We start from the raw sequence: 57671 nt of genomic DNA, 5'->3' as shown, positions 1-57671 counted from the left end.
TAATAGGCTGACCAAAGGCGATTCGAGATTTGCCGCGCTCAATCGCTAATGATAAGGCTCGTTCTGCTGCGCCAATCGCGCGCATACAGTGATGAATACGACCGGGGCCTAATCGACCTTGAGCTATTTCAAAGCCTTTACCTAAACCCATAATGACATTACTTTTGGGTACTCGTACATTAACGAGTTCCATTTCTCCATGGCCATAAGGGGCATCATAATCACCATAGGCGGTTAACATACGTGTGATGCTGACCCCAGGCGTGTCCATCGGCACCAATACCATGCTATGACGTTGGTGTTTTGGTGCGTCGCTATGAGACAGTCCCATAAAGATCATGATCTTACTATTTGGATGGCCCAAACCCGTTGACCACCATTTGCGGCCATTGATGACAACATCATCACCGTCTTCAATAATAGTGGCTTGCATATTGGTGGCATCCGATGAGGCGACGTCAGGTTCTGTCATCGCAAATACTGATCGGATTTCGCCAGCTAGTAGAGGTGTTAACCATTGTTGCTGTTGTTGCTTATCACCAAAGTGATAAAGCACTTCCATGTTACCGGTATCTGGTGCATTACAATTGAAGATTTCTGGGGCCAGAAGCGATCGCCCCATTGCTTCAGCTAAGGGGGCGTATTCAACACAAGTCAGCCCTTTACCTAATGTGGCATCAGGTAGAAATAAATTCCATAATCCTAGTGCTTTTGCTTGAGCTTTAAGTGCTTCTATTTGCGGTAACAGTTGCCAACGTGTCCAATCGCAACTGTGATTGATTCGTCTATTTTCTGCGAGTAATTCAGCTTCAATTGGGAGGATATATTGATTAATAAACAACGTTACTTTCGCTAAATATTGTTGTGATTTTTCTGTAGCGTAGATATTCATTTAAGCATCCTGTGTGACGTAAGCCTCAGTTATTGTCAGTATGTGACCAAGCTATTGTTAAGAGTTCAGCATATCGCAGTATTTTGAGTGAATGAAATGAAATAACATGCTAGGTTGTGATGAATGCTATTCATAGATGTGTGTGGCAAATTCATTTAACAATAGAGGTCAAGATGGCAGATACTAAAGCAATTCAGCAGCTTGACCTTAATTTGTTGAAAATATTTGAAGCGCTTTATTCTGAACAAAACATGACTTTAGCGTCAAAGTCGTTGTTTATAACGCCATCAGCAGTAAGCCATGCGATAAAACGATTACGTTTAGTCTTAAACGACCCGCTATTTGTACGCCAAGGCCTGCAAATGCAACCGACAGCTGCTTGTCAACGTATGGCTCCGCAACTTATAAGTGCGCTAAATCGAATAAGGCAAATACTGCAGCAATGTGGGGAGTTTGACCCGCTTACTACGGAGCAAACTTTTAAAATAGCCATTCATGAAGCGCTAGAAAGCCAAATAATGCCGACGCTGATTAAGCAAGTTTCGCAGTTAATTCCGCATGCGAAAATAGCCAGTATGTCATTATCTCGCGAAAATATAGCGCGTCAATTAGCCAATGGGGAGGTGGATTTAGCCATTGATGTTGCGCGAGCGGTGAATGCCCCTTTAGCTCACAAAACCCTATTGTCAGATCCATTTTGTGTGTTGATAGACCGTCGACAACATGCAATGTATTTAGAGCCTAGTACGAAGCTGACTCCAACCGACTATGCCAATGCTGAGCATGTAGCAGTATCGAGTAGGCCCACTGGCCGAGTAATGGAAGATATTTTGTTACAACAACAAGGTATTAATCGGCACATTAAATACCGATGCCAGAGTTACCAAACAGCCGCGAAAATTGTCATAGGGTCGCCTTTTATGTTGACCTTACCGCGCTCTTTAGCGGAGCAATTTACACATCCAGATTTACATGTGTGCACAATGCCATTTGAACTACCGGACATTGATACCCATTTATATTGGCACATGAATACTGAGACCGATCCCGCTTTTGTGTGGTTAAGAGCACAAATTGAGATGGTTATTGTTGCGAAGTAATCATCTTTATTGCGGAATAGAAACGCTATTGAGCAGAAATATCGATTGGCATATCGAACCAGATCAAGCTGCATTATTACGATAGATGCAGCATGGAATAATTAAGGGGCCCTTTTTAGCCATTATAATAAAGTCTACTATATTTGTCGGTTGCGAAGCACTATCGTGAACAACTCATCAACAAAACACAGCAGTGATAAAACAGTCCTGTTACTGAGTCTATTTTATACTATAACTAACATTGCTGAGTTCGTGTCAGTTTTCATCTCATAACCATTTTAATAATAATCATAATGTCATGGTGCCTGTATGAACCCAATTAATATGCTTTTTCGTAAAACGACGATTGCAAACCGTTTATTAGGAATGTTGGCCTTAGCGATCATTGCTACTGTTATCGTTTTTTGGTTTTCATTAACACGAGTTGAAAACGTGTTAATTAATGAAAAAGAAGCCAAACTGAATGCTTTGGTCGACATCGCTACCACCATCGCGGATAAATATTATCAAGATGCTCAGTCTGGAAGCCTGAGCGAAGATGAGGCCAAAGTCATGGCTTTGGCGGCAATTGATAAATTACGCTATTCAGGCAATGAGTATTATTTCAGTATTGATACTCAAGGGACGATGATCCAACATGCTTTTGCTAAGCAATTGGTGAATACCAAGGTATTAGCAATGCAAGATCCAAATGGCGTTAAGCTGTTTGAACAAATGATCCAACGTACCGAACAGCAGGATTCAGCACGAGTAGATTATATGTGGAACAAACCACAACAGGAACAACCTAGTCCAAAAATGTCAGTGGTCAAGCGTTTTAGGCCCTGGGGATGGATTATCGGGACGGGTATCTATGTCGATGATATTCAAAATGATAAAAACCAATTCATTTCGCAATACTTATTGTTATTGGCTCTGGTTTGGCTGCCTGTCATCTTATTGCTGTTTTTTATCATTCGCAGTATTTCAGGGCCGATGATTGAAACCATTAGCGCGTTTAAAAATATTGCCAAGGGCGAGGGGGACTTGACCTTACGTTTGTCTGAAGAGGGTAATGATGAACTCAAACAAATCGCACATCATTTCAATGCTTTTATTGATAAAATCCAGAAAGTCATTATATCTGTCAGCCACTCGGTTGATGAGTCGAGTCGCTTAGCACAAAATATGTCGACGATTGCACAGCAGGCCAATCAAATCTCATCTAACGTACAAGCCGAAACTGAGAATGTGGCTACTGCGATAAATGAAATGTCGATGACCGCATCAGAAGTGGCTTCTAATGCGCAACTGGCAGCAGACAGTACCCACCATGCTGATAAAGAGGCAGACAAATCTGCTAACGTTGTTGATAATGCAATGAAAAAAATATCTGAATTATCCAGTGAATTAGCCGCGACAGAAGAGGTTGCTAAAGGCTTACAAGTAAGTTCAAGTAAGATTGGTCAAATTCTGGATGTGATTGTGGGAATAGCAGATCAAACTAATTTGTTAGCGTTGAATGCTGCCATCGAAGCCGCTAGAGCGGGAGAAGCTGGTCGAGGTTTTGCTGTTGTTGCTGATGAAGTTCGAACGCTTGCTAGCCGAACTCAAGCTTCAACAAGTGAAATTAATCTTATCATCGACGCAATCAGAAGTGCCATTGACAGTGTTAATGCTTCTGTTGCTAGGGCTAAAGTCAAATCATCTGAAACGGTCAATGAAACTCAACAAGTTGTAGTTGCGCTTGAAAATATTAAGTCTTCAATTGAGCAAATATCGCAAATGAATGTTCAAATAGCAGCAGCCACAGAAGAGCAAAGCACTGTTATTGGCGAATTGAATATGAATATTACTCGCATCAATGACATGTCGCTAGAAAATCGAACTCAGAATGAGCTCATTAACAAAGGCAGTATGGATATAGAACAAGGTGCTATTCAGTTACATCAACTTGTAGACCAATTTAAAGTAAAATAACCCGCCGTTAGTCAGGTTGGTTCTATTAGCCTGACTAGCTTCCGTTCGAGATAATGAGTGATGCCCAAACAGCTCTTTATCTCACAGACTCTGTAACTTACTATCGATGGTGTTTTCACTTGAAATAGCCATGTTATTGATATAGTAACTGACTGATGAAAAAATCATTATGAGTACAATACATCGCAAGTTTGCCATAGCAGACTTGAAATAAATCCATTTTAGCGATTTATTTCACCTGTTCACTCAAGCTGAGGTTACTTATTCTCTCAGAAATAGATTCAAGTATTTCAGCAGTACTAGTGTGATATTTGCACCATAATGTTGATGACATCTTGATATGAGATATTGTACTGGCGTGAGAGGTTAATTATCTTAGTTTTATAAGTTTGAATATGCTCTTGTTTAAGCAGGTTTACTTGTTTCTGCTCAACAATAGTATTGACCGTGTCTTGCAAGATTAATAAACGGCGCAAACTGAAATCCAACGAGTCAATATACGCTGTCATTTGCTGCTTATTACGGGCATTTTCAAGGTTTGTGGTAGTGCGTTGTTCGAAGTCTAACTCATCAAACGCATCCATCATTTTCTGTAAATTTAAATCTTCACTCATAAGTATGATTTTTTACGTTATTTTTATAAATTATATTCATTTTCATTGAATAAGTCACTCTTTAACTTGATTTGTGGGTATGTTGATATACTAAGTTAACGGTACTTTTTGAGTGTAATAATATATCGTTAACAATACTTGTTGAATATACTCATTCTCGGTAACCTAAGATTTTGATCTACAAGGAGGAGTCATGTTAGATCTATTGCCAGACTTATTTGATTATTACCCTGAACAATTGACGTTGTTGTCAAATCCATGGAAAGCATTCGGCGCAAAATCGATATTCTATGGTGAAGTCGTGACCGTTAAATGTTTTGAAGACAATTCAAAAGTAAAATCTGAATTAGCTAAAAAGGGTCACGGTAAAGTATTGGTTGTTGACGGAGGTGGCTCAACAAGACGTGCATTGCTTGGCGACATGATAGCCTTAAGTGCATGTGACAATGGTTGGGAAGGTATTATCATTAATGGTTGTATTCGTGACGCTGGAACCATTAACACCATGTTAATTGGTGTGCAAGCTTTAGGCGCTAATCCCATTAAAACTGACAAAAAAGGCGTAGGAGAGGTTAATGTCACAATTGAGATTGCTGGCATCAGTATTTCTCCTGGAATGATGATCTACGCAGATTTAAATGGTGTTGCTGTCAGTAGGCAGGCACTGGATTTAGCTATTTTAACTTAAAATAGCGACAGACAAGGAAGCAAAAATGAAACTAATAAAGTGGTTGTTAGCAATAGTGCTAACGTTAGTGATAGGTGTAACTGTCTACCTCACAATGTTTTTCGATTTAAATAATTTTAAACCGCAAATTGTCGATGCGGTAAAAAAACAAACTGGCCGTGATTTACAAATCAGCCAAGATTTAAGTTGGAGCGTGTTTCCATCTTTAGGCATCAAGCTTGGGGGCATTTCGTTATCGAACCCAAATGGGTTTACCCCAGCTTCGATGCTTGATGTTAATGAGGCCGTGGCTAATGTGGCGTTGATGCCATTATTTAGCCAACAAATTGAAGTTGATTTATTAAAGCTTGATGGCTTAACACTCAACTTAGTTACTCAAAAAGACGGCAAGACCAGCTTTGATGGTTTGACTGCTGAAACATCGGCAGAAAAACCGCAATCAACCTCAAGCAATTCAGAAGCGATGTCTTTACAGACCTTAGATATTGGCGGCATTGAACTTACCAATACGAATATCAATATTATTGATGTGGCCAGCAATACGACTCAAACCTTCAGTCTAAAAAGTTTTACTTTAGGACAGTTCAGCCTAGGACAATTCGCTGATTTTGCTTACGAGTTTTCAGCGACACTGCCTGATATGCAGTTAGCGTCATCTGGGCAAGGCAAAGTTAAAGTCGACCAAGCATTGCAGAATGTCACGATTAATGATTTTGACATGGTGCATAAAGCCCAAGGCGATAGCTTGCCAGGCAAAGCGATTACCGCAGAGCTGAGTACACAAATGACGATGGCATTAGATGCCAAAACCATTGAGCTGCAATTGACTAAAATGTCAGCTATGGACTTAGCTGCCACTGGCGATATTAAGATTAATTATGGTAATAGCATTCCTAAAATTGCGATGAATCTTGATGTTGGCGATATTGATGTCGATGCATTACTGCCAAAGCAAGAAGGCGATGCGAAAGAAACTGAGGCAACATCTGAAACTGCGTCAACTCAAGAACCTGATTTATCGGCATTAAAGAGTATAGATTTAACTCTAAACTTAACCGCTAAATCAATTAAAGTCAGTAATATGTTAACGCAAAATTGGCAAATGAAAATGGCCATTAATAAAGGTGTATTAACGTTATCGTCGCTGACAGCCGATTTATATGAAGGTAAGCTAGCACTTAGCGCTAAGCTTGATGGTCGTAAAGCGGTACCAACTTATGTGTTTGATAAAAAGTTAACTGGGGTGCAAATTCGTCCGTTATTAATCGATGCTGCTGAAGTGGATTTACTTTCTGGAACAGCGAGTTTTGAAGTTAAAGGCAGCGGTGCCAGTTTGATTGCTGATAATCTAAAAAACAATCTTAATGCAGTGGGTCAGTTTGAAGTAGCAGATGGCTCGTTGTATGGGGTTAACATTCCACAGATGATCCGTAGCGCGCAGCAAAAATTGAAAGGTGATTTATCGGCAGATAAGAAAGAAGAGCTGAAAACCGATTTTACCAGTTTGACCGGTAGTTTCACGATGAAAGATGCTGTTGTGACTAACCCTGATTTAGCGATGGCTTCACCGTTAATTCGCTTAAATGGTAAAGGCACAGCAAACATTGCCACCGAAGCGTTGGATTACACCTTAACAACCAGTGTCGTTGGGTCGTTATCAGGACAAGGCGAAGCTGCTGATGAGTCACTGAAAGGTATCGACATTCCGTTAACTATCAAAGGTACATTCCAAGAGCCTAAGTTTGGCATTGATACCAAAGCGTTATTGGAAGGCCAATTTAAAGATGAGGCTGATAAAGCTAAAGAAAAGCTAAAAGAAGGATTGTTTAAGAAGCTTGGAATTTAAATCATCCATTAATGACAAGGGCTGTAGGTGCTTCTATATGAATAATACTACAGCCTTATTCAAAGCGGCTTTGTTACTGCTATACGGTTTGCCGTTAACTAACCTCAACTCGGTGTAAGAAGTGGGATATGTGAGTCGAAATGACAATATTCAGCCTATTTTATATCAAACTTGTCATTTGTTTTGCTAACAAGGCGCATTGGTACGTCAATAGCTAGCCTATTGCAAGTCAATGCAACACAGTTAGCGAGACAAAGGAAAGGACTGTTTGATAACCGTTTATTATCCCGAGTCGAGGTTATCTAGGCTAAAAATGGATAGTAATGTACAGTAATAACAGTATGGTTAGCCTAATCAAATTATTGAACACTGTGAACCAGTGGATTTATTAATGCTAATGTTATGCCATAAAAAAACGGACAAGTGTTCACTTGTCCGTTTTTTTATGGCTGAAATTAACTGAGTGTTTAACTCATACCAATAGCTATTTTAGCCTTTGTTCATTAATTGTGCCTTATTGGCAAAGCTAACTAGCTATTGGTCATAATCAATTTCAGTATCTGTCCTGGTTGGATCAATTTACTGTTTTGTAAACTGTTCCATTCGATTAACTCTGCAACGGTAACCTTATATTTAAGTGCTATACGCGCTAAAGAGTCACCTGATTGTACGCGATAGCTAACCGTTTTATCATTGCTTGCAGTGAGAGAGGCGACTTCATTAGGAAAAATAACTAATGATTTGCCAATGGCTAACGTGGATTGTTTTTTAAGATTATTCCACTTCATTAGTTGTGCGACGGTCACTTGCTGTGACTGCGCTATCTTCCATAATGAATCACCAGATTTAATGGTATAAGCTTGCTTGTTCGAGCTTGATTTAACCACGGTTCTACGCGCGAGTACTTGGTCTGCGGTCATGGTGACGAGATCGGGATCTTTTGCCGCAACAGGAATAATTAAAAAACGACCAGCAACAATATTATTGCCTTTAATACCGTTACTGCTTCTTATTAATGTTGCAGTGGTTTCAAATTGGTCGGCAATTTCACTGATGCTGTCACCAGATTTAATTTTATACCGAACCCAGTTAATACGGGAGTTTGGTTCAATAGTGGCTAATGCTCGTTTAAAGGAAGCCGCTTTTTCACTAGGTACAATCAATTGATGTGGACCTTGTGGGGCGGTTGCCCAGCGCTTTAAACCTGGATTAATCGCTTTTAAATCATTTATGTCAATTTGAGCCAAATCAGCAGCTAAGTTAATGTCGAGTTGACTTTCAATATTGACTACCTCTATCTGAGGTGAATTATCAATAGGGATTAAATTGATACCGTACTTGTCTGCATGTTTAATGACATCGGCCAATGCTAATAACTGAGGCACATAATGAGCTGTTTCCCGAGGCAGCGATAGTGACCAGAAATCTGTCGATTTTCCACGGGCCTGGTTATGTTTTATTGCATTGAATATTCGGCCTTCACCTGAGTTATAAGCGGCAATGGTATATAACCAATTGTGATCCATTTTGGCGTAGAGGTATTCCATTAAATCTAAAGCAGCTTTTGTCGATGAGGCAACATCACGGCGTCCGTCATACCACCAATTTGTCTTTACACCGAACGACATGGCCGTTGGCGCGGTTAATTGCCATAACCCCGAGGCATCACTTGGTGAATAGGCGAGTGGGTCAAAGCCACTTTCAACAATAGGTAACAATGCTAGCTCTAAAGGTAAATTGCGCTTTTTTAACTGTTCGACAATGTAATACAGATATGGCTGAGCACGTTGAGTCACGATTTCTAAATGCGTAGGATTCTCGATGTACCATTGGCGGTATTGAGCCACTAAAGCATTATCGACAACAGGAAAGCGCATTTGATTGCCGATCATGAGCCATAAATCGTTAACTTCAGCAACTTGTTCTTCAATTTGATCAAGGGTTACGGTCGCTGATTTTTTGTTTTTAGCGTTAGCTGTAACAGTGTGGGTTGTACTATCAGAACTTGGCTCTGCAGTATGGAGTGTCTGGCACCCCGTTATAGCCAGCATACTGCCAGCTATAATAATCAAGTTTGCTTTCATTTGAAGATACACTTCCTCAAGTTCTCAGGGCGTTAAAAAAAGGGCGAACATACCAAATGCCTATGAGACTCTTTTGGTCATGCTTTAGTTCAGTTTGGCATTGTAGATTAAATTATTTGGCATGTCTTATTAAAGTGTTTTCATGTTAATCTAAAATTGATTTTTCCATTCCCTTAACAATGTAAATGTCTGAATATCATCTATATTTGTTATTTTGTATTCTGTTGATATTGCGACTTGAGTCTCATTTAGATGACAACGTAGGAACGGGTTTATGGCTTTTTCTGTCGCGATTGTGCTAGGTATCGTTGGTATGTTTTGTGAGCGTAATTGGCCAACTTTGTGGGCATAATCAATCAACTGTGAATTATTTGGTGTGACATGTAAGGCGAAATCGACATTGGATTGTGTGTATTCATGAGCACAAAAGACTTGGGTTTGGTCGGGTAAGTTTGCCAGCATAGTTAACGATTGCAGCATTTGTGTCGGTGTGCCTTCGAATAAACGTCCACATCCGCCACTGAATAAGGTATCACCACAAAATAATTTATCATCAATATAATAGGCAATATGACCTAAAGTATGCCCAGGAACTGCCATCACTTGGGTAAGCCCTAAATGAGGTATCTCAATATTTATATCCGATGAAACGGTTAAAGGATGGGTTAAACCATCGATAGGTTCGTTACTCGGACCATAAACAATAAGACGGTTGTTGAAGTGCTGCTGCAGTTGTTTTATACCGCCAGTATGGTCGCTGTGATGATGAGTAATGAGTATGCCGACTAAATTAAGTTCTGTTGTAGCTAGGTAATCGATAACACTTTGGCCGCAGCCAGGGTCAACTACATAAGCATCAAGGCTACTTGTTTGATGAATTAACCAGAGGTAGTTGTCATTAAAAGCTGGAATGGTATGAACGTTAAGCATAATCTGACTCGAGTGATGATTGACTATCTGTTAGGGTAACGGATATCGTTAAATAACTTCAAGTGAAGTTATCCTGAAAGTATCAATGATGGTTAGCTGAACATTAAATGAGCTATGGTAAAGTTGATGGGTTGAGAGAATATGACATTTTTGCAAAGTAATCGTTGGCGGGCTCCATGTTAAAACCCCTTATTTGGCAAGATTTACCTTTTGGTGAATTATTGCAAGCTGAGATTGAAGCAAAATTAGCCCCATGGTGGCCGCGAATATTTGGCTATCATTTACTTAAAGCAGGGGCGTTAAGTAGCCAGTTAAACAGTTTACATTGCAGCATAGCACGGCATTTTTCTGTTTATGATGGTGCAGATGCGAGTATTCAAGCCGATCCGCATCATTTACCTGTACAACAAAGTGCCATTGATGCTGTGTTAAGTTGTTTTCTTTTAGAATTTGAATCAGACCCTTATCAAATTTTACGAGAGTTCGACAGAGTGCTCATTAGCAGTGGTTATATTTTTATTGTTGGTTTTAATCCCATCAGTCCGGCTTTTATAGGCAAAATATTGCCTAAATATCAAACTCAGTTACCTTGGAACGGGCAGTTTTTTATGCCATCAAGAGTTAAAGATTGGCTTGGGTTACTGGGATATAAAGTACTAGCAGATGAACGGTTAATGTACCATTCGTTATTAGGGCACCGCGGAGTCAACACGCCTAATCAACCGAGCAAACCTCAACAAGCACCATTGTGGCAAAAAAGTATCGCCAACTGGCTACCTAGTACTGGCAGTGTTTACTTAATCGTGGCTCGAAAAATGACGACGCCACTTACACCGATTAAAGATAAGTCGAAGGTCAAAGCGCCTAACTGGTCAACGGCGCCATCGGCAGGTCGTACCGGGTTAACTCACACTCCGAGTATTGAGACCCAGACATTAAACAATTCAAAATCATAAAAAGTAACCTCAACTCGTTTTAAGAGATGAGGTCCGTAAGCCAAAATCAGAAGAGTTGAGCTATTTCATAGCAAAATATTACTTTTGCTACCAGGGCTGATTGAAGCGGTAATATCTAGCTTATTGCAAGTCAATGCACCCCGTTAGCGTAGCAAAGGACTTTTTGATAACCAGTGATTATCCCGAGCTAGAGTTAAATAGCGATGACCTCACTATTCTGGGTTATAACCTGTATCAGCTTGTCGAGGCTTAGCTTCAGCCGCTTTGCGTGCTAATACATCACAACGTTCATTTTCAATGTGGCCGGCATGGCCTTTTACCCAGTGCCAGTCGATCTTGTGTAATTGACTTACCGCATCTAGACGCTTCCATAAATCGACATTTTTAACTGGTTGTTTAGTTGAGGTTATCCAGCCCTTTTTCTTCCAACCATGGATCCAAGTCATAATACCTTGGCGCATATACTGGCTATCGCTGGTTAAAATAATATTACAGGGTTCGTATAAGGTTTCTAACGCGATAATTGGGGCTAAAAGTTCCATACGATTATTGGTTGTTAATGAGAATCCATCGGCGATTTCATGTTGTTGATGTTTATATTTCATTACCACGCCATAACCGCCAGGTCCTGGATTTCCTAAGCAAGAGCCATCAGTAAAAATATACAGCTGTTTGAGTTCGGCCATCAAGTTGTTACCATAGCGAAATATTCGCGCCAGTATACTCAATTTATACAAAGGCGAGGGCTGAATGAGTAAAAAATATGAACATTATTTCTAGTGCAAGTCGTCAAGTGATCCTCGATACCGAAACTACCGGTATGAACCAAGCGGGTGGACCGATTTATGTGGGCCATCGCATTATTGAAATTGGTTGTGTTGAAGTGATTAATCGTCGCTTAACAGGTCGAACGTATCACCAATATATTAATCCTGGTCAAGCGATTGATGAAGAGGCAATTCAAGTTCACGGTATTACCAATGACCGTGTTGCCAACGAACCGCGTTTTCATCAAATAGCCAAAGATTTTATCGATTTTATCGATGGCGCTGAAATTGTCGCTCATAACGCCAACTTCGACGTGAGCTTTATGGACCATGAGTTTTCAAAACTCAATCCAATTGGGCCTAAAACCAAAGAGATTTGCAGTATTCTCGACAGTTTAGCCATTGCAAAGCGTCTGCATCCAGGCCAAAAAAATAACTTAGATGCGTTGTGTCGACGTTACGGTATCGATAATGGCCGCCGTACTTATCACGGCGCATTACTCGATGCGGAAATTCTTGCTGATGTTTACTTAATCATGACAGGTGGACAAATTAAGTTTAATTTGTCTAATGAAAAAGCGGGTCAAGAAGGTGGCGGAATTAAAAATATCGATCCGGCGGCGTTTAATCTTAAAGTCGTTGGTGCATCAGCCGATGAAATACTATTACACGAACAACGACTTGATCTCATTGCGAAGTCAGGTAAATGTCTCTGGAGAGGGTAAACCAACCTTTATGAGTGCCACTCGCGCCGGTTATCTTGCTATTTCATGTTTATTGTTGCTGAGTCTTATCTTCGCTTGGCAACCTAATGCCCAAGCTGCAATGGTCAATGCATCGCAAGCAGCAGAACTTAAAAATCGTTTTCGAATCGATTATATGGTTGATCATTTAACGTTAGTTATCCAACGAAGCTATGGTTCTGCGCCTGTCGTGGTGATTTTACCTGATGGCAGCAAATGGTACTCAAATCGTCATCCTCAAACGGTAAAATGGGTAGATGGTATTGCTGCCGATATGATTTATATCGAAAAACCGATGCCAGGGCCTTGGCAGTTATTAGGCAGTGTGGTTGAAGGGTCGACAATACAAAAAATCTCTGCATTAGACATTGCAGTGCAACCATTACCGCAACCACTTTATCAGGGTGAAAGGTTAAAAGTTACAGCAAGACTCTTGGGTGATAATTTAACCATGAGAATGCCGGGTTTGGAGTATATGGTCGAATGGACTGCACGTTTTACCAGTGCGCATCTTCCAACTGACGACAATTTCGCAACGGGTACCATTATTGTCGGTGCTTATAAAGACAATGGTGAATTGTTGGACGAAACACCTGACGATGGCATCTTTACCGGAAGCCATAATTTACAACAACCTACCGGTCATTATGTACTCAATGTCACTGCACGAAATAATGTCTTTGAGCGTGAATATGTGATGCCGTTTGAGCTCTTGCCACAACCAATCAAAGTCAAAATGGTACCCAATAGCGATCCATTAAAAGGCATATGGCAGATACAGTTAACGGTTGATGAATCTGTGGTGAAATTAGCAGAAACTCATTTTGAGTTTGACTTAGTCGGCCCTGCTGGGTTGTTGCTGCCTATTACCTTGCAAACCATGACCAGTGCAGATCAAATTCTATACTTACCTAAAGTGACTGAGTTTGGCAGTTATCGTGTTAAAGGCAGTGTGGTTTCTACTACGGTTGATGGCCGAGAAATTGTGCTCAATTTACCTGAAATGTTTTTTAATTTAGTAGAGCCCCCTGCTCCAGTCCCAACAGTTGAAGAACTTGCTGAAAAAGCGGCCATTCAAGCAGAAATTGAAGAGCAAGTCGCTAAAGACGATGCGATGTTCTGGATTGTTACCATTAATGGCATACTTTTTTTCGTTGGTATTATTGGTTTGGTGATATGGCGTAAAAAACAAACGCTGGCAAAGGCGATGGCTGCGGCGGAAGAAAGGTTAAAGCAAAATCCAGTGAATGAAGATAAACCTAAAGACAGTATTCTAGAAAGCGTCGACTTAGATGATATTGATTTGAGTATGCCAGATGATAAAAACTAAGCCACTGAAGTGAGTGGTTTTTGTACTAAAACTTGATAATTGTACATTTTTTAACTAAATGAGCGAAAACAATTAAAAAACTGTTGACGATTAATTATCACAACTTTATTATTCATCGCACTTGTGTGGAGCGGTAGTTCAGTTGGTTAGAATACCGGCCTGTCACGCCGGGGGTCGCGGGTTCGAGTCCCGTCCGCTCCGCCATTCAAGTGACTGTTTACACTTAATAAAACAGATGATTTTTATACTATTGTTAGTTTTATTAAGTGTATACAAACCGTTTTGGAGCGGTAGTTCAGTTGGTTAGAATACCGGCCTGTCACGCCGGGGGTCGCGGGTTCGAGTCCCGTCCGCTCCGCCAAATAAGAAAAAGCCTCTACAGAAATGTAGGGGCTTTTTTCTGTTCAAAAATCAACAGAATGTGTTATTCAGCCTAGAATACAATACCTGCTAGATTATCAAATGTCAGCGCATTAATGTTATTCCATCACATATCAATAAAAACCGGCCTGTCACGCCGGAGGTCGCGGGTTCACTGTTTCAACATCAGCGTCCGCTCCGCCAAATAAGAAAAAGCCTCTACAGCAATGTAGGGGCCTTTTTCTGTCTTAACATCAGCAAAATTGCTGTTTTAGCCTAGCCAATAATGTGGTATACATTACTGGCTATATGCTTTATGACTTATAGCTGGTTAACTAGAACGCGTAACTGACATTCAATTCGAGTGAGCGACCCGCACCAGCGATTTGTTGAAAACCGTTACTGTTATCAGCCTTATATTCAGCAATACTGATACCGCCAAGCGGCAATTGATAATACTCATCCAGTAAATTTTTCACTGCTATAGTCATTGTGGCATCTTGCCATTGGATACTGCTACTTAAGTTAAGCAGTGTGTAACTGTCAGTTGTGTTTTCTAAACGCTGTTCATCCAAGCGGTCTTTACTCGCAACCCATAGCCAACTGAGACTATTTTGCCAATCGCCTAGCTGTTGTTGTAAAGCTAGCTTAGTTTGCAAAGGTTTTATTTGATACAGCGCTTGGTCATTGTCATCTCTTTCGCCGCGCGTGGCACTGATATTAGCGTTAAGGAGCCATTTACCACTGCGGTTTTCTGTTATTTGATATTCAGCATCTATGCGTGCACCAAACAAGGTCGCGTCCACATTTGCAAACTGTAAAATATGACGACGATTACTATCGATGCTTGTGCGATTAAAGCTGCTGACCACATTAGCGTCAATATAATTATTGATGTCGCTATACCAAGCTGTTGCACTAAATGCTAAATCATCTTGTACTCGCTTGTAAGCCATACTCAATGTATGTGCAGTTTCTGCACTAAGGTCAGGGTTGCCTATGTAGCCGTTTGCATCGCCGTACCAGCCAATCATAGTCGTCGACATGGTGCTTTGGCCCCAACTGTATCGCTCATATAAATTTGGGGCGCGGTTCTTTCGGGCTAAACCAAGTTCTATCACTTCAGTATCACTGAGTTGATAGCGAGCTAGAAGGGTGGCATCGATGTTATTGTCATTGTGCTTTCGATATAGGCTATTAAATTCATCTGCGGCCATGGCATTAACATTGGTCATGCCCATCATACTCATAGTGTTATAAGGTTGAACCTCACCTGTGCTGGTTGATACGTATTCATAACGAACACCTGCAGACAGCCACCAACGAGTATTAAGTGTTTGTTGCCACTCGCCATAAAGTGCAGCACGTTGGCGTTCGCCATCATTGATATTGACGTAGTCATTGGGGCCCATCATGGTAGAACCTTCAATCGCTGGCCATGTATCATCAAGCTGATAAACATAATATTCTTGGCCAATTAATAATGTACTGTCTGAACTGGTTGGCAGCTGCCAATGCAGTTGGTAACTGTAATCTTTACCCTTAGTTTTCATTGGCATCATGCCGGTTTTTTCATCGCTAAAGAAACCCATCTCATGCTCGACATTGTGCCAGTTTGCTTGGGCAGTGAACTCGCCTTCATTTTCTAGCGTTCGTTGATAGCGCACTAATGCGCCATAACTGTCATTATTCGTCATGTCCATATACTGGTTTGCAAAACCTTGAAAGGGGATATGTTGATGAGTCAGTTTGACTGCAACTTGTTGAATGTCATCTTGCCAAGCAGCGTTTAATGCATGATTTTGTGATTGGTATAAGGTGTCTAGTACTTTATCGCCGTGGCCGTCGGTATAGCTGTTAGCGTCTTCAAATGATCCTTGGTAACTAAAGCTTAATGTTTTACTTGCAACAGTGGCATTTACACCTGCGAGAATAGCGTCGTTGGTACTTCGGTAACCACTAGATATGTTACCACTTTGCCATGTCACATTGTCGCTATCGGTAAATACAGGGGTTAAGCTATTGACGTTAATTACGCCAGCAATGTTATCGCCACCGGCGCTCACCGGAGAGACTCCAGCAACCACTTGGGTCGAACTAATGTGATTTGCTGACACATAAGAAAGTGGCGGGTTCATCTGGTTTGCACATGATGAGGTAATATCACTGCCATCAATGAGCACCTTAATGCGATCGCCCATCATGCCATTTAAAATCGGTAATGCCGATACGCCACCTGCTTCAGAAAAGTCTACTCCTTGCTTTTCAAGTAAGCTTTGGGCTGAGCCGAGTAAGTCTTTGTTAGTCGTGTTTTGTCCATGTACTTCAACCCGCTCAATGCTTTCACTATTTTGCTTATCGTACTGCTCAGCCATTACTTGAGGTGTAATAGCAAACATTACAGCCAATGAAATTGATGAGTAAACCCATGGGTAATTTGTATTTAATTTAATGGTTTGGATTGCTTTATTTGCCAACGTCATCACCTTTATTGTTATTTTTATCAACCTTTGATGAATATATTTCAAAGGTGTTTGTCAGTTTTTTGAAATTATAATCTACTAATAAATATGATGAATGCGACATAGTGTCGCACCTTGATAAATACCTGTCTGTGGTGATGGATGAACCATGGGGATATCAATAACCTCATATTAGTTTCTGGTATGTGGATTGATAACTTTTGTATGAAATGATTATTTTAGTGCTTGTTATTTAGCGACAAGCTTGCTTATACTGCGGGACATCTTGTCGGAGTGCCATTATGGCTGAGACCGTTTATTCGGGATCCGTTGAACCTGATCAGGCTAGAACCTGCGAAGGAAACAAGCGTAATAATCATGATTTTTGGGAAGATAAATAACGTATTAACAAGACTGTAAATGGACGTTTACCTCCGAGTTTTTTATCGGTTTATATATCCAGTTACGTTATTACTTTAGTATTTTTCTATGTGATTATTGACGTAAGCAATAGTATTTTTATTGTTTACTGCTGCTATCAACACCTCTCCAGACAAGCAACTCTACTCTTAATATTGAGGTTGCTAATGTCAAATCCAAACCGTCGTCAAACTCGAGCTAACGCTCAACAATTTATTGATACCCTTAAACCGTTACAACATCCTAATTCTGAAAAAGTCTATTTAACGGGTAGTCGAGCTGATATCAACGTCGCTATGCGTCAGGTTAATCAAACTGAAACCGTGATTGGCGGCACCGATGCAAAACCCATTAAACAAGCCAATCCGCCTATTATGGTCTACGACTGCGCGGGTGCTTATTCTGATCCCCTTGCTGATATCAATGTGCGTGAAGGCTTACCTAAAATCCGTCAAGCATGGATTGATGAGCGACAAGATACAGAGCAATTAACCGGTGCAAGTTCAGGCTTTACCCAACAGCGACTAGCCGATGATGGACTCGATCATTTACGCTTTGATGCCCTTGTCGCGCCTAAACGTGCCAAGTCGGGCAAATGCGTGACCCAAATGTATTATGCACGCCAAGGTATTATTACCCCTGAAATGGAATACATTGCCATTCGTGAAAACATGGCTCGTGCTGAAGTAACCGACACCGTATTAACCCAAAAAGCGCCTGGAGAGGCTTTTGGTGCGCATATTGGTCAGCTGATCACACCTGAGTTTGTCCGTGATGAAGTCGCTCGAGGTCGAGCGATTATTCCGTTGAATATTAACCATCCTGAAACCGAACCTATGATTATTGGGCGTAATTTTTTGGTGAAGGTGAATGCCAATATTGGTAATTCAGCGGTGACATCTTCGATTGAAGAAGAAGTTGAAAAACTGGTGTGGTCAACCCGTTGGGGTGCAGATACGGTCATGGACTTGTCGACCGGGCGTTATATTCATGAAACGCGTGAGTGGCTTATCCGTAATTCGCCAGTGCCAATTGGTACCGTGCCGATTTATCAAGCATTAGAAAAGGTTAATGGCGTTGCCGAAGACCTCAGTTGGGCAGTATTTAGAGATACATTGATTGAACAAGCCGAGCAGGGCGTAGATTATTTTACGATTCATGCTGGGGTGTTATTGCGTTATGTACCCATGACCGCTAAACGCCTTACCGGCATTGTGTCACGTGGCGGTTCAATTATGGCTAAGTGGTGTTTAAGCCACCATCAAGAAAGCTTTTTATATGAACATTTTCGTGATATTTGCCAGATTTGCGCCCAATACGATGTGTCATTGTCGTTAGGCGATGGTATGCGCCCCGGTTCAATTGCCGATGCCAATGATGAAGCGCAATTTGCGGAATTAGAAACCTTAGGTGAATTGGTCAAAATTGCATGGGAATATGATGTGCAAACCATCATCGAAGGCCCTGGTCATGTGCCAATGCAATTGATTAAAGTCAATATGGAAAAGCAATTGGCCCTTTGTGACGAAGCACCATTTTATACCTTAGGCCCACAAACAACCGATATTGCGCCGGGCTATGATCACTTCACCTCTGGTATCGGCGCTGCCATGATGGCTTGGTACGGCGTGGCGATGTTGTGTTACGTCACCCCCAAAGAACACTTAGGTTTGCCAAATAAAGAAGATGTAAAACAAGGCTTAATTGCCTACAAGATTGCAGCTCATGCTGCTGATGTCGCTAAAGGTCATCCAGGTGCGCAAGTACGTGATAATGCGTTATCAAAAGCCCGCTTTGAATTCCGTTGGGAAGATCAATATAACCTAGGTCTTGATCCTGATACCGCTCGTGCTTACCACGACGAATCGTTACCACAAGAATCGGCAAAAGTGGCTCACTTTTGTTCAATGTGTGGGCCTAAATTCTGTTCGATGAAAATAACCCACGAAGTGCGTGAATATGCCGCGAATCTTGAACAAGCTGAAGCACTTAAGATTGAAGTATCTTCCGCTAGTGCTTATCAAGCTCAACATACAGCTCAAGCCATAAATCCGGCGGAAGCGATGGCACAAAAGTCGGCAGAGTTCAAAGCGTCGGGATCGGCGCTTTATCATGACGTCAAATCTGTCGCACAAGTTGATACTGACTTAACGGTTGAGGTGGAATAATCGCCATGAATTCATCGACATTTGTCAGTGAATCCATAACGCAAACCCCACCCATTGTCTGGACCATAGCGGGTTCAGACAGTGGTGGTGGGGCGGGGATTCAAGCTGATTTACTCACCATACAAGACTTGTCGTGTCACGGGTGTAGCGTGATAACCACTTTAACCGCACAGAACTCAGTCAGTGTGAGTCTTGTTGAAACCGTTTCTGAATCCATGTTGTTGGCTCAGTTCAGCAGTTTACTTGCCGATCTGCCGCCAGTGGCGATTAAAATTGGCCTGTTGGCATCCCAAGCACAGGTGGACATATTAGCTGGCTGTTTAGCTCAAATGCGTGCTACTCAGATGATGGTACCTTTTGTGGTGCTTGATCCTGTCATGGTCGCCAGTAGTGGTGCGCACTTTAATACTATCGAACTCGATTTTAGTCCTCTCATTGGCTTAATTGATTTACTAACGCCTAATCAGCACGAATTGAAACGTTTATGTTCTCAGTATGCGTTAGCGCAATATTGTGATGTCGATAACAAGGTTGCTCAGCAACAGCAAATGATCTGCGATGCCAAATTGTTATCCGATACATTTAAATGCAATGTGCTCGCTAAAGGCGGTGATGCTCAGTGGCAGCAACAATATGCAATAGATGTATATGTGAGTAAAAACGTTAAAGGTGCCAGTATTACACACAGTAATGCGGTGTTTATGCTAAGTAGCCAGCGGATAGCAACCACCAATAATCATGGCAGTGGTTGCACATTATCATCTGCCATAGCGTGTTTTATTGCCCATGAGTTCGTTATTCATGATGCTATTGTGCTGGCAAAAGCCTACGTCAATAAGGGACTCACTTTAGGCGTAAGCCTTGGTCAAGGACCTGGTGTCTTAGCCCGTACTGGTTGGCCTGATGATTTAGGAATGATGCCATCAATCAAGTTGGTATCTTCTGAGTATCTCGCTGATAATTCGTGCAAGCAAGCTGCACCGAATGGTTTTAAATCGCTGCATCAACCCTTGGGGATTTATCCTGTTGTAGCTGATATCGATATGCTTAAAAAATTGTTAAAAGCGGGCTGTAAGACGGTTCAATATCGTGCCAAGTTAGCTATTAATATCGATACTGATGACAGCCATGTAGTAGAACGATTAACGCTCGAAGCCAATATCATTGAGGCCATCAAACTCGGTCGCGAATATCATGCTCAGTTGTTTATTAATGATCATTGGCCACTGGCGATTAAACACGGTGCGTTTGGGGTTCATTTAGGCCAAGAAGATATGGCAACTGCAGATTTAACCGCGATAGCGGCAACAGGAATGGCGTTAGGGTTATCGAGTCACAGTTATTTTGAAGCCTTATTAGCCCACCAATGTTCGCCTTCATATATTGCTCTTGGGCATATTTTTGCTACCACGACCAAGCAAATGCCTTCCGCGCCTCAAGGGCTCAGTAAACTTAAACGTTATGCCAGTTTATTTGCGCGCCATTATCCTACCGTTGCTATTGGCGGGATCGATCTCAGTAATTTGGCGTTGATTGCGGATACCGGCGTTGGTGATGCTGCTGTTGTTAGAGCGGTGACTACTGCTGACGATCCGGCGAAAGCTTATCGAACTTTGCATCATAAATGGTTGCAGCTTACCCGACCTTTACCTAAAGCCAATTTATCTCAGGAGGGCGTATGAGTACTTTATCTGATCGAGATTATATTCAGTATTCGCGCACCATGTTACTGAGCGATATTGGAGAAGCTGGGCAGCTTGCCATTATGAATAGCGCTGTAGTGATCATCGGTGTTGGAGGCTTAGGGCATTTAGTGGCGCATTATCTAGCTGCCGCGGGTGTTCAGAAAATACTGTTAATTGATCATGATGTGGTTGAATTATCCAATCTACCAAGGCAACTCCTGTTCAGGGCCGCTGATATTGGCAAAGCCAAAGTCAGCATTGCAAAAAATGTGCTTAGTAGCGCTTACCCTGAAATCACCATCGATGTGCTAGCACAACGAGTTACATCAACGCATTTTAATCAGCTTGTTAAACGATTTGTGGTAAAACCTGTGGTGTTTGATTGCACTGATAATGTAAGTGCGAGGCAACTGATAAACCAAATGTGTGTACAGCATCAGTTAACCTTGGTTAGTGGTGCTATCAGTGCATATCAGGGGCAGTTATTTTGTATCGATTTTTCCCACTCACATTCGCATTCATACAGTGGTTGCTATTGTTGTTTATATCCTCTTGATACACCCATTATGCAAAATTGTACTCAAACTGGAGTACTAGGGCCTGCTGTGGGTATTATCGCCAGTATGCAAGCGCTGGTGGGCCTTCAGCACATCTGCAATACCTTTACCCAATACGGTGTTCTACATCGATTTAATGGTAAGGATTTACGCTGGCAGCATGCCCAAATGAGTCAAGACCCACAATGTGAAGTATGTCATCAATATCCATTAACTGATCATCAGGAGCGGTCTAATGTCACAAACTGATCCCCTCGAGCTAATAACCCTGCACCTTAATGGTGTCGCGCAACATGTTCGGGCCAATTTGAATTTGGCTGAACTACTTCTACTCAGCGATTTACCCACTCAAGGAGTGGCTATCGTGGTCAACGATACTGTTGTGCCTCGAAGTCGTTGGATGCATATAGTGTGTCAAGCCGATGACAATATCACCGTCTTTTCTGCCGTTGCTGGAGGTTAATGATGTTAACGATAGCCGATCATCAATTTTCGTCTCGGTTACTCACCGGAACGGGAAAATTTTCAGATCACAATACAATGTTACAAGCGATATCAAGTTCTGGGTCGCAGTTAGTCACCTTAGCGATGAAGCGGATTGATTTGACTCGCGGCCATGACAATTTACTCGGTCCTTTGCAAAGTATGGGGGTTAAATTATTACCCAATACCGCTGGTGCGCGTAATGCCAAAGAAGCCATTTTTGCTGCTGAACTCGCTTATGAAATGTTGGGCACTAAATGGATTAAACTTGAAATTCATCCCGATCCCAAATACCTCATGCCCGATCCAATTGAAACATTGATTGCGGCTCAATATTTATGCGAACAAGGCTATATTGTTATGCCTTATGTGCATGCCGATCCAGTATTGTGTCGTCGCTTAGAAGAAGTTGGTTGCGCTGCGGTTATGCCACTCGGCAGCCCAATAGGCAGCAATCAAGGCTTAGCGACGGAAACATTCTTAAGCATTATTATTGAACAGGCCAATATTCCGGTAATAGTAGATGCCGGCATTGGCGCACCTTCACAAGCTTGTAGAGCTATGGAAATGGGCGCAGCAGCAGTATTGGTAAATACCGCGATTGCAAGTAGTGCCAATCCCCAACAAATGGCTAAATGTTTTGCTGATGCAGTTGCAACAGGAAGACAAGCATATCTTGCTGGATTAGGGGCAGTGAACAACCATGCTAACGCGACCAGTCCTTTGACCGGATTCTTGTCAGAACCATCAATCAATTCGCTTGCAAAGTCAGTGAATGGTAAGGGGGGCTAACATGACGTATTCAAGCGTATTTTCGCAATTAGCCCCCGATGCGTTATCGATGAAGCTGTATTCGACTACCGCCAAAGACGTTGAGCGGGCTTTGAAAAATCCAAGCGGTAATCTTGATAGCTTGTTGGCATTATTATCTCCAGCCGCAATGGCATATATTGAACCGATGGCGCAGCAAGCAGCTCAGCTGACTCGGCAGCGATTTGGTGCCAATATCGGTCTTTTCTTACCCTTATATTTATCAAACTTATGCGCCAACGAGTGCGATTATTGTGGCTTTAGTATGAGTAACAAGGTCAAGCGTAAAACCCTTAATAGTGATGAACTAGCAGCCGAAATGACGATTATTAAACAACGAGGCTTTGATTCGATATTATTAGTGTCTGGTGAGCATGAAACTAAAGTTGGAATGGGGTATTTTGAGTCTGTGTTACCACTCGTTAACACGGCTTTTAATTATGTAGCAATGGAAGTTCAACCATTAGAAACTGAACAATATCAGCGTCTTGGGAGATTTGGCGTTGATGCAGTTATGGTATATCAAGAAACCTATCGTCCACATACTTACGCTCAACATCATACACGCGGTAAAAAACAAGATTTTATCTATCGTTTAGATACCCCAGACAGAGTTGCTCAAGCGGGAATTGATAAAATTGGCCTAGGTGTATTACTTGGGTTAGATGATTGGCGACTCGATGCATTGCTAATGGGGCATCATCTTGATTATTTGGAAAAAACCTATTGGCGCAGTCGCTACAGTATTTCATTACCTCGTTTACGTCCGTGTACTGGCGGTATTACACCAAAAGTTGAATTAACCGATGCAGGATTAGTACAAATGATCTGTGCGTTTAGGTTGTTTAACCCCCAGCTTGAAATCAGTTTATCAACGCGTGAGCTGCCGTCGCTGAGGGATAATTTACTGCCATTAGGGATTACCCACATGAGTGCAGGAAGCTCAACTCAACCTGGTGGTTATATGGCACCTGATAGTCAACTTGATCAATTTGAAATCAGTGATAACCGCTCTGTTGAACAGGTTATTTCACAAATTAAATTACGAGGGATGAATCCAGTATGGAAAGATTGGGAGATGGGTTGGGTTAACGGCTAACTTTTGTTTGAAAACTGTACATATTAGTCGGTTTAGGCCATAATAAATCGACTTTTTTAAAATCAGGAGCAGTATTATGCAAGTTCAATCAGCCTATGCGTCAGGTATGCAGGGATTGCAAAGTGCTCAACAAGGTTTAGCGCAAGCAACAACATCTGTTGCGATGCCAGATCAACAAAAACCGGCTGTGTCTAATTCACCAAGCCAAGATACTGTGACCTTAAGTTCTCGTGCTGTTGGGCAAACTGACACCACATCAGCTTTAGTGTCTGCGATTGAATCATCCAACCAAGCTCAAGCATCTGCTAAAGTGATTGAAGTAGCTTCTGAGACTGTTGGCAGTTTGATTGATATTGAAGTGTAATCATGAATGCGGCGATGGTTTCTGCAAACACTGGGTCAGTTAATAATACTGCCCAACTTAACCACCGCAATTCATTGTCCACGCCGCAAGCTCAACCACATGCACAAGCAATCAATAGTGCTCAAACAACAAATAGCATTCAAGTCAGTAACCCTCGATCTGACCCCACTATTTCTATAGACATTCAATCTGGAAATATTCAGTCAGGTTCAGTTAAAAACAGCTCGCTCAAATCCAGTTCATTTCAAACTACGGTCTCATCAACAGCGGCGTTTAAGGTAGCGATAGACCTTAAACCCACTATAAGCACAGATACTCAGCATAACTCTACATCTAGCTTAACTGCGAGCAATGAAACCAAGTCTCAAAAAATCATTGTTGCTGATACATTCAATAGTTACAGCTTAAAAAGTGGTCCACTTAATCTTACTGGAGTATTAAATCGTTCACCTACTCCAATCCAGGCAACTGATACCGTTGCTGGGACATTTGTGAGTACAGATACATCAGCCGCAACGAGTAATGGTGAAGCCGTTAATGCTCAACAGCCAGTAGTTAATATCTTTAATCAACCCTCGGATGCTTCAGCGACAGAAACAAATACTTCAGCTGTAGCAACAAATACTACGGACCAAAATTCATCAGTGGATGATCCGTCAGTCAATGCAGAATCTCAAACATCAAACCGTCAAGCTGAAATAGCAGCTCAACAAGTTGAGCAACAGGTAAAAGACAAACAACAACAAATTGAACAAGCTGAAATTAAACAAATTGATCAACTGGCACAACGAGATACCGAAGTTAAAAGCCACGAACAAGCCCACGCAGCAGTGGGAGGCAGTTTGGCACAAAGCCCGAGTTATCAATATGAAAAAGGCCCCGATGGACGTCGCTATGCGGTGGATGGTGAGGTCAATATCGATGTGTCTACTGTTGATGGTGATGCGCAAGCAACGTTAAGTAAAATGCAGAAAGTATATGCCGCAGCGATGGCGCCAGTACAGCCGTCAATGGCTGATATTCGTGTGGCGGCGCAAGCATTACAAAACATGAATGAAGCAAAGAAAGAGTTAATAACAAGTAATTCAGATGCTTTGTCATCAACAACAACGAATACTTCCATATCGCAAAACAGTCAAACTTTAACCAATGATCCTCTTAATGCTGATGATTCAAACATGAGTTTATTGTCTCCAAATCGTTCATTATCAGCAGAACAGCGTCATTCTACTATGGCAAACGACACTGCAGCCGTTGACGATTCAACTAGTCAGTCTCTACCTTCCCCAGAACGTTATTCACAGCAGCATCAATCCATCGAAATCTACGTGTAGTTTTTTTCGATGTCTCTGCAGTATGCATTCAACACCAACTAAATTCGATAATTTAGCGATGGTAAATTATCTGAACTCGATATTAACTACTTAATCAGAACTTGGCTGAACGCATCCTAGTATCGCAAGCCAAATCATAATGCCCTATGTATATTTTGCCAAATGAGCTAATTTAAATGGATGCTAAGATGTTTAATTGAAAGTGCAGGGAACAATGATTTTTCAGCGATTTGTGCAAGATAAGGATTCACGAGCATGACAAAAATCATGTGTTATGTAGAAGCTGACTTGAATAAGTCGCCATATTGATTAAATATCTACAACACCAAATCTAAGTAAACTTTTTTATACTGATAATCAGCCATTAAAAGGTAAGTTATGCTGTTTTAAAATTAAGCTTTCTAATAACTTACAAGCAGGGCCTTGCTGATCGCGATTAGGGACAACCAGATTCAATATTGCTTTTCGATTATTACCTCCACGCAAATGAAGACGGATGAGTTGTTTATTTTGCAATTCTTGCTGCACAACAAAGTTCGGGATCCAACAAAAGCCAATGTTACGCGCTAAAATCGATTTTGCCTCATGAAAGTTTGATACCGTCCAACGTTGTTCCGCTTTAAGCCAACCAATATCATTGGTTGCATTTATTCCCGTATCTTTAATCACAATTTGTAAATGCTGGGCTAACTGCTTGTCATCATCAATGCGTTCTAATTGCGCAAGCGGATGGTCTGGATGACACACAAGTTCAAAATTTAATTCACATAATGGCTCTGCAATATGGCCTTTGGGTGGTGTAGCGCAAATAGCAATGTCGACTTCATTATTAAGCACAAGTTCATGAGTGCCAGTGATCACCGAGTCGATAATCGTTACCCTTGTACCACGACTTTGAGGTAAAAACTCGTCTAGAGCTGCCACTAGAGTGTCCATCGGATAAATGATTTCTCTGGCAATGGTGAGGTTAGGTTCCCAACCTTGTCCTAAATTTGAGGCTAATTGTTCTAGCTCTTCAACCGATTGAGTTAAATGACGAGAACGACGCAATAACACTTCTCCTTGCTCGGTTAAATAGGCTTTGCGGCCTTTTACTTCGAGTAAGTTAATCCCCAGTTGATGCTGCAACTTGGCCACCGCATGGTTTAGTGACGATTGGCTCTTGTTGAGCTTTTCTGCAGCCTGAGCATAGCCTCCAAAATCAACGACAGCTTGGACAATTCGCCATTGTTCTAAGGTTGATTTAGCTCGGCTCATTAAGTGTTCTCTTTATTGTTGAGTAAAAATGACGGAAAATCATAGCATTGTTTGAAATAAAAAAGGCAAATGCACTGCATTTGCCTCAAACGTATCACTGCTAATATTTAGTGTGATTTAGCATCGTTCATAGACGCTTTAGGCTTAACAAGTTTTGGTAAGTATTTCTTGGTACTAGAAATATTATTTAAATATGGTCCTTTATGTAACGTTTCAGGCCAATCTAATAACATCATTGCTAATACGTTTCTGTGTTCACCAGAAGATAATTCAACTTTGCCATGTGGTGAGGGGATCATCATTGTTTTAGGATCGTAAGCCGCAATCACATGCTTTTTCACTTTCTCTACAACTGGGTTATCGCCGTTACCAGTAATTAAGAAACTAATACCCACTTCAGTAATAATATCTTCAGTAGTATCGGTTAAAATGCGATCAATGTTGTTTTCAAAGTAATCTAAAATCCACTGATACTCTTTTGGATCGACTGGATGTTGATAATACTCGCTAGCTGAAAAAATAAAGTGAGTCATACCATAAACTTTGTTTTTATATTGGCCTTTTTTGAGCTTATCATCATTACTATCTGGATAGGTTTTAATGAAAGCTTGTTTGTAAGCTTGGTAATAGTCGCCAACACCGATTTGCTTGGCCCAATATACATAGTTGATTAACTGCGCGGCCCAAGCTTTGATCATTTTTGGATCAGTGAAAGCGGGTTCTAAATTAGCACTTTTTAGGGTTTTTATCATTAAATCATGACAAGGTCCGGTAAAGCCAAACTCATCGACTCGACTGGCATAGCGCAATAGCACATCGGTATATAACATAAAGTTAGGGTAGGGAGCGATGGCTTCCTTACGGGCGGTAGCCCGTGGGCCAGAGCCTAATTTATCCGCTTCAATTTTTGATTCACTTTTAATAAAACCGGGTTTATCCAGATTACAAGAATAGTATGCTTGGCGCTCTGCAATGGTGAGCAAATCGATTAATGAACCGTTAGCGTATTTTGCTTCCCCAGTCATGCGGAATTGACGTATAGCATAATGGCCTTGTACACGAGGCGGTAATGAATAAAGATTAGTTTCTAAATTGGTTTTAATGCCTTGATAAACTTGGTCAGCCGTTAACTTATGTGGTGTTTTTTCAACGGACTCTTTTGCGAACGCCACACTACTAAACAACGTAGCTGATAATAGTAAGTACGAGAGTGTTTTACTCTTGCGTAGTTCCAGCATGTTTAAATCTCCTGATAAGTGAATGTGGGTCTATTGGTGGGCCAATAAGCTGCTCAAGTTGATCGTCTAAAGTTAAATGTGTTTCGTTTACAACCAATAAATTAAATATCGCGCGAGTCGATATATTGGTCGGTGTGTCAGCAATGATTAATTGAGTCAATGCGGTTTGCCATAAAGGAAGATAATGATTAATTCCTTCATTAGCAATAGCTTGATAACTATATATTGCGTCCGTTGCATTTGGCCATGGTAGGCCAAAGCTTTGCTCAAAAGCCACTGATAGTGGTTGATTATGACTTAACCAAATATTCTGCTGTGTACCTTTGAAATTACCTTTATATTGATAAAAAGCCAGTGAAACCTTTGTCCTAAATACCCATAATTGCTGTTGATATTGTGCTGCTAATTGGTGTCTTTTAGGCAATTGGGATAAGTTCAGCTGTTGTGTAATGTAGTGTGCTAACCAATGTGTTGCAATCGCATGGGCATCAGTGTTTTGTGTTCTATTGGTAATAAAATAAAACTGCCCACCTTGAGCCAAGGATACTATTGCTTGGCTTAATCTGTTAATTAATTTTTGTTGTTGTTTCACATGGATTAATTGCGATGGAAAACTTAGCGAATATTGGCCAAATTGATGACCGACAACAGTTTGTTTTATCAATTGACCATCTATATTTAATGGCTTGTGCTGCTTATCTTGAGGGTAGGTGAAAATTTCACCCAGTAATCGCTGTTGGTGCCAAACGCGGATGAGGTGTGCCTCACTTAAGCTGCTATGTTGACTGTCTGCAAGCGATGTCGTTTTATTTATTTTAGGATCGTCTATTATATCATCGTCTGTTGTGATCAGTTCAAACTTGAGATCTAAAGCTTCAAGGCTTTCGAATATTTGCTGTAAAAATGCATCCGTAGTAATCGATTTTATAGCCGATGAATTACTTACCCGACTAAGGGCATGGGCAATATTCCATGGCGCGATACCAAGATTACTTGTTTGGCTGGCTAAGAATTGCTCTAACAACGGCGGGGTTAGCCCATGAGATGAGAGTTGTGCCTGTGCGGTATTATCATAGTCTTGAAGAATTGCGTGCTGCTGTTGTAATTGATGGATCAATGCAAGCGCTGGAGCTTGTTTGTCTTTTGCGCGAATTTGATAGGCAAGCCAAACCTGTTTTCTACAGTGTTCATTGGGTTGTGTAATTAAATATTTAGCAATACGAATATCAATATTAGTATTGCTGCTCTCTGAACTAAGTTCATTGGATATTACACAGTCTTGCTGATTAAATTGCATGCTGAAGAGTCGTTGAGACAATGCTTGATTATTGCTTGCCTGGGCGCTGTGCAGTTTTGACTTTTCGATTAGCTCCCACTGTGATTGTCTTATGGCGACTAAGCGTTGTCCTAATTGATCATAAGGCGGTCGAAGCTGTAACAACTGATCAATTAAGCGTTGGGTATTGGCTGCTGTAGCTAACGCATAAAGTTCATCGGCAAGGTGTAATTGGCACCATAATAAGCCTTGCCTATTTAGGCTGTCGTTGGCGAAAGGGCGGTAATATTGAATTCTGTCGTTGATATTATTTAACGCAATTGTGCGCTTTTCAAATTCAACAGCTTGTTGTTCAACAGACTGAAAAGAAACAAGCTTGTCTTGTCCTAAATCAGGTTGATATTGTAAGCACTGTTCGACGAACAGTGCTAAGGGATTAGCCACAGCGCTTGCTGTGGCTAAAAGATTAAAAAATAGGGTTGCTACAAAAATGCTTTTTAGCATAAGCCACGCGTTCCTCAACTGACATTGTTGAGCTTTTCATCGCTTCTACATGCTTAAGTCGAGGTAAAATCCCTCTACCATTGGCAATTTGAATGGTTAGACCAGGACGGGCATTCAATTCAAGTAACAGTGGGCCTTTGTTTTTATCTAACACCATGTCAGTACCTAAATACCCGAGCTCACACATTTCATAGGCACTTGATGCTGTGTGGAGTAAGGTTTCCCAATGAGGAACTTTGATGTTCGACAGTGGAAAGTGAGTATCAGGATGCTTATCAACGGGTAAGTCAAATTGCACAGCATGCAAACTGTGTCCGGTAGCGATATCTAAGCCAACACCTACAGCGCCTTGGTGTAAGTTAGCTTTACCATCTGATGCTGCAGTTGATAAACGTAACATTCCCATGACAGGAAAGCCTTTAAACACAATTAAGCGGATGTCTGGGACACCCTCATAACTTAAGCCTTCAAAGACTGGGTCAAATTCAATTAACCCTTCAACAATTGCGACATCAGGCTTACCGCCGAGAGAGAATAAACCACTTAAAATGTTAGATACATGGCGATAAATTTCGCTATGAGTCACTTCGTGGCCATTGGGCTTGTAATAACAGCCATTACTCACTCTGGTGATCACCATAATGCCTTTACCGCCAGAACCTTTTGCTGGCTTTATCACAAAACCGCTACGGTCGAGGACCATAGCTGGGATTTCTTGGATTTTATGTTGTTCATGAACAACCCCAATTAAATCGGGAACGGCTATGCCATTAGCAAGCGCAAGTTGCTTAGTAATTAGTTTGTCATCAACGCGTTTATAAAACTTACGCTGATTATAACGACCAATATAGCTAATATTGCGCCTGTTCATGTTGAGTACACCGCTACGGCTCAATTCCCAGGGCCAGGCGTACTTCATTATTGCTCTCCAACTAATGGTTTAAAGCGTTTTAATTCAGTTAAACGGTAACCTGTGTACTGTCCCATCACTAATACCAACGCTAAAATCACTAAGTGAATGCCTAAGAAGTTGAATACCCAATGCTGAACTAATTGGTTGTCCATGGCTAAGTACGCCAATGTGGCCACAAATAAGCTACCGCCACCTGATACAAAGACTTTCTTAGGGCCTTCTTCTTCCCACAGAATAGACATGCGCTCAATGGTCCACGCAAGAATGATCATCGGGAAGAAGGTAATCGTTAAGCCTTCACTTAAGCCTAATTTGAATGAAATTAAGGTAAATAAGCCGATAATAAAAATAACCACAATAATTACCGCCGATATTCGGGATATGAGCAGTAAGTTAAGCGTCGACAGATAGGAACGGATCATTAAACCAAAGGCAACAATAAGCAAAAAGCCAATTAAGCCGGTTAGTAGGGTCGTTTGAATAAACGCCAGAGCGATCAATACCGGCATAAAAGTACCAGATGTTTTGATGCCGACAATGACGCGTAAGAACACCACGACTAATACCCCAATTGGGATTAACAGAATGCCCTTAAATGTGCTTTGTTCTTCAAGCGGTAACTGATACAAAGAGAAATCCATTGCATCGTCATTCATCATCATGTCGATAGAGGTGGCTAATGCTGAACGAGTATCTTGCAGCATTGAGAAGTTAACTAATGAGCTAGTTCCTCCCATAACATCAAGTACTGAGTGGCCAGTGTATTCCCATAATACTAAAGTATTGTCACGGCCTTTTTTGTTGTTTGGAACGTCAAAAAGTTCCCATTGACCGTTATTGTAAACTTGAACGTATGATGTGAGCTGCTGACGACGTCGTTGATCTTCAAGTTGCAAACCGTTAACAATACGTGCAGGTACCCCTTTTGAGTGCAACATGTGCACAAACAAATTGGTTGAGGTGTTAGCCGATAATAACAACGCCATATTTTGGCTCTGATCGTTATCGTTAATCAAATTCATTAACTGCTGAGCAAACGACAGGTTAGTAGCACTGCGAGCCCAGACTTCTTCAATGACTTGCTCTGCTGCTGATTTCTCTGTTGCAGGCCATGAATATAATTCTGGCGTGGCAGGTTCTTCGACGGCTTCAATATTAAGCTTGCCTGTGGGTACCAAAGTGACTCGGTAATACAATGCTTGTGAGCCAGAAGCCTCACGAATAGACCACACGGCGCGACGGTTATTAGTATCTTCTGAAATATTTAAGCCATAACCTGGTGATGATGCATTTTCAACTAAGATGTCAAATGCAGGATCGTTAGGTAATGAGAAATTGACCTCAGCAGGTTGATTCTTTCCATTAAAACTTATTTTGGCATCAACGGCCCAACTTTGTACCTGGTCCCCAGGTAAAAAAGGCACATTGTGTTCGATACCACGATATATGCTGGTGCTGATCCCGATGATAAATAGCAACGCAACGAATATGTAAAACGGTTTACGAGAATGCATTACGGATCCTACTTAATTAACGTGGTAATTTGGTTTTTGGCTTTACCATGAATGTAGATTTGGCCTACATCAACAATGGCAATATCTTTCATAAACTTGCGACCTAGTAATAAAGGATAATCTAGGTGGCTTCGATCCGTTAGGTTTAAATCTGTTTCGGCGGCATATTTACCTATTTTTAAATGGGCATGGATTACTGGACGACGATCATCAGCCGTATCTGCATCTTGTTTAATACGAACAAAGCGTTCAACTTTAGATTCAAAGGTGTTTGCAGGTTGTTCAGTGTTATTAGTTATCACATCATAGCGAACCCACTGTACGCCTTCTCGTTCAAATAATACGATATTGCGTGCGTCTAGAGATGATGACTCTGCACCAGTATCAATGCGTGTGGCAAACTTTAATTTTACTTCATCTATGTAGACACTTTCGACTTCACCAAGTAGAAACTTCTCACCAATAATGGCTTCAGGACATTGCTGTGGGACCGCCACAGGCTTTGGTGTAGGTGGTTGAACAATAATTGTTTTTGGTTTTTGACTCATTGCGGTGCTTACCTGAGTCTTCAACTTTCTAATTTCGTCAGAAAGCGCACTAATGTCATTTGTCTGCTGACTATTTTGTACATTGATGGCATCAATAATGACGGTTTGCGAAACTTGCAAACTGCTATTCAAATCAGCATTGGTCAGCGGTGGTGTTATTGTTTTTTGGGTGGCTGTACAACCCGATAATAGTGCCGCTGCAACGGATAGAGCAATTACCTGCTTTAACATGTCAATTCCTGTTGAATAGTAATATTTATACTAAATCGTGATTCGGTTGGTTCTTTGTTGCAATGATGATAGCCCTCTTAGGCGCGGGATAACCTTCTACGGTTAAACTCACATCATTTGGATCGAGATAATCGACTAGAGATTCATTTTTCATCCACTGGGTGCTGCGTTGTTCTGCTAGTGAGGTGATATCGATATCAACACAACGAATATCAATAAACTCACATTTCTTTAACCATAACATTAAGGCTGCAACTGATGGTATAAACCAAACGTTGTTCATTTTGCCATATCTATCTTGTGGAACAAGTACCGCATTTTCATCGCCATCAATCACCAGTGTTTCAAGTACCAATTCACCACCCACTCTTAATTGGTCACGTAATTGTAGTAAATGATCTATCGGAGAGCGACGATGATAGAGTACGCCCATCGAGAATACGGTATCAAAAGCATCTAATGCGGGTAATTCCTCTATCCCTAATGGCAGCAAATATACCGGGTGCTGATTACCTGCCACTCGCTTGATAGCTTCAAATTGACATAAAAATAATGGCGAAGGGTCAATTCCTACAACACGAGTTGCGCCATCACCTAACATCCGCCACATATGATAGCCACTACCGCAACCAACATCTAACACTGTGCGATTTTTTAATGGTGAAATAAAATTTTTAACTCGGTCCCATTTCCAATCACTGCGCCATTCTGTATCAATTTGAATACCATGAACGGAAAATGGACCTTTACGCCACGGTTGAAACACCGCCAGTAAATTAGTCAGTTTTTCGACTTGTCCTAGGCTGAGTTGTTCCCCGGTTCCAATTGTTACACTGCTGCTAAAATCTATTTTATCCGGTTGAGGATAATGTAATTTATTGAGCACTTTTTCCCATTTAGGTAAATTGCCGTGTTTATGATCTCGTTGCCATTTACCTAAAATTGCCGGTAATGTTTCCAACCAGTGTTGTAGGTTTGAATCAGCAATGTCTTTATAAAAAGAGCTAAAATTGATCATTTAATGGCTACCATAGATGCAAAGTTAAAACATTGAAACCAGACTGAGAAGTGACTAAAGCCGTTTTCAGTTAAGCGTTTTTGGTGGACATTTAAGCTGTCTGGACGCATAACGTTTTCTAATGCACTGCGTTTTTGACTTATTTCGAGCTCACTATACCCATTTGCACGCTTAAAATCTAAATGCTGTTCATCTAATAACTGTTGAATTTGATTATCTTCAAAGAATAATTTTTCTGAAATGACTAAAATTCCACCGGGTAACATACCATCGTAAATACGTTTTATTAGGGCGTCGCGATCATGGGTCGGTAGAAATTGTAGGGTAAAGTTGAGCACCACCATCGACGCATTCTGGATGTCGATATCTCTGATATCAGCACACAATAAATTGACTTGAATGTCGCTGACATACGCAGCAAGATTTTCAGTACAACGCTCAATCATAGACTGGCTATTGTCTACCGCATAAATTTGACATCCGCGCCCTTCAATTTGACGACGAATACTTAATGTCGCTGAGCCTAACGAACTACCGAGATCGTATATATTGCTTTGGGGCGTGACAAAGCGATTAGCAAAATCACCAATGGTATTGATAATTTGTGCGTACCCAGGAACAGAGCGGCGGATCATGTCATTAAATACACCAGCAACACGTTGATCAAATTGAAAATCAGTAATTTGGTCGGTCACATGAGCGTATATCTTATCTTGTTGAGAGTTCATCAGCTGTAATGTGGAAAAGTTAGAAATGTATTTTAGCTAATGATGGTGAACTGCAGCAAGTATCTAGCTAATAATTTGTGAGTTTTTTTTCAAATAGTTGACAATGTTGTTAATGGGACAGGTTTTGAATGCTTATGAATGCTGGTATTATGTGCATAAGCTTCAGAATATTAATTTCTATTCATAAAATTAGCATGACTCAAGACTGAATAATGATATTATTTATTCTTGTAACAAAGTAGCAACAAAGCTGTTTTTTAAGCCATTGCAATCATTTTTTTCTAACAGCTAAAATATTTATGGCTTGGAAAACGGTAGTTAATTTAGCCCAAAATGGCAATGAACAAGCTTATTTAATAAATAAGTATAAAAAGTGAAAGTATTAGGGAAAAAACTTGAAATTTATACCTTGGATATTAGCAATATTATTTGCGTGGATATCATTACCTGCGCAGGCAATACATTCAGATAAAGCCAATACGTCAGTACGCCAACTTCCCTTAGTTATCGTGATGGGAGAAGATACTTATCCATTTGAATATTTGGATGAAACGGGAACTCCTGCAGGTATTTTGGTCGATTTGTGGCGCGAATGGTCCATTATTACTGATACCAAAGTGCAATTTGTGTCTCGGCATTGGCAACAGTCACTCGATCAGCTTGAACAGAAAAAAGCAGATGTCCACATTGGCATGTCTCAAAACCAAGCTAGGTTAAAAAAGTTTGATTTTGCCAAACCCTTTACTTCACTCAATACCTATTTATATATTCATAAGTCGCTCAGTAGTAAAAAACAAATTAGTGATTTAGTGCCCTATCAAATTGGTATCGTGAGTGGCTCATCCCATGAAGCAACATTATCAGCGCTAGAACCTAAGCTTAGTTTTAAGCGTTATCAAAATCGTGAACAATTATTACAAGCAGCCGTTAAAGGTGAGTTATTTGTTTTTGCCGGTATTGAAGGATATCAACGCAATTTAGCACTTGAACAAGACATAGCCGCCAATTTTTACAGCTCATCGCGCATACTCATCAAAAAAATCAACTTAGCCCCTGCGGTGGTTAAAGGGGATTTAGAGCTTCTCAACAAAATTAACCATGGTTTTGAATTAATGCCGGCGAAGGTTATTCAGCAAATAGAGCGGCGGTGGTTAGGCTATCATCGACAAACTGCGGGAGTCATTATTGCCATGCAAAATGGTGTCGAGCCTTATGCCGATATCGGCGCTGATGGCTTGCCACATGGAATGTTAGTTGATTTGTGGACTTTATGGTCTGAAAAAACCGGTATCAATATTGATTTTGTGGCGGGTGACATGAGCAGTTCCATTGATGATGTTAAACGTGGTGTTGCAGATGTTCATATTGGTTATCCTGAAAGCCAAGATATGCGCACTGGCTTAAAGCAAGCGTGGCATATTATTTCGGTTAAAAGTCGCTTTTTTAGTTCGAACTTAGCGTTAAATAGCATTGAAAATACTGCTATGCGGATTGGGGTTTTCCCTACCGCGCCTTATATTAGTGATATTAAAAAAGCATTTCCCAAAGCGCAGTTACGTTTTTATGATTCATTAGACGGCATGGTTAAAGCGGCACGTAAAAATGAAATTAGCGGTTTTGTTTCATCTGCAGCAATGACGTCTCATTACTTATTAGCCAATAAGTTGTGGGCAGAGTTTCGTCAATATACCGATATCGAATTTTCAACAGATATGTATGTTTTAACGCGCATTGATGACAGTGGCTTAGCGGATCGGATTCAAGCTGGATTTAATTTGATTTCTGTTGAAGAACAAATTCAAGTTGAGCGTAAATGGTTAATTAACCCAGACGATCGTTTTTTTGCTAATTCTGCCAATAAAATCAAACTAACAACTCAACAAAAGCAATACGTTAGTAGTCTAGGGGCCATAAAAATGGGTTACCTGAAAAATTGGGCTCCTATGGAGTTTCAGGGTAAAAACGGTGAGTTTTTAGGGGTGAATGCAGACATCAAAAATTTATTGGTTACCCAACTCAATTTAACCATTATCCCGGTGGCTTACGATGATTTTGGCAACATGATGAGCGACCTGGTTAAAGGTGAAATTCATTTAGTAGCCAGTATGGCTAAAACGATTGAGCGCGAAAATACACTGGCATTCTCATTAGCATATTGGCCGTCACCTTGGGCGATAGTCACGTCGTTAACTCAGCCTCCCATTTTTAATATCTCCCAAGTTACCGGTAAACGATTGGCTGTTGTTGATGGCTATCACATTGTCGATCAGCTTCGCCAACAATACCCAGGTATAAAATTAGTGCCTGTTGCAGACACTAAGCAAGGTATGGCAGCGGTTATCACGGGTCGTGCGGATATGTTTGTTGAACAAGTAGCAACATTGGCGACTACGTTAAAAGGTGGCCAATATCCGAGTTTAAAAATGTCTTTATTAGCTGAGTTAACTGAGCAGCATAGCCATATAGGCTTATTTCCGGGCGTCAAAGGTTTAGTGCCTTTGATTGATAGAGTCATTGCGACCATTGATGAAACCGAACAACAGAACATGTATCAAAAATGGGTTTCGCTAGATCTTAATAGTGACACATTACGTTACCAACGTTGGTTGAAAATATTAGTGATTGGTTTGCTAATTATCACCTTAATTGCCATCGTGGTTTTGATGTCGAATCGACGTTTAAATGTCGAAATTCAAAAACGTCTTAAAGCTGAAGAAAACCTTCGATTTATGGCTAATCATGACAATGTTACGGCATTGCCAAATCGCAGTTTACTTGACGATAGATTAGCGCAAGCCACTTTGACTCATCATCGGGATAAATCGAAGTTTGCACTGTTATTTATTGATTTAGATGGTTTTAAAGCAATAAACGATCGGCATGGTCATCATGTGGGGGATAAGTTGCTACAACGTATCGCCTTATTATTAAGCCAACATGTGCGAGATTCTGACACGGTTGCCCGTTTTGGTGGTGATGAGTTTGTGGTGTTATTAAATCATATCGAAGCCAAAGAAAATGCTCGTCAAGTGGCTGAAAATATTTTATTGGGATTAAAGAAACCGTTATTAATCGATGATATCAATGTCACTATTTCGGCCAGCATTGGTATCGCTATTTTTCCTGATGATGCCGATACCGCTGCTTCATTATTGAAAAAATCAGATCAGTTAATGTATCAAGCTAAAAAAGTCGGTGGCCATCAACATAAAATGAGCTAGTTTTTGGTTGATGGTTTTTCCGTCAGTCGATTGAGTTTATTCGCTGTAGGTCTGGTTAATTGCTGCAATCTGATTGATACTTCAATGCATAAGTTTGAGTCACGGTATATAATGCCGTTTTTATCGTTTTCGATTTCCAAAATACCGCTTTGTGGATAAAGGATAGAGTTCAATGCGCAGTCATTATTGTGGAGACATTAATACGTCTCATCTAGGTCAAGAAGTTACTTTAGTTGGTTGGGTTAACCGTAGTCGCGATTTAGGCGGAGTTGTGTTTTTAGACTTACGCGATAGAGAAGGGCTAGTTCAAGTTGTTTTTGACCCAGATCTAAAAGACGTTTTTGATATAGCCAGCACATTGCGCAGTGAGTTTTGTGTTCAAATTAAAGGTGTTGTGCGCGCTCGTCCTGATAGCCAAGTCAATTCACAAATGAAAACCGGTGCGATTGAAATTTTAGGTACGCAACTGACAGTGATTAATGCTTCAGCGCCTTTACCTTTAAGCATGGATAATTATCAAAATAACAGTGAAGAACAACGCTTAAAATACCGTTATTTAGATTTACGTCGCCCAGAAATGGCCGAGCGTCTTATCTTCCGCGCTAAGGTTACCAGTTCTGTTCGTCGCTTCTTAGACACCAATGGCTTTTTAGATATCGAAACGCCTATTTTGACCAAAGCCACTCCAGAAGGTGCGCGTGACTATTTAGTCCCAAGTCGCACTTATAAAGGTCAATTTTTTGCTTTGCCTCAATCACCACAGCTGTTCAAACAGTTGCTCATGATGTCTGGTTTTGACCGCTACTATCAAATTGTTAAGTGTTTTCGCGATGAAGATTTACGTGCAGATCGCCAACCTGAATTTACTCAAATTGATATTGAAACCTCATTCATGTCTGCCGAACAAGTCATGGAAAAAACTGAGCAAATGATGCGCGGTTTGTTTCAAGATTTATTGAATGTTGATTTAGGTGATTTTCCTCGCATGACCTACGCCGAAGCAATGAAGCGTTATGGTTCTGATAAGCCTGATTTACGTAATCCACTTGAATTAGTTGATATTGCTGATTTGGTTAAAGATGTTGAGTTTGCGGTATTTAATGGCCCTGCAAATGATGTCGAAGGTCGCGTTGCGGCACTTCGTATTCCAACAGGTGCGTCATTATCTCGTAAACAAATTGACGATTACACTAAATTTGCCGGCATTTATGGTGCTAAAGGTTTAGCGTGGATGAAAATTAATGACTTAGCTGCAGGCATGGATGGTATTCAGTCGCCTGTACTTAAGTTTTTAACTGAATCTATTGTTAACGATATCATCAGCCGTACAGGTGCACAAACCGGCGATATCATCCTATTTGGTGCAGACAAAGCCAATGTGGTTGCTGAAGCATTGGGCGCCTTGCGCTTAAAAGCTGGCGAAGATTTCAAGTTACTTGAAGGACAGTGGCGCCCAATGTGGGTTGTCGACTTCCCGATGTTTGAGAAAATTAACGGTGGATTCCACGCGGTTCATCATCCATTTACTGCGCCTCGTGGTATTAGCCCAGCAGAATTAGCAGCAGACCCAGCAGCAGCTATTTCAGATGCCTACGATATGGTATTGAATGGTTGTGAATTAGGTGGCGGCTCAGTGCGTATTCATAACGCCGAAATGCAAAGTACAGTATTCAGTATTTTAGGTATTGAAGCTGAAGAAGCACAAGAAAAGTTTGGCTTCTTACTTGAAGCGTTACGTTACGGTACACCTCCACACGCGGGGTTAGCGTTTGGTTTGGATCGTATTATTATGTTGATGACCGGCGCAAGCTCGATTCGTGACGTAATGGCATTCCCTAAAACGACTACCGCGGCATGTCCATTAACTAACGCTCCTGGTTTTGCTAACCCAGTGCAGTTAACGGAATTGGGTATTGCGGTGATTGAAAAGGTTAAAACTGAAGAGTAAACATTATTGTTCAGCGTAATACGCTCTTAAATAGGGCACCACATACCGAGGCTGCTGCCTCGGTATGTTTTTGACAAGTATGGTTTTTTACTTGAATTATCCAATTGGATAAAGGAGCTTAAGATGGCAGGACACAGTAAATGGGCCAATATAAAACATCGTAAAGCCGCACAAGATGCTAAACGCGGTAAGTTGTTTACCAAATTTATTCGAGAGCTTACTGTAGCAGCTCGCGAAGGCGGTTCAGATGTTGATGCTAACCCCAGATTACGCGCTGCAGTTGATAAAGCCTTATCCAATAATATGACCCGTGATACCGTTGAACGCGCCATAAAACGCGGTGCCGGTGAGATAGATGGTCAGCAACTAGAAACCATTATTTATGAAGGCTATGGTCCAGGTGGTACTGCGGTCATGGTTGAAACGATGACAGACAATCGTAATCGCACCGTTTCTGGTGTGCGTAATGCATTTAATAAGTCGGGTGGTAACTTGGGTACCGATGGTTCAGTGGCCTATTTATTTACTAAATCTGGCATTATTTCCTACGACACCGATATTGATGAAGATAGCCTAATCGACAGTGCATTAGACGCAGGCGCCGAAGATGTTATCACTCATGATGATGGGTCAATCGATGTATTCACCACTCCAGAGACCTTTGGCAAAGTCAAAGATGCACTTGATAGTGCTAGTTTTGGATCTGTTCATGCTGAAGTGACTATGGTTGCATCATTAAAAGCTGAACTTGATGCAGATACCGCCGAAAAATTTTTACGTTTAATCGATACCTTAGAAGACCATGATGATGTACAAGAGGTATATCATAATGCTGAGATATCAGATGACGTTATGCAAGCGTTAGACAACGCATGAGGCATCAATGGCCATTATTTTAGGAGTCGATCCCGGCTCCCGCATTACAGGCTACGGTGTGATCCAATGCCAAGGCCGTCAACAGATTTACCTTGGTAGCGGCTGTATTCGAACCTCTGCCGATGAATTACCACAACGATTACAACAAATTTACGCAGGCTTATGCGAAATAATTACTCAATATCAGCCGGATGAATTTGCTATTGAACGGGTATTTATGGCCAAAAATGCTGATTCAGCCCTAAAGCTTGGCCAAGCCAGAGGCGCGGCAATTGTTGCTGCTACGTGTGCTGGACTGCCCGTGGCGGAATATAGCGCAACCCAAATAAAAAGTGCTGTAGTGGGGACTGGCCGAGCTCAAAAAACGCAAGTTCAACATATGATTAAGCAACTACTCAAACTACCTGCTTCACCACAAGCTGACGCGGCTGATGCATTAGGAGTAGCAATATGCCATTTTCATACTTATCAAAGCCTTATCGCTATGGGTGGTAAAGCTAGCAGCAGAACATATGGAAGATACAAATGATAGGTCGTTTAAGCGGTATTTTAGTTGAAAAACAAGCGCCTGAAGTGGTGCTTGATGTCAATGGCGTTGGTTACGAATTACAAGTGCCGATGACCAGCTTTTATGAATTACCAGGGTTAAATCAAGCTGCGATGTTATTTACTCATTTTGTGGTGCGTGAAGATGCGCAGTTACTTTATGGTTTTATCACAAAACAAGAGCGTGCATTATTCCGATTATTGATTAAAACCAATGGCGTTGGGCCTAAATTGGCATTAACGATTTTGTCGGGTATGACTGCATCTGAGTTCGTGTCATGTGTTGAACGAGATGACATTGCCACCTTAGTTAAACTGCCAGGTGTCGGTAAGAAAACCGCAGAGCGTTTAGTGATTGAAATGCGTGACAAGCTTAAAAGTTTACTTGAAGCTTCTGCAGGCTCGGAGCGCGAGTTTATGCTGCAAAGTAATTATACTCCAGCTGCCCCAGTTGATAGTGCAGAAGAAGATGCAATTTCAGCTTTATTGTCGTTAGGCTATAAGCCTGCTCAGGCCAGTAAGTCGGTTTCTGCGGCTTTTAAAGAAGGCATGAGCTCAGAAACGCTAATTAAAGCTGCATTAAAATCAATGCTATAAATATGATATGCATAAACAGGGTACGTAAAAATGATTGAAGCTGATCGCCTAATCCAACCGCAGGTACAAGGTCAAGATGAACTGATTGATCGTGCTATGCGCCCTAAAATGTTGGATGAGTATACCGGTCAAGATGATACTCGAGCGCAGCTTAAGGTTTTTATTCAAGCAGCGATAAATCGCCGTGAAGCCCTCGATCACATGCTGATTTTCGGTCCTCCAGGATTAGGTAAAACAACGTTAGCGATGATTGTGGCTAATGAAATGGGCGTGAATATCAAATCCACTTCTGGCCCTGTGCTTGAAAAAGCCGGTGATTTAGCGGCATTGTTAACCAATCTTGAAGAAGGTGATGTGCTGTTTATCGATGAAATTCATCGTTTAAGCCCTGTAGTGGAAGAGATCCTTTATCCGGCGATGGAAGATTACCAACTGGATATTATGATTGGTGACGGCCCTGCAGCACGTTCAATTAAGTTAGATTTACCGCCATTCACGCTTATAGGGGCGACCACTCGTGCTGGAGCACTAACATCACCACTGCGGGCGCGTTTTGGTATTCCACTGCGTTTAGAGTTTTACAATGTCAAAGATCTTACCACTATCGTGACACGCTCAGCGAATGTGATGGAGCTTGAGATTGATCAGCAAGGTGCGATTGAAATAGCCAAACGTTCACGAGGCACCCCGCGAATTGCTAATCGTCTATTACGCCGCGTTCGCGATTATGCGGAAGTCAAACATGATGGTAAAGTCACCCAAAAAGTTGCCGAATATGCGCTTGATTTACTTGATGTTGATGAGCAAGGTTTCGATTATTTAGACCGTAAACTCCTGCTGGCAATTATTGATAAATTTATGGGTGGTCCAGTAGGATTAGATAACCTTGCCGCCGCGATAGGTGAAGATAGAGAAACGATTGAAGATGTATTGGAGCCTTTTTTAATTCAACAAGGCTTTATTCAGCGCACACCTAGAGGACGTATCGCTTCTCAAAGAGCCTACGATCATTTTAGTTTGGTTAGACCTGAAAAAGCGTAATCTGTTTATTAGCTATTTTAGTCCCACACTAATGACTTGTAGATATATAGCCTAGCGCAGTAAAATTTTGTAAGAAATCTCTGTCATCAAAATGATAAAACCAGCTTTCGCTGGTTTTATCATATCTAACGAATCTAAAGTGTACTTTCAAGCGCACCTATTTTTGCTGCTTAGGCAATATTAGCCAAGTGCTTCAGTTGCTGATTTTTTTTGAATTAATTCGATTTTGTATCCGTCTGGATCTTCGACAAACGCAATTTCAGTTTTGCCGCCAGCAACAGGGCCAGGTGCTCGAGTGATTTTACCGCCAGCAGCAGCAATTGCTTCGCAGCGCGCATAAATATCGTCTTCGCCTATGGCCAAATGTCCAAAACCATTGCCTAAATCGTATGTATCGGTACCCCAGTTATAGGTTAATTCGATAACGGCTTGGCCTGTGGTTTCTTCACCAAAACCAACAAAGGCTAGGGTGTATTTATATTCTGAGTTTTCAGATTGACGCAGTAGTTTCATTCCCATCACTTGGGTATAAAATTGAATGCTGCGATCTAGGTTGCCTACACGGATCATCGTATGAAGTAATTGCGACATGATATGCTCTCTTATAAAAATTTATCTAAGTTTAACAAGTTCAGATGACAATGAAAATATTAGCGGTTGATACCAACAAAATTTTGCTTTAGCTCACATTTGTGAGGATATTTTTTGGGTTAAACGCTAAAAAGCGTTATTGTTGCCATATACACATTTGGAGGCAAGACAATGAATACAGAATTGAAAATGGCATTAGGCACTACAGTTATTATTGCGATTTGTTTTAGTGCATTTTTTGTGTCGTTGTTTTAAGCGTCAGCAAAAAATAGATAGTCCCATTTGAGCCATCACTAAAGATGTATTGCATATTAATTGATGAGTTAATATACAATACATTAATATAAAACCCCTAAAGTGCCTTCGGTGCTTTGGGGGTTAATTTTCTGGGTATATCTTGTCTTTAAAATCACAAGTCTTCAATTATACAGCAGTCGCATCGTGGTTTTCTCGATAAGCACCGTTCGCTGGTCTTGGCGTATTCGACTGTTTCAGATCCAAAAGTGACATTTCATCGGTTGTGATCTCGCCAATTTCTGTATGCCTAATTCAGTTTGAACTGGGATATAACGAAGAGAATGGTGTTAACCAAACTTGTTTTCATGATGTTTTAAGGTTAATTCTACCCGTTCCAATGCTGTCATGATCATCGCCGCAATTGATGGAGATTGGTTTTTAATAAATAATGTTGACGAATGAGCCGCACACAACACTTCAGCACCGCTCCATTGCTTCGCTATATCCGTGGCCCAAAGCCGAAAATCATCAGCAGCTCCTTTGCGTCGTTCCAATGTTTTCGACAGTGTCATATGAAAAGACAATTCTGGACTTTTTAAAAAACGAAGTATACCGGGTAATTGAAGGTACATTAATGTGTCGTCAACGTGAATGGTTTTTGATTCTTTGTGGTAAGCAAGCACCGATGAAAAATGTAGGCGCTCGTTTTTGGAAATAAAATCGACCCCGCGGGGCACTGAAAATTCAAAATCGTCTGAAAACAAAGCGGCAAACTCGTTTGAATTAGTTAACTCTGTTTGCCATGTTAGATTGGGCAATTTATCGATATGGCGCTGTGTGCCATAGAGTTTTGCGTTTGGATAATCCCCATGTATTTTTTCAATATGTACGGTGTGGAATGGATGTAAATTAATAATCGCTTCAATGTTGACTCCATTGTTAGTCAGCGAATCGATTTGCTGTTTAACGTCGTCTTGCATCTCATAAGCGTCAAGCAATACAAACATGCCATTACCGCGCTTTACTAAAGAAGCGTGGGTGCCAATATTTAATAAACCGAAAACGTTAAACTCACCACGAATATTCCAAAACTTATCTGAAATTTTTAATATTTTGTCAGTCATAGTTGATACTCATCGTTTGTTTCACCTCAGGATAATTCGCCAAGTATAAAGAGAGTGAAGTAAATTTTTATTTACTTCACTCTGACGGCTTATGCCCTAGATGCTAGGCTCTAGGCTCTAGGCTCTAGGCTCTTATCTCGTATCTAAAATTCCGACACAGAGACCGTAGAGCAAATGGATTTACTGAGAAATGACAACATAAGCACTCAGGCAACGGATCCTTCCGCTGTACCATTTGTTCTCTGGTCCGACAATCCGTTTGAGCCCGCATGCTAAAAATGGCTCTCCAGTGTTGGCTTACAATTTAAGTGGTTCAACAGTAGACACTAAGCTGCTGTGATGCTGAACGTTGACCATGCCAGTTTGCATATTGCTCCTGTCAATAGAGCGGCTGTCTGGTTAGAGCGGCTGCCTAGTGGGGCGGATGATAATCTCGTTGACATCAACATCTGTCGGCTGCTCAATGGCATAAGCAATTGCTCGCGCAATCGCATCAGGGTCAATGGCCATCTCGTACATTTCATCAACACCCTTGGCAGTATCGGGATCGCTGATTTTACTGGTCAGCTCGGTCGCCACGGCCCCAGGCGAAATATTGGTGGAGCGGATTTCCCCATTGCCTTCCTGACGCATGCCTTCTGATATCGCCTTCACGGCAAACTTGGTAGCGGAATAAACGGCGGACGCGGGAAAGACCTTATGTCCGGCTATCGACGAGAGATTAATAATGTGGCCGACATGCTGCTCGCGCATGGTCGGCAGCACCGCGGCAATGCCGTAGAGCACGCCTTTGATATTGACGTCAATCATCTTCTCCCACTCGTCGACCTTGAGTTCATCGAGGGGCGATAGCGGCATCAGACCAGCGTTGTTGACCAGCACGTCGATGCGGCCATACGCTTCCTTCGCGGCCTTGGCCAGCGACTCGACCTGAGCGCGGTCAGTGACGTCGGTAACCTGATAAATAGCTTCACCACCCTGATCCTTAATCGTGTCACGCAGCTCCACAAGGCGTTCCTCGCGGCGGGCAGCAAGCACCAGTTTGGCGCCACCCTTTGCCAAGCGTAGTGCTGTGGCTCTACCCAGACCACTGCTGGCACCGGTAATGATAACGACTTTGCTATTGATCTCTGACATGGATTTTCTCCTGTTGAAATGAATGATTGAATTTTACAAGTTAACGGTCCAAGCCTGGTGTTACGCCAGTGACGCGACGGTCAGGCTGATTGCATATTCTGCACCATACCGTCGTAACGGCCTGTAGTAGCGGCCTCCACCAGTACATGGGCCACATCCGCTCGAGATGCTTTGGCCGATTTGTCGACGTCCTCACCTAGGATCACATCCGTGCCGCGGCTCTTGTTGGTCAATGCCACAGGGCGCAGGATCGAGTAGGTTACTCCGGAAGCCTTGAGGTATTCGTCCGCTTCGTGTTTGGCATTCAGGTAAGGGGCCATGTCGCCGGTGGGATTGGATTGATCTGCGCCGATCGAGCTGAGCATCACGAAACGCTTCACGCCAGATTCCTTCGCCAGATCAATCAGTCGCTTAGCGCCGTCCCGATCCACTTTTTTGGTCATTTCAGGGCCCGTGCTTCCTCCCGAGCCAGCGGCAAAGATCACCGCATCCATGCAGTCGCACAGGCCGGTTTCCAGGTCGGTCAAGTCACCATGGCGCAGCTCTACGCCTTGGGGCAGTGAACTGGTATCCGAACTTTCGCGAACCAGCGCTATCGGCTTATGGCCCTGTTCTATCAGGTACTGGGCCAGAAGCTGGCCCGTTTTGCCGGTGGCACCGGCGACAAGAATGTTCATGCTCATAGAGAAATCCTTAATGTTGGATGAAATGGGCGAAATTTTGGGTGTAAAGCGAGGTCAGGGCAGAAAAATCGACTTTACGTTGACGAATTCCTTCATACCAAAGCCACCGTGTTCACGTCCGTACCCAGAATTCTTGACCCCGCCAAATGGCATATTCGGATCAGCAGCCCCAAACGAATTAATACGGATCATGCCTGTGTCGAAGTCATCGCGCGCCAGTTTGAGGGCACGCTCCTCGTCCTTTGAAAAGATCCCACCGCCGAGTCCATAGCGGCTGTCATTAGCCAGCCGCATGGCGTCCTCATCATCACTGGCGCGGATAATCGACGCGACAGGTCCGAAGATTTCATCGTCGTAGGCCGGCATTCCTGGCGTGAGGTCTGCTAGCACAGTGGCTGGATAATAGGCACCCGTGCGGTTTGGTACTTCACCACCGCAGAGGATTTTTGCACCCTTGGCGACGCTGGCATCCACCTGCTCCTTGACGGTGTCAAACTGCTCCTGGCTGGAAAGCGGGCCAAGCTGGGTATTCTTATCGGTGGGGTCACCCATGTTGATCTTTTGCATTTGGGCGACGAAAGCCTCGACAAAGTCGTCATAGACCTTATCGGTCACGATGAACCGCTTGGCAGAAACGCAGGTCTCTCCGTTGTTGTAAAGTCGACCCATTACCGAAAATTTTACGGCGGTTTCGATATCGGCATCCTCAAGCACCAGGTAAGCGTCATTCGAGCCCAGTTCGAGTACCGTCTTCTTTAATTCTTTGGCGGCCACAGCACCGATGTGTCGCCCAGCGCCATCGCTGCCGGTCATTGTGACACCACGGACCTTAGGGTGGGCTATCAGCTTGTCGCTGGTGTCGTGGTCAATCACCAAAACCTGGAACAGGTCCTCGGGCAAGCCGGCCTCAATGCATAATTCACGCAAACGTAGACCGGATCCGGTGCAGATGCTAGCGTGCTTCAGAATACAGCCATTACCAGCCATCAGATTGGATGCCAGTACACGAACCGGCTGGTAAAGGGGAAAGTTCCAAGGCTGAATTGAGTAGATAACGCCGATGGGCTGATAACTGATGACGCCGCGTTTACCGTTGAGTGCTTGCTCGCGATCTTCATCGGCCAGCACGTCGAGTCCATTTTCAGCGGTGTAATTAAAGATAGCTGCACAGAGTTCGACCTCAACGTGTCCATCCTTAAGGAGCTTGCCGGTTTCGTTGGTCATCAAAGCGGCCAATTCATCGGTATTGTCGAGCAACTTTTGAGCGATCATCTTGAGGTAGGGGGCCCGTTCCTGATGGGTCAGTTCGCGCCATTGCAGAAATGCCCCATGGCAGGACTCAAGCCGATCCGTCGCCTGCTTTTCGGTCATGATGTCGTAGGTATGGATTTCTTTTTCGGTCGCGGGATTAATGGTGGTGATTGTCGACATGGTTGCTCCTTCCTAATCTGATAGGCTAACGCCGTTGACGCTAGCTAAGGTGGATTATCAGTCAATTGGCGGGATCTGTCTGTTCGCTTGCCAACACTACCGCGTTGCAAACATCGCCGAGCTCCTGCTGGTAGTGGATAAATGGCCCAAAGAAAAAGTATAAAAAGAATAAACCACATGCTTGATCTATTCATCATGGTCTGATGTTGTTGGGTTGAGGGTCATTGAACCCACTGTTGGAACAAGTCAATGGATGAGGAAGTTAGGGATTGTTAGTGCTAGGTATCAATTTTATTCGATAAATCGACAAAAAAGTGCTAGGTAGGCATGTCGACTTCCCCCCTTTTTGTAAGAATGCTTGTAAGAATGCGGGACCAGTGAACAAATTTGATGGTGCTAATCCCCTAGGCGATATCTTGTTGTTAGGGGGCTCGCATTGACGACAGTAAATTGTCTGGCGCTGAAATGGGCAGTGGTATTGACCCACTTGCTGTAATGGCAGCAAAATAGTTTATCTTTGAACGCTTGATTTTTTATTCCTGTATGGCAGGACATGATTAAGTGAACCACTGGACTCACGAAAGTATTTAGTCAATTATTATGCTATATGTCGGATCAGTGATGCTGTATGTGAGATCAGTGATGCCATCTGTGCGCATTCGATGAGTCAGAATAAGCGTATTCAAGCGGTGGTTATGCGCTTATATATATCAGAGAAAATTTGAACGTCGGCTAGCTAAGTGTTACCGACCTACAAACTGCCTGGAACAATACGCGTACTAGTAGCAGAATGCCGATGGTTGGCTCTTTTTTCCAGAATTCCATGTCCGATCAGCCAACCTTCAAAAATGTTTTGATAGTCTAATTAAGTTAGACCAATGCGACAAAGCTGACGTTTAGTTCATGAAAGTTTCTCTGATCCCAGAGGTTACTTTTCATTTTCAGACGATGATGGCTTCTGTGAGTCTGCTGATTCTTCTTCTGACTTTTCTTCTGACTTTTTTTCCGGCAACATGGTATTGAGCTTCTCACCGCCTTTGGCGCCAAAATCCAATGTTCTGATAGGAAATGGAATTAAGATATCCGCTTTTTCTAGCGCTTTTTTAATTTCTACAACCGCCGTATGTCGAGCTTTCATAAAGCCAGTGTCACCTGGGTAATCGATCCAGAACCAGACTACTAAGTTTATACAGCTGTCTGCAAACCCCTCAGCAAACACGGCAGTTTGTTCTTTTTTGATAACAAAATCACAAGCGTTTATCGCTTCTTCAATAACTCCAGCTGCCTTCTCTGGGTCGTCTGCGTAAGAAATACCCACGGGTACTACGATGCGCCTGACCCCTGTAACCGTATAATTTGTGAGTACGTTTCGAAACAAGATTTTATTTGGAATAACTTCTATTTGGCCAAAAAACGTTTCGACTAATGTGTTACGCAAATTAATGGTTTTTACGGTGCCAAACACATCTCCTGCCTCAACCACATCGCCAATTTGAAATGGCTTACGAATACCCATCGCAATACCAGCAATAAGATTCTCTGCCATGTCTTGAAAAGCAAAACCAAGTGCTAGGCCAATAATACCTGCGCCAGCTAAGAGTGACGTTACAGTACCGGTTAATCCTAAAAACTCTAGGGCGATAAATAGCCCTGTCAACAGCACCAGCATCTTGATAATTGATGAAAGTAGATCGGCAATTTGTTCAGACTCTAAGGTTTTATGAAGCACTTTTCGAACGACTCTACCAACATATTTAGCCAGTAAGCCAAAAAACATGGCTAATAGAAAGGCGACTATAAAATTCGGCAAGTGTTTAATGCCAGCTTCTAGCCAGCCTTGTAATTTTTCGTCAATTAGCTGCCAGAATTTGTCTAATACAGAGAGGTCCATTAATATTATTCCCACTATTATTTATCATCGTTCTTCAATGCAGATTCAGCCCGTGTATTGAGCTTCTCTAGTGTCGAGGATAGGTAAAATAAAACGTCATTTTTCATAAAATGAAAATCCATGTAGCCTCATATTCTCCATACTAACATCTCTTTACTATCCTTGAGGGAGTGAAAGTCAGCGCACTGTTGTCTACTACTTAAAAAAGCTCAGCACATGCTGCGGACAACAGAGCTTTCTACACCGTCATCACCCGATGTTATTCGCTCAACGTTAAAGATGTCACAAGTTGACTTTACGCGGTGACTGGGGTAACGGTGGGAACGTTGATCTTCCTCTATTGCCTCGGGATAATTTGGGACGATTTTTTAACTAAAAATATGTGTATCAATGGCAATAGTGGGCTAGCCAAATATCGGAGTATCGCTGTTGATAAAACCAATTCTATCATTGCGAAAGAGTCGGTGAGTGCCATAAGCACAAATAGTTAAGTTAAGTTAAACCTAGCATTTTTGGTTCTTTTTCTTTATGCCTTTGCTTCTTGAGGCAGTCCAGTTTCGCGCAATGCTTTTGTATCTTTTAATGGATATGCACCAAAAAACGGCGGTATTCCCAACTGAATTGAGAGGAGCTCTCGTAGCCAACTTTGAATGTCGTTGTCACATCTAAGTTGTCGGTTAACATTAAACGACGAGCTTCGTTCAAACGTAAAATTTTCGAAATTGCAGAGGCGTCACTGAACGAAAATGACTGTAAGATAAGTATAGATACATGCCGATTTGGTGTTGGACTCTTACGCTCAGGGCGGCGAATTGTCAGTGAAATGGTGAACAATACACCATACCAACAGGTTTGGATCTTTTCCCTCTTTATCCCGCAACAGGACAAAAGAGAGAACAGACATGACACATATCGACGTCAACAAGGTGATAGACTATTCAGTTTTATCTTTAAACTCACACAGGTCTTCGATAATACAAGAACCGCAACGGGGTTTTCTGGCTAAGCAAGTGTAACGTCCGTGAAGAATAAACCAATGATGTACATCCACTTTAAACTCGCTCGGCACCACTTTAAGCATATTCAGTTCAACTTGGTCGACATTTTTGCCGGGAGCAAACTTAGTTCGATTTGCTAGCCGAAAAATATGCGTGTCAACGGCAATAGTGGGCCAGCCAAAGGCGGTATTGAGTACTACATTGGCCGTTTTTCGTCCCACTCCAGGTAAAGCTTCTAATGCTTCTCGATTCTCGGGTACTTCGCCACCATGTAAATCAACCAGCATTTTACAGGCGTTAATCACATTAACGGCTTTGTTATTGTATAAGCCAATGGTTTTGATGTATTGCTTAAGCCCATCAACGCCTAAGTCATAGATTGCTTGAGGCGTATTGGCAACAGGAAACAACTTATCAGTTGCCTTGTTGACACTGACATCGGTTGCTTGTGCTGATAGCGTGACAGCAACTAATAACTCAAATGGACTAGAAAAGTTCAGTTCAGTTTCAGGCTTAGGATTATTGTCTCTTAATCTGTTGAGTATTTGTTGTCGCTTATCTTTATTCATAATAATCGGTCATTTTATCGTTAAGTTAACGGTCTCAGTAGTTTAACTGCAAAGTCTTGTTAGTTGACTTTAGTGATCCGCGCACGCGTTACGCTAACACTTTCTACCTTAGGTTGCAGGGCGTTAACTCGGCTATCGATGACATTTTTAAGGGCTATTAATAATCCCATGCCAATAAAAGCACCCGGCGGCAACATAGCCAATAAAAATGGCGTGTCCACATGCCATACATGAATGGTTAACACACTTGCCCAATCACCTAATAGTAAATCTGCACCGCCAAATAACGTTCCTTGGCCGAGCAATTCGCGGCTAGCACCTAAAACAACCAGTACAGCGGTAAAGCCTAAGCCCATCATTAATCCATCGAATGCCGAATGCGCTAATGAGTTACGCGAGGCAAATGCTTCTGCGCGGCCGATAATGACGCAGTTGGTTACAATCAGCGGTAAGAAAATACCCAATGACAAATATAAATTATAGGCATAAGCATTGATCAGTAATTGCACGCAAGTAACAAGCGCGGCAATGATCATGACAAACACGGGGATACGAATTTCTTTAGGCACAAAATCACGTACCAAGGAGACTAAAATATTGGATCCAACTAATACCAACAACGTCGCGACGCCCAAACCCAATGCATTGGTGATTGTTGCGGTAACGGCTAGTAGCGGACATAACCCTAATAATTGTACTAATCCCGGGTTATTTTTCCATAGTCCTTGAGCTGCAATTTCACTATATTTACTCATGGTTGGCCTCACAGACATAATGACTTTGATAAAGTGCTTGGCGATGTTGTTCAACAAATGTCAGTGCATTGGCAATCGCTTTAACGTAAGCGCGTGGAGTAATAGTGGCACCCGTAAATTGGTCAAATTGACCACCATCTTTCTTTACTTTCCACATATTGCTGTTGTCTTTAAATAACTTACCACTGAAATGAGTGACCCAATCCGATTTTCGCAGTTCAATTTTATCACCAAGCCCCGGGGTTTCTTGATGGGAAAGGGTACGAACACCTAATATTTTACCTTGGTTATCTACACCAATAATGAGTTTTATTTCTCCGTTATAACCATCTGGTGCAATAGCTTCAATCGCGATGGCTACGGGGAGTTCATTTTTATAAGCAAGGTATGCTGGTAAGTCAGCTTTAGTGCCTAACAGTTCCGGGGAGTTAACCAAAATGCATTTTTCACTGAGTACATTATCGTATAACTCAGTCGGCACAATTTGGTTAAGCGTTAAGGTTAATTGTTTTTGTTGTTGCAATAATATGGTGTCACTGGTTAACGCGTTCACTAACGCAACTAGGCCAGTGCAACATAAGGCAAATAGGCCAAGTAATAGGCCATTTTTAATCATCGGGTTAGTTGTTAAAATAGACATTATTAATTTCCTACTCGATGACCATAACTGCGTGGACGAACATAATAATCGATAAATGGCGCGCACATATTGGCTAATAAAACGGCGAAAGCGACGGCGTCAGGATAACCACCAAATGTTCGTATTAAGTATATGAGTAAGCCGATCATGGCGCCAAAAATAAGTCGACCTCTAGGACTTGCTGCTGCGGTAACGGGATCTGTGGCAATGAAAAATGCCGCCAGCATGGTTCCTCCTGAAAATAAATGCATCACAGGGCTAACGAAGGTATCTGGGCTGATCAAAAAACCAATACTGGCACAGACAAACAAAGTCAGCACAATAGCGCCGCTAATATGCCAGCGTATCACCTTAAGCTTTAGCATCACTAGGCCACCAACAAAATAGGCCATATTGACCCAAAACCAACCTTCGCCGACACTGCCAGAGAAGATGGTTTTAGTCATACTTTCTGTTGTGGTAAGCCCCATAGAAAGGTCTGTTTTTAATGTGTCGAGCGGCGTTGCCATGGTGGTGCCATCAATCGCCAAATGGAAAAAATCTGCAGCATATCCCGTGTTTAATTCAAAGATACTGTTGAAGGTATGCAACATATCTGCGTAATTGACGGTTAAGGTTTGAGGGGCAACCCATGAAGTCATTTGTACCGGAAATGATATCAGCAGCAGTACATAAGCGGCCATTGCAGGATTAAAGACGTTATTACCTAACCCACCATAGAGTTGTTTAACAATAACGATAGCAAATAATGTTCCGATGACGATTAACCACCAAGGTGCTAATGGCGGGATCGCGACCGCAAGTAAGCTTGCGGTAACCAATGCGCTATTATCAGTTAAGGTAGCGACAATATTTTTATTGCGCAGTTTCATTACTGCAGCTTCTGCTAAATAAGCCACCGTAATTGCGAGTAATAATTGAACTAACGTGCCGTAACCAAAATAATAGCTTTGTACTGCAATACCTGGAATAAGGCATAGTGCCACACGCTTCATTACCGTATTGGTGTGCAATGTTGTGCTGACATGTGGAGATGAGGCAATTTTAAATGCCATAGTTATAGTTCCTCTTGCTTAGCACTGTTAGCGAGTTTCTTGGCTTTCGCTTTGGCAACCGCGGCAGCAATTTTAGCTTTTTTGTCATCGACAGGGCTTGTTGCAATGGTTGTATCTGAATTAACTTCGTTTGCGGTATCGCGAGGCTGATCGTCGCCCACGTCATTTGTCGCGCTAGAATCAACAGCTAATGCCGCTTTCTTGGCTTTCGCTTTAGCAACCGCGGCAGCAATTCTAGCCTTTTTGTCATCGACAGGGGCTACTGCACTTGTTGTATCCACTTCGCTTGCTGAATTAACTTCGTTTGCGGTATCGCGAGTCTGATCGGCGCTCACATCATCTGCCGCGGCAGATTCATTGGCTAATGCTGCTTTCTTGGCTTTTGCTTTGGCTACGGCCGCAGCAATTTTAGCTTTTTTGTCATCGACAGGGCTTGCTGCAATGGTTGTTTCTGTTTGGCTTGCTGGATTAACTTCGTTTGCGGTATCGCGAGCCTTATCGCCGCTCACATCATCTGCCACGGCAGACGCATTGGCTAATGCTGCTTTCTTGGCTTTAGCTCTAGCAACTGCAGCAGCAATTTGTGCTTTTTTATCATTGACGGGGTTAATGTTCTCGTTAGTTATATCCGTTGTGACCGCAGCTACATCACTTTGATTATCTACTTTAGACTGAGCTGCAAAGGCGGCTTTTTTAGCTTTCGCACGTTCAATAGCGGCATTAACTGCTGTTTTCTTCGCGCTGGTACTGTCTATTGCTGCTTTTGGTGCATCAGTATCAGATGTTGTTACAGCAGTATTAGCAGTTATGCCTTCTGCAGCCTGGGCTTTTTTAGCGGCGATACGTGCCATAGCAGCGGCTACCGCATCTTTATCACCCGACTTCATATTTGCTTGGCGTTTGGCAGCTGCTTGTTTTGACTTTTCTTCTCGAGCATTTTTTTCATCTTCAAGTCGTTGTAAGCGTGTTTCGAAACGAATTTTTGCTTTTTCAGCTTGTAGTTTTTCTTCTGCGGTATTCTTCAACGCTGATTTCGCGACCCGATAATATTCAACTAAAGGAATGTCACTTGGGCATACGTAGCTGCAACAACCGCATTCAATACAATCTTTTAAGTTAAAACTTGCCGCTTTGTCGTATTCCTCCGCTTTGGCGTGCCAGAATAGCTGTTGCGGTAACAATAACGCGGGGCAGGCGACTGCACACTCACCACAACGAATACAGGCTTTCTCATCTGGATCAGGAGCTATTTCTGCTTGGCTTGGTGCTAATAAACAGTTGGTTCCTTTTGATATTGGCACATCAAGATCACTCAACGCGTATCCCATCATCGGACCGCCGACAATGACTTTTTGTGAACTCTGCGGTTCAAAACCGACTTGGCTGAGGGCATCAGCTACTGTAGTGCCAATTCTCAGCCAATAGTTTCCAGGTTTACCGATGGATTCACCGGTTAACGTCACTACGCGTTCAATGAGTGGTTTACCCTGTAATACCGCTTCTTGAATGGCATAGGCGGTACCGACGTTATGCATAACAATACCAAGTTGAGCAGGAATGGCTCCACTGGGCACTTCTTTGCCGGTAATAATTTGAATAAGTTGTTTTTCGCCGCCTGACGGGTACTTTGTCGGAATAACGGTGACACGGATCATATCGTTAGGTAATGAGCTGCGACGAATAGCAGACTCCATTGCTTGAGCCGCTTCAGGTTTATTATCTTCAATAGCGATAATAATACGTTGTGCGTTAAGCAAATGCTGAATGATACTAATACCAGTTAATATTTCATCACTGTATTCACGCATTAATCGATCATCAGCACTAATGTAAGGTTCGCACTCCACCCCATTAATAATGATTAAATCGATTTCACTCGCGGGGTTGAGTTTTACATGACTGGGAAACGCTGCGCCGCCCATTCCTGCAATACCTGCTTGCCTTATTTTGGCTAAAATATCGGCTTTGGACAGTTGTTCAATCTGATTTGAGGTAAGATCACACCAAGTATCATGTCCATCGGCTTCGATAATGCAACTCAGCACAGGCAATGAAGAGGGATGATTGCTACCGTGTTGCTCTATCGCGACAACGGTCCCGGAAGTAGGGGCATGGACGGGTAAATAAATAAAACCAGCACCTTCAGTGAGTGGTTGTCCTTTTAATACCTGGTCGCCGACCTTGACACTCAAGGTCGCTTGTTGACCAACAAGAGGAACCGGTATCACAAATCGCGATTGCAGTGGCAAAGGTGATATGGTGCTTTGGTTGGAAAGTGATTTAAGTTCAGGTGGATGAATCCCGCCAGGAGAGCGCCACAAAGTACCTTTATCTAATTGCTCTAATAACGTTAGCACCGTTTGTCCTCTTGCTCTGTATTGATCACGTTGATAGGGATCGCGCGTAATTTCCAATCCCAATTTTGTATTGTGGTTTCAACTGGGATCATATCAATACAATCGACAGGGCAAGGCTCAACACATAAGTCACAGCCGGTACAATCTTTGGCAATAACGGTATGCATTAATTTACCAGCACCTAAAATGGCATCAACTGGGCAGGCTTGAATACATTTGGTACACCCAATACATTCATCTTCACGGATATAAGCTACTTTTTTAATACTGGCTTGTGCCTCTTTGCCTAATGCTTCAGGTTCAACCCCCATAAGCTCGGCAATCTTTTCCATGGTAGCAGTACCACCAGGAGGGCATTTATTGATTTTATCGCCGTTAGCGATAGCCTCAGCATAGGGGCGACAACCAGGATAACCACACTGACCGCATTGAGTTTGCGGAAGCAGGGTTTCAACTTGATCAATAATAGGATTACCTTCAACTTTGAATTTTTTTGAGGCAAAACCTAAAATGACGCCAAACACTAATGCTAAAACGCTTAATACAGCAACAGCAATTAATATATTCGATACCATTAGCTAACTAGCCCCGCAAACCCCATGAAGGCTAATGACATTAAACCGGCGGTGATCATGGCAATTGCGCCACCTTTAAAAGGCAAGGGCACGTCTGCAGCGGCTAATCGCTCGCGCATGGCCGAAAACAAAATTAACACTAATGAGAAGCCAACTGCAGCACCAAAACCATAAATAGCCGATTGAATAAAGTTATGGTCTTCATTGACGTTGAGTAAAGCGACGCCTAATACAGCGCAGTTAGTCGTGATAAGTGGCAAGTAAATGCCCAGAGCACGATGTAAAGATGCACTGGTTTTTTGCACAACCATCTCGGTAAATTGCACTACGACGGCAATAACCAAAATAAAGCTCATCGTACGTAAGTAGTTGAGGTCAAATGGCTGCAGTAAAAATTCATTGGTGAGATAACTCAGAATAGAGGCTAGGGTCAACACAAACGTGGTTGCCATCGACATGCCAATTGCTGACGCCAATTTGCTCGACACCCCCATAAAAGGGCATAGACCTAAGAATTTTAC

At 42.1% G+C, this 57671-nt stretch carries 48 protein-coding genes, 2 tRNA genes and 1 riboswitch (2 of these 51 only partly in view); of the genes, 23 read left to right on the top strand and 27 right to left on the bottom strand.

Features of this window, described 5'->3' with window-relative positions; all coding sequences use genetic code 11:
• Positions 1-892, bottom strand: partial view of an acyl-CoA dehydrogenase family protein gene (locus GUY17_RS11835; RefSeq protein ID WP_101086994.1) — the 5' portion only. The gene continues 329 nt to the left of window position 1, outside the view; 892 of the gene's 1221 nt are visible here — the first part of the coding sequence; it begins with the start codon at positions 890-892; its stop codon lies off the left edge, out of view.
• A gap of 173 nt (positions 893-1065) precedes the next feature.
• Between GUY17_RS11835 and GUY17_RS11830 the strand changes: the two genes are divergently transcribed.
• Both GUY17_RS11830 and GUY17_RS11825 read left to right on the top strand, forming a co-directional pair.
• Complete coding sequence (locus tag GUY17_RS11830; protein ID WP_174839640.1) at positions 1066-1992, top strand: LysR family transcriptional regulator; 927 nt, start codon at positions 1066-1068, stop codon at positions 1990-1992.
• Positions 1993-2301: 309 nt separating this feature from the next.
• Positions 2302-3951 carry a methyl-accepting chemotaxis protein gene (locus GUY17_RS11825; protein WP_162023274.1) on the top strand — a complete coding sequence of 550 codons (1650 nt, stop codon included), beginning with the start codon at positions 2302-2304 and terminating at the stop codon, positions 3949-3951.
• A gap of 299 nt (positions 3952-4250) precedes the next feature.
• Here the strand turns inward: GUY17_RS11825 and GUY17_RS11820 are convergent, their stop codons facing one another.
• Complete coding sequence (locus tag GUY17_RS11820; RefSeq protein WP_101086997.1) at positions 4251-4565, bottom strand: hypothetical protein; 315 nt, start codon at positions 4563-4565, stop codon at positions 4251-4253.
• Between the two features lie 193 nt (positions 4566-4758).
• On the opposite strand from GUY17_RS11820, the gene GUY17_RS11815 reads away from it, so the two are divergent.
• The gene (locus GUY17_RS11815) at positions 4759-5253 is read left to right on the top strand and encodes a putative 4-hydroxy-4-methyl-2-oxoglutarate aldolase (RefSeq protein WP_162023273.1); all 495 of its coding nucleotides are present in this window, start codon (positions 4759-4761) and stop codon (positions 5251-5253) included.
• Between the two features lie 25 nt (positions 5254-5278).
• Complete coding sequence (locus GUY17_RS11810; RefSeq protein ID WP_162023272.1) at positions 5279-7099, top strand: AsmA family protein; 1821 nt, start codon at positions 5279-5281, stop codon at positions 7097-7099.
• Between the two features lie 530 nt (positions 7100-7629).
• Here the strand turns inward: GUY17_RS11810 and GUY17_RS11805 are convergent.
• Positions 7630-9183, bottom strand: a complete 1554-nt coding sequence (locus tag GUY17_RS11805) for a LysM peptidoglycan-binding domain-containing protein (protein WP_162023271.1) — start codon at positions 9181-9183, stop codon at positions 7630-7632.
• A 150-nt stretch (positions 9184-9333) separates the two neighbouring features.
• A complete protein-coding gene (gloB, locus tag GUY17_RS11800; protein ID WP_162023270.1) occupies positions 9334-10113 on the bottom strand; it encodes a hydroxyacylglutathione hydrolase in 780 nt (259 codons plus the stop codon).
• A 176-nt stretch (positions 10114-10289) separates the two neighbouring features.
• On the opposite strand from gloB, the gene GUY17_RS11795 reads away from it, so the two are divergent.
• Positions 10290-11069, top strand: a complete 780-nt coding sequence (locus GUY17_RS11795) for a methyltransferase domain-containing protein (RefSeq protein WP_162023269.1) — start codon at positions 10290-10292, stop codon at positions 11067-11069.
• A 212-nt stretch (positions 11070-11281) separates the two neighbouring features.
• On the opposite strand, the gene rnhA is transcribed toward GUY17_RS11795, so the two are convergent.
• On the bottom strand, positions 11282-11755 hold the full coding sequence (gene rnhA / locus GUY17_RS11790; RefSeq protein ID WP_101087003.1) for a ribonuclease HI: 474 nt from the start codon (positions 11753-11755) through the stop codon (positions 11282-11284).
• Between the two features lie 77 nt (positions 11756-11832).
• On the opposite strand from rnhA, the gene dnaQ reads away from it, so the two are divergent.
• The 4 genes from dnaQ to GUY17_RS11770 all read left to right on the top strand — a co-directional run bounded on the left by dnaQ (position 11833) and on the right by GUY17_RS11770 (position 14270).
• Positions 11833-12561: a DNA polymerase III subunit epsilon gene (gene dnaQ / locus GUY17_RS11785; RefSeq protein ID WP_101087004.1), complete on the top strand. Its 729-nt coding sequence runs from the start codon at positions 11833-11835 to the stop codon at positions 12559-12561.
• Positions 12562-12571: 10 nt separating this feature from the next.
• Positions 12572-13909, top strand: coding sequence for a TIGR03503 family protein (locus GUY17_RS11780; protein ID WP_101087005.1), 1338 nt, complete (start codon positions 12572-12574; stop codon positions 13907-13909).
• Positions 13910-14036: 127 nt separating this feature from the next.
• A tRNA-Asp gene (locus tag GUY17_RS11775) sits at positions 14037-14113 on the top strand.
• 80 nt (positions 14114-14193) lie between these two features.
• Positions 14194-14270, top strand: a tRNA-Asp gene (locus tag GUY17_RS11770).
• A 334-nt stretch (positions 14271-14604) separates the two neighbouring features.
• Here GUY17_RS11770 and GUY17_RS11765 read toward each other — a convergent pair.
• The gene (locus GUY17_RS11765; protein ID WP_162023268.1) at positions 14605-16752 is read right to left on the bottom strand and encodes a TonB-dependent siderophore receptor; all 2148 of its coding nucleotides are present in this window, start codon (positions 16750-16752) and stop codon (positions 14605-14607) included.
• A gap of 259 nt (positions 16753-17011) precedes the next feature.
• Positions 17012-17111: riboswitch (TPP riboswitch) on the top strand.
• Between the two features lie 207 nt (positions 17112-17318).
• On the opposite strand from GUY17_RS11765, the gene thiC reads away from it, so the two are divergent.
• The 8 genes from thiC to GUY17_RS11725 all read left to right on the top strand — a co-directional run bounded on the left by thiC (position 17319) and on the right by GUY17_RS11725 (position 25651).
• Entirely contained in the window at positions 17319-19319 is a 2001-nt protein-coding gene (gene thiC, locus GUY17_RS11760) for a phosphomethylpyrimidine synthase ThiC (protein WP_162023267.1), read from the top strand.
• A gap of 5 nt (positions 19320-19324) precedes the next feature.
• On the top strand, positions 19325-21001 hold the full coding sequence (locus tag GUY17_RS11755) for a bifunctional hydroxymethylpyrimidine kinase/phosphomethylpyrimidine kinase (protein WP_162023266.1): 1677 nt from the start codon (positions 19325-19327) through the stop codon (positions 20999-21001).
• Positions 20998-21810 carry a HesA/MoeB/ThiF family protein gene (locus GUY17_RS11750; protein WP_162023265.1) on the top strand — a complete coding sequence of 271 codons (813 nt, stop codon included), beginning with the start codon at positions 20998-21000 and terminating at the stop codon, positions 21808-21810. The genes GUY17_RS11755 and GUY17_RS11750 overlap by 4 nt, the downstream gene beginning before the upstream one ends.
• Positions 21797-22024, top strand: a complete 228-nt coding sequence (gene thiS, locus GUY17_RS11745; RefSeq protein WP_162023264.1) for a sulfur carrier protein ThiS — start codon at positions 21797-21799, stop codon at positions 22022-22024. The genes GUY17_RS11750 and thiS overlap by 14 nt, the downstream gene beginning before the upstream one ends.
• Before the next feature lie 2 nt (positions 22025-22026).
• Complete coding sequence (locus GUY17_RS11740) at positions 22027-22836, top strand: thiazole synthase (RefSeq protein WP_162024349.1); 810 nt, start codon at positions 22027-22029, stop codon at positions 22834-22836.
• 1 nt (position 22837) lies between these two features.
• Positions 22838-23953, top strand: coding sequence for a 2-iminoacetate synthase ThiH (gene thiH / locus GUY17_RS11735; RefSeq protein WP_162023263.1), 1116 nt, complete (start codon positions 22838-22840; stop codon positions 23951-23953).
• Between the two features lie 76 nt (positions 23954-24029).
• Positions 24030-24317, top strand: coding sequence for a chemotaxis protein (locus tag GUY17_RS11730; RefSeq protein WP_162023262.1), 288 nt, complete (start codon positions 24030-24032; stop codon positions 24315-24317).
• Between the two features lie 2 nt (positions 24318-24319).
• Positions 24320-25651, top strand: coding sequence for a putative metalloprotease CJM1_0395 family protein (locus tag GUY17_RS11725; RefSeq protein ID WP_162023261.1), 1332 nt, complete (start codon positions 24320-24322; stop codon positions 25649-25651).
• A gap of 357 nt (positions 25652-26008) precedes the next feature.
• Here GUY17_RS11725 and GUY17_RS11720 read toward each other — a convergent pair whose 3' ends face one another.
• The 8 genes from GUY17_RS11720 to cmoA all read right to left on the bottom strand — a co-directional run bounded on the left by GUY17_RS11720 (position 26009) and on the right by cmoA (position 34878).
• Positions 26009-26908 (bottom strand): LysR family transcriptional regulator, encoded by a 900-nt coding sequence (locus tag GUY17_RS11720; protein WP_101087015.1) that lies wholly within the window; start codon positions 26906-26908, stop codon positions 26009-26011.
• Between the two features lie 107 nt (positions 26909-27015).
• Entirely contained in the window at positions 27016-28146 is a 1131-nt protein-coding gene (locus GUY17_RS11715) for a DUF3541 domain-containing protein (protein ID WP_101087016.1), read from the bottom strand.
• Positions 28124-29926 carry a hypothetical protein gene (locus GUY17_RS11710; protein ID WP_162023260.1) on the bottom strand — a complete coding sequence of 601 codons (1803 nt, stop codon included), beginning with the start codon at positions 29924-29926 and terminating at the stop codon, positions 28124-28126. The genes GUY17_RS11715 and GUY17_RS11710 overlap by 23 nt, the downstream gene beginning before the upstream one ends.
• Entirely contained in the window at positions 29889-30845 is a 957-nt protein-coding gene (locus GUY17_RS11705) for an alpha-L-glutamate ligase-like protein (RefSeq protein WP_101087018.1), read from the bottom strand. The genes GUY17_RS11710 and GUY17_RS11705 overlap by 38 nt, the downstream gene beginning before the upstream one ends.
• Entirely contained in the window at positions 30845-32353 is a 1509-nt protein-coding gene (locus GUY17_RS11700) for an inactive transglutaminase family protein (protein ID WP_101087019.1), read from the bottom strand. Before GUY17_RS11700 ends, GUY17_RS11705 begins: the two co-directional genes overlap by 1 nt.
• A gap of 8 nt (positions 32354-32361) precedes the next feature.
• Positions 32362-33132: an ATP-dependent zinc protease gene (locus GUY17_RS11695; protein ID WP_101087020.1), complete on the bottom strand. Its 771-nt coding sequence runs from the start codon at positions 33130-33132 to the stop codon at positions 32362-32364.
• A 25-nt stretch (positions 33133-33157) separates the two neighbouring features.
• Complete coding sequence (gene cmoB, locus GUY17_RS11690) at positions 33158-34150, bottom strand: tRNA 5-methoxyuridine(34)/uridine 5-oxyacetic acid(34) synthase CmoB (protein ID WP_162023259.1); 993 nt, start codon at positions 34148-34150, stop codon at positions 33158-33160.
• Positions 34147-34878: a carboxy-S-adenosyl-L-methionine synthase CmoA gene (gene cmoA, locus GUY17_RS11685; RefSeq protein WP_101087022.1), complete on the bottom strand. Its 732-nt coding sequence runs from the start codon at positions 34876-34878 to the stop codon at positions 34147-34149. Before cmoA ends, cmoB begins: the two co-directional genes overlap by 4 nt.
• A gap of 395 nt (positions 34879-35273) precedes the next feature.
• Here cmoA and GUY17_RS11680 point away from each other — a divergent pair, with 395 nt between their 5' ends.
• The 6 genes from GUY17_RS11680 (at position 35274) to ruvB (ending at position 43107) form a co-directional block, all read left to right on the top strand.
• Positions 35274-38099 carry a transporter substrate-binding domain-containing protein gene (locus tag GUY17_RS11680; RefSeq protein ID WP_101087023.1) on the top strand — a complete coding sequence of 942 codons (2826 nt, stop codon included), beginning with the start codon at positions 35274-35276 and terminating at the stop codon, positions 38097-38099.
• 172 nt (positions 38100-38271) lie between these two features.
• Positions 38272-40047, top strand: coding sequence for an aspartate--tRNA ligase (gene aspS, locus GUY17_RS11675; RefSeq protein ID WP_162023258.1), 1776 nt, complete (start codon positions 38272-38274; stop codon positions 40045-40047).
• Positions 40048-40170: 123 nt separating this feature from the next.
• Positions 40171-40923, top strand: coding sequence for a YebC/PmpR family DNA-binding transcriptional regulator (locus GUY17_RS11670; protein ID WP_101087025.1), 753 nt, complete (start codon positions 40171-40173; stop codon positions 40921-40923).
• Between the two features lie 7 nt (positions 40924-40930).
• Positions 40931-41452: a crossover junction endodeoxyribonuclease RuvC gene (gene ruvC / locus GUY17_RS11665; protein WP_101087026.1), complete on the top strand. Its 522-nt coding sequence runs from the start codon at positions 40931-40933 to the stop codon at positions 41450-41452.
• Positions 41449-42066 carry a Holliday junction branch migration protein RuvA gene (gene ruvA / locus GUY17_RS11660; RefSeq protein ID WP_101087027.1) on the top strand — a complete coding sequence of 206 codons (618 nt, stop codon included), beginning with the start codon at positions 41449-41451 and terminating at the stop codon, positions 42064-42066. Before ruvC ends, ruvA begins: the two co-directional genes overlap by 4 nt.
• Positions 42067-42096: 30 nt before the next feature.
• A complete protein-coding gene (ruvB, locus tag GUY17_RS11655) occupies positions 42097-43107 on the top strand; it encodes a Holliday junction branch migration DNA helicase RuvB (protein WP_101087028.1) in 1011 nt (336 codons plus the stop codon).
• A 180-nt stretch (positions 43108-43287) separates the two neighbouring features.
• Here ruvB and gloA read toward each other — a convergent pair whose 3' ends face one another.
• From gloA to rsxA, 13 genes are all read right to left on the bottom strand, one after another.
• A complete protein-coding gene (gloA, locus tag GUY17_RS11650) occupies positions 43288-43698 on the bottom strand; it encodes a lactoylglutathione lyase (protein ID WP_162023257.1) in 411 nt (136 codons plus the stop codon).
• Between the two features lie 584 nt (positions 43699-44282).
• Positions 44283-45059: a hypothetical protein gene (locus tag GUY17_RS11645; RefSeq protein ID WP_162023256.1), complete on the bottom strand. Its 777-nt coding sequence runs from the start codon at positions 45057-45059 to the stop codon at positions 44283-44285.
• Between the two features lie 399 nt (positions 45060-45458).
• Positions 45459-46196 carry an SDR family oxidoreductase gene (locus tag GUY17_RS11640; protein ID WP_101087030.1) on the bottom strand — a complete coding sequence of 246 codons (738 nt, stop codon included), beginning with the start codon at positions 46194-46196 and terminating at the stop codon, positions 45459-45461.
• A gap of 80 nt (positions 46197-46276) precedes the next feature.
• Positions 46277-46879: an SDR family oxidoreductase gene (locus GUY17_RS11635; protein WP_217351051.1), complete on the bottom strand. Its 603-nt coding sequence runs from the start codon at positions 46877-46879 to the stop codon at positions 46277-46279.
• Positions 46880-46933: 54 nt separating this feature from the next.
• Positions 46934-48310: an NAD-dependent succinate-semialdehyde dehydrogenase gene (locus tag GUY17_RS11630; protein ID WP_162023255.1), complete on the bottom strand. Its 1377-nt coding sequence runs from the start codon at positions 48308-48310 to the stop codon at positions 46934-46936.
• Positions 48311-49238: 928 nt separating this feature from the next.
• On the bottom strand, positions 49239-50201 hold the full coding sequence (locus GUY17_RS11625; protein ID WP_101087032.1) for a mechanosensitive ion channel family protein: 963 nt from the start codon (positions 50199-50201) through the stop codon (positions 49239-49241).
• A 934-nt stretch (positions 50202-51135) separates the two neighbouring features.
• Entirely contained in the window at positions 51136-51768 is a 633-nt protein-coding gene (gene nth / locus GUY17_RS11620) for an endonuclease III (RefSeq protein ID WP_101087033.1), read from the bottom strand.
• Positions 51769-51827: 59 nt separating this feature from the next.
• On the bottom strand, positions 51828-52523 hold the full coding sequence (locus tag GUY17_RS11615; protein WP_101087034.1) for an electron transport complex subunit E: 696 nt from the start codon (positions 52521-52523) through the stop codon (positions 51828-51830).
• On the bottom strand, positions 52516-53163 hold the full coding sequence (gene rsxG, locus GUY17_RS11610) for an electron transport complex subunit RsxG (protein ID WP_254439815.1): 648 nt from the start codon (positions 53161-53163) through the stop codon (positions 52516-52518). Before rsxG ends, GUY17_RS11615 begins: the two co-directional genes overlap by 8 nt.
• Positions 53164-53165: 2 nt before the next feature.
• Positions 53166-54218, bottom strand: a complete 1053-nt coding sequence (gene rsxD, locus GUY17_RS11605; RefSeq protein WP_162023254.1) for an electron transport complex subunit RsxD — start codon at positions 54216-54218, stop codon at positions 53166-53168.
• A gap of 2 nt (positions 54219-54220) precedes the next feature.
• A complete protein-coding gene (gene rsxC, locus GUY17_RS11600) occupies positions 54221-56575 on the bottom strand; it encodes an electron transport complex subunit RsxC (RefSeq protein ID WP_162023253.1) in 2355 nt (784 codons plus the stop codon).
• On the bottom strand, positions 56569-57150 hold the full coding sequence (rsxB, locus tag GUY17_RS11595; protein WP_162023252.1) for an electron transport complex subunit RsxB: 582 nt from the start codon (positions 57148-57150) through the stop codon (positions 56569-56571). The genes rsxC and rsxB overlap by 7 nt, the downstream gene beginning before the upstream one ends.
• Positions 57150-57671 carry the 3' portion of an electron transport complex subunit RsxA gene (rsxA, locus tag GUY17_RS11590; RefSeq protein WP_101087227.1) on the bottom strand. It continues 57 nt past the right edge of the window, so 522 of the gene's 579 nt are visible here — the last part of the coding sequence; the start codon falls outside the window, past its right edge; the stop codon is at positions 57150-57152. The genes rsxB and rsxA overlap by 1 nt, the downstream gene beginning before the upstream one ends.

This window comes from Shewanella sp. Arc9-LZ (assembly GCF_010092445.1).
Classification (GTDB): Bacteria; Pseudomonadota; Gammaproteobacteria; order Enterobacterales; family Shewanellaceae; genus Shewanella.
The sequence above is the reverse complement of the archived record's forward strand: the minus strand, read 5'-3'. Positions and strand labels throughout refer to the sequence as shown.

Excerpts from the sequence above, each read along its gene's own strand:
- GUY17_RS11730 (WP_162023262.1), top strand. The coding sequence starts at position 24,030 with ATGCAAGTTCAATCAGCCTATGCGTCAGGTATGCAGGGATTGCAAAGT.
- GUY17_RS11820 (WP_101086997.1), bottom strand. The coding sequence starts at position 4,565 with ATGAGTGAAGATTTAAATTTACAGAAAATGATGGATGCGTTTGATGAG.
- rnhA (WP_101087003.1), bottom strand. The coding sequence starts at position 11,755 with ATGGCCGAACTCAAACAGCTGTATATTTTTACTGATGGCTCTTGCTTA.
- nth (WP_101087033.1), bottom strand. The coding sequence starts at position 51,768 with ATGAATAAAGATAAGCGACAACAAATACTCAACAGATTAAGAGACAAT.
- ruvA (WP_101087027.1), top strand. The coding sequence starts at position 41,449 with ATGATAGGTCGTTTAAGCGGTATTTTAGTTGAAAAACAAGCGCCTGAA.
- GUY17_RS11805 (WP_162023271.1), bottom strand. The coding sequence starts at position 9,183 with ATGAAAGCAAACTTGATTATTATAGCTGGCAGTATGCTGGCTATAACG.
- GUY17_RS11780 (WP_101087005.1), top strand. The coding sequence starts at position 12,572 with ATGAGTGCCACTCGCGCCGGTTATCTTGCTATTTCATGTTTATTGTTG.
- rsxD (WP_162023254.1), bottom strand. The coding sequence starts at position 54,218 with ATGGCATTTAAAATTGCCTCATCTCCACATGTCAGCACAACATTGCAC.
- GUY17_RS11640 (WP_101087030.1), bottom strand. The coding sequence starts at position 46,196 with ATGTCAGAGATCAATAGCAAAGTCGTTATCATTACCGGTGCCAGCAGT.
- thiH (WP_162023263.1), top strand. The coding sequence starts at position 22,838 with ATGACGTATTCAAGCGTATTTTCGCAATTAGCCCCCGATGCGTTATCG.
- ruvC (WP_101087026.1), top strand. The coding sequence starts at position 40,931 with ATGGCCATTATTTTAGGAGTCGATCCCGGCTCCCGCATTACAGGCTAC.
- GUY17_RS11715 (WP_101087016.1), bottom strand. The coding sequence starts at position 28,146 with ATGCTGGAACTACGCAAGAGTAAAACACTCTCGTACTTACTATTATCA.
- GUY17_RS11710 (WP_162023260.1), bottom strand. The coding sequence starts at position 29,926 with ATGCTAAAAAGCATTTTTGTAGCAACCCTATTTTTTAATCTTTTAGCC.
- aspS (WP_162023258.1), top strand. The coding sequence starts at position 38,272 with ATGCGCAGTCATTATTGTGGAGACATTAATACGTCTCATCTAGGTCAA.
- GUY17_RS11750 (WP_162023265.1), top strand. The coding sequence starts at position 20,998 with ATGAGTACTTTATCTGATCGAGATTATATTCAGTATTCGCGCACCATG.
- GUY17_RS11720 (WP_101087015.1), bottom strand. The coding sequence starts at position 26,908 with ATGAGCCGAGCTAAATCAACCTTAGAACAATGGCGAATTGTCCAAGCT.
- GUY17_RS11795 (WP_162023269.1), top strand. The coding sequence starts at position 10,290 with ATGTTAAAACCCCTTATTTGGCAAGATTTACCTTTTGGTGAATTATTG.
- rsxB (WP_162023252.1), bottom strand. The coding sequence starts at position 57,150 with ATGGTATCGAATATATTAATTGCTGTTGCTGTATTAAGCGTTTTAGCA.
- thiS (WP_162023264.1), top strand. The coding sequence starts at position 21,797 with ATGTCACAAACTGATCCCCTCGAGCTAATAACCCTGCACCTTAATGGT.
- GUY17_RS11700 (WP_101087019.1), bottom strand. The coding sequence starts at position 32,353 with ATGCATTCTCGTAAACCGTTTTACATATTCGTTGCGTTGCTATTTATC.
- rsxG (WP_254439815.1), bottom strand. The coding sequence starts at position 53,163 with ATGTCTATTTTAACAACTAACCCGATGATTAAAAATGGCCTATTACTT.
- dnaQ (WP_101087004.1), top strand. The coding sequence starts at position 11,833 with ATGAACATTATTTCTAGTGCAAGTCGTCAAGTGATCCTCGATACCGAA.
- GUY17_RS11625 (WP_101087032.1), bottom strand. The coding sequence starts at position 50,201 with ATGGACCTCTCTGTATTAGACAAATTCTGGCAGCTAATTGACGAAAAA.
- cmoB (WP_162023259.1), bottom strand. The coding sequence starts at position 34,150 with ATGATCAATTTTAGCTCTTTTTATAAAGACATTGCTGATTCAAACCTA.
- GUY17_RS11630 (WP_162023255.1), bottom strand. The coding sequence starts at position 48,310 with ATGTCGACAATCACCACCATTAATCCCGCGACCGAAAAAGAAATCCAT.
- GUY17_RS11810 (WP_162023272.1), top strand. The coding sequence starts at position 5,279 with ATGAAACTAATAAAGTGGTTGTTAGCAATAGTGCTAACGTTAGTGATA.
- cmoA (WP_101087022.1), bottom strand. The coding sequence starts at position 34,878 with ATGAACTCTCAACAAGATAAGATATACGCTCATGTGACCGACCAAATT.
- GUY17_RS11635 (WP_217351051.1), bottom strand. The coding sequence starts at position 46,879 with ATGAGCATGAACATTCTTGTCGCCGGTGCCACCGGCAAAACGGGCCAG.
- GUY17_RS11670 (WP_101087025.1), top strand. The coding sequence starts at position 40,171 with ATGGCAGGACACAGTAAATGGGCCAATATAAAACATCGTAAAGCCGCA.
- GUY17_RS11765 (WP_162023268.1), bottom strand. The coding sequence starts at position 16,752 with ATGACGTTGGCAAATAAAGCAATCCAAACCATTAAATTAAATACAAAT.
- GUY17_RS11755 (WP_162023266.1), top strand. The coding sequence starts at position 19,325 with ATGAATTCATCGACATTTGTCAGTGAATCCATAACGCAAACCCCACCC.
- gloB (WP_162023270.1), bottom strand. The coding sequence starts at position 10,113 with ATGCTTAACGTTCATACCATTCCAGCTTTTAATGACAACTACCTCTGG.
- GUY17_RS11740 (WP_162024349.1), top strand. The coding sequence starts at position 22,027 with ATGTTAACGATAGCCGATCATCAATTTTCGTCTCGGTTACTCACCGGA.
- thiC (WP_162023267.1), top strand. The coding sequence starts at position 17,319 with ATGTCAAATCCAAACCGTCGTCAAACTCGAGCTAACGCTCAACAATTT.
- GUY17_RS11830 (WP_174839640.1), top strand. The coding sequence starts at position 1,066 with ATGGCAGATACTAAAGCAATTCAGCAGCTTGACCTTAATTTGTTGAAA.
- GUY17_RS11615 (WP_101087034.1), bottom strand. The coding sequence starts at position 52,523 with ATGAGTAAATATAGTGAAATTGCAGCTCAAGGACTATGGAAAAATAAC.
- gloA (WP_162023257.1), bottom strand. The coding sequence starts at position 43,698 with ATGTCGCAATTACTTCATACGATGATCCGTGTAGGCAACCTAGATCGC.
- GUY17_RS11815 (WP_162023273.1), top strand. The coding sequence starts at position 4,759 with ATGTTAGATCTATTGCCAGACTTATTTGATTATTACCCTGAACAATTG.
- GUY17_RS11695 (WP_101087020.1), bottom strand. The coding sequence starts at position 33,132 with ATGTTAAAGCAGGTAATTGCTCTATCCGTTGCAGCGGCACTATTATCG.
- ruvB (WP_101087028.1), top strand. The coding sequence starts at position 42,097 with ATGATTGAAGCTGATCGCCTAATCCAACCGCAGGTACAAGGTCAAGAT.
- GUY17_RS11825 (WP_162023274.1), top strand. The coding sequence starts at position 2,302 with ATGAACCCAATTAATATGCTTTTTCGTAAAACGACGATTGCAAACCGT.
- GUY17_RS11645 (WP_162023256.1), bottom strand. The coding sequence starts at position 45,059 with ATGACTGACAAAATATTAAAAATTTCAGATAAGTTTTGGAATATTCGT.
- GUY17_RS11725 (WP_162023261.1), top strand. The coding sequence starts at position 24,320 with ATGAATGCGGCGATGGTTTCTGCAAACACTGGGTCAGTTAATAATACT.
- GUY17_RS11705 (WP_101087018.1), bottom strand. The coding sequence starts at position 30,845 with ATGAAGTACGCCTGGCCCTGGGAATTGAGCCGTAGCGGTGTACTCAAC.